The sequence below is a fragment of the Bifidobacterium pullorum DSM 20433 genome (genome assembly GCF_000771405.1).
GTDB lineage: Bacteria > Actinomycetota > Actinomycetes > Actinomycetales > Bifidobacteriaceae > Bifidobacterium > Bifidobacterium pullorum.
Genome location: NZ_JDUI01000002.1, coordinates 230,686 through 273,730, shown reverse-complemented (window position 1 = coordinate 273,730; position 43,045 = coordinate 230,686). Strand labels below are relative to the sequence as shown.

36 protein-coding genes and 1 pseudogene (1 of these 37 cut by a window edge) are annotated in these 43,045 nt (G+C 66.1%); 24 read left to right on the top strand and 13 right to left on the bottom strand.

Annotation, left to right across the window (positions count from 1 at the left end):
* The 4 genes from OU11_RS02450 to OU11_RS02435 all read left to right on the top strand — a co-directional run.
* On the top strand, positions 1-1,355 hold a 1,355-nt coding region (locus tag OU11_RS02450; RefSeq protein WP_033514334.1), incomplete at its 5' end, for an EndoS/ChiA family endoglycosidase.
* Positions 1,356-1,551: 196 nt separating this feature from the next.
* On the top strand, positions 1,552-2,679 hold the full coding sequence (locus OU11_RS02445; RefSeq protein WP_033514251.1) for a LacI family DNA-binding transcriptional regulator: 1,128 nt from the start codon (positions 1,552-1,554) through the stop codon (positions 2,677-2,679).
* Positions 2,680-2,751: 72 nt separating this feature from the next.
* On the top strand, positions 2,752-4,779 hold the full coding sequence (locus tag OU11_RS02440; RefSeq protein WP_033514250.1) for a beta-N-acetylhexosaminidase: 2,028 nt from the start codon (positions 2,752-2,754) through the stop codon (positions 4,777-4,779).
* Between the two features lie 79 nt (positions 4,780-4,858).
* Positions 4,859-6,169: an alpha-L-fucosidase gene (locus tag OU11_RS02435; protein ID WP_188599660.1), complete on the top strand. Its 1,311-nt coding sequence runs from the start codon at positions 4,859-4,861 to the stop codon at positions 6,167-6,169.
* A 119-nt stretch (positions 6,170-6,288) separates the two neighbouring features.
* On the opposite strand, the gene OU11_RS02425 is transcribed toward OU11_RS02435, so the two are convergent.
* Both OU11_RS02425 and OU11_RS02420 read right to left on the bottom strand, forming a co-directional pair.
* The gene (locus OU11_RS02425) at positions 6,289-6,810 is read right to left on the bottom strand and encodes an NUDIX hydrolase (protein WP_033514248.1); all 522 of its coding nucleotides are present in this window, start codon (positions 6,808-6,810) and stop codon (positions 6,289-6,291) included.
* A gap of 74 nt (positions 6,811-6,884) precedes the next feature.
* Positions 6,885-8,471 (bottom strand): aminopeptidase P family protein, encoded by a 1,587-nt coding sequence (locus OU11_RS02420; protein ID WP_033514246.1) that lies wholly within the window; start codon positions 8,469-8,471, stop codon positions 6,885-6,887.
* A gap of 118 nt (positions 8,472-8,589) precedes the next feature.
* On the opposite strand from OU11_RS02420, the gene OU11_RS02415 reads away from it, so the two are divergent.
* A complete protein-coding gene (locus OU11_RS02415; RefSeq protein WP_052122558.1) occupies positions 8,590-10,227 on the top strand; it encodes a bifunctional folylpolyglutamate synthase/dihydrofolate synthase in 1,638 nt (545 codons plus the stop codon).
* A 42-nt stretch (positions 10,228-10,269) separates the two neighbouring features.
* The gene (gene smc, locus OU11_RS02410; RefSeq protein ID WP_033514244.1) at positions 10,270-13,959 is read left to right on the top strand and encodes a chromosome segregation protein SMC; all 3,690 of its coding nucleotides are present in this window, start codon (positions 10,270-10,272) and stop codon (positions 13,957-13,959) included.
* Between the two features lie 68 nt (positions 13,960-14,027).
* On the opposite strand, the gene OU11_RS02405 is transcribed toward smc, so the two are convergent.
* The 5 genes and pseudogenes from OU11_RS02405 to OU11_RS02385 all read right to left on the bottom strand — a co-directional run bounded on the left by OU11_RS02405 (position 14,028) and on the right by OU11_RS02385 (position 19,344).
* Complete coding sequence (locus OU11_RS02405) at positions 14,028-14,765, bottom strand: aspartate/glutamate racemase family protein (RefSeq protein WP_033514243.1); 738 nt, start codon at positions 14,763-14,765, stop codon at positions 14,028-14,030.
* Entirely contained in the window at positions 14,762-16,006 is a 1,245-nt protein-coding gene (locus OU11_RS02400) for a carboxylate--amine ligase (protein ID WP_033514242.1), read from the bottom strand. Before OU11_RS02400 ends, OU11_RS02405 begins: the two co-directional genes overlap by 4 nt.
* Before the next feature lie 54 nt (positions 16,007-16,060).
* The gene (locus OU11_RS02395; protein WP_033514241.1) at positions 16,061-17,620 is read right to left on the bottom strand and encodes a UDP-N-acetylmuramoyl-L-alanyl-D-glutamate--2,6-diaminopimelate ligase; all 1,560 of its coding nucleotides are present in this window, start codon (positions 17,618-17,620) and stop codon (positions 16,061-16,063) included.
* 221 nt (positions 17,621-17,841) lie between these two features.
* Positions 17,842-18,453 (bottom strand): annotated as a pseudogene (locus tag OU11_RS02390) (Mur ligase family protein); the annotation flags it as partial.
* A 144-nt stretch (positions 18,454-18,597) separates the two neighbouring features.
* Complete coding sequence (locus OU11_RS02385) at positions 18,598-19,344, bottom strand: exonuclease domain-containing protein (RefSeq protein WP_033514240.1); 747 nt, start codon at positions 19,342-19,344, stop codon at positions 18,598-18,600.
* Between the two features lie 152 nt (positions 19,345-19,496).
* Here OU11_RS02385 and OU11_RS02380 point away from each other — a divergent pair, with 152 nt between their 5' ends.
* Positions 19,497-20,108, top strand: coding sequence for a sigma-70 family RNA polymerase sigma factor (locus OU11_RS02380; protein ID WP_373869304.1), 612 nt, complete (start codon positions 19,497-19,499; stop codon positions 20,106-20,108).
* Positions 20,105-20,389 (top strand): hypothetical protein, encoded by a 285-nt coding sequence (locus OU11_RS02375; protein ID WP_033514239.1) that lies wholly within the window; start codon positions 20,105-20,107, stop codon positions 20,387-20,389. The genes OU11_RS02380 and OU11_RS02375 overlap by 4 nt, the downstream gene beginning before the upstream one ends.
* Before the next feature lie 74 nt (positions 20,390-20,463).
* Here OU11_RS02375 and OU11_RS09565 read toward each other — a convergent pair whose 3' ends face one another.
* The gene (locus OU11_RS09565; protein ID WP_369803150.1) at positions 20,464-20,538 is read right to left on the bottom strand and encodes a 50S ribosomal protein bL37; all 75 of its coding nucleotides are present in this window, start codon (positions 20,536-20,538) and stop codon (positions 20,464-20,466) included.
* Between the two features lie 103 nt (positions 20,539-20,641).
* Entirely contained in the window at positions 20,642-21,592 is a 951-nt protein-coding gene (locus OU11_RS02370; RefSeq protein ID WP_033514238.1) for an aldose 1-epimerase family protein, read from the bottom strand.
* A gap of 340 nt (positions 21,593-21,932) precedes the next feature.
* Here OU11_RS02370 and OU11_RS02365 point away from each other — a divergent pair, with 340 nt between their 5' ends.
* Positions 21,933-22,928, top strand: coding sequence for a 4-hydroxy-3-methylbut-2-enyl diphosphate reductase (locus OU11_RS02365; RefSeq protein ID WP_033514236.1), 996 nt, complete (start codon positions 21,933-21,935; stop codon positions 22,926-22,928).
* A gap of 238 nt (positions 22,929-23,166) precedes the next feature.
* On the opposite strand, the gene ybaK is transcribed toward OU11_RS02365, so the two are convergent.
* The 3 genes from ybaK to OU11_RS02350 form a co-directional block, all read right to left on the bottom strand.
* Entirely contained in the window at positions 23,167-23,676 is a 510-nt protein-coding gene (gene ybaK / locus OU11_RS02360) for a Cys-tRNA(Pro) deacylase (protein ID WP_373869303.1), read from the bottom strand.
* A gap of 102 nt (positions 23,677-23,778) precedes the next feature.
* A complete protein-coding gene (gene gap, locus OU11_RS02355; RefSeq protein ID WP_033514233.1) occupies positions 23,779-24,837 on the bottom strand; it encodes a type I glyceraldehyde-3-phosphate dehydrogenase in 1,059 nt (352 codons plus the stop codon).
* A gap of 141 nt (positions 24,838-24,978) precedes the next feature.
* Positions 24,979-25,725 carry a thiamine diphosphokinase gene (locus OU11_RS02350; protein ID WP_033514328.1) on the bottom strand — a complete coding sequence of 249 codons (747 nt, stop codon included), beginning with the start codon at positions 25,723-25,725 and terminating at the stop codon, positions 24,979-24,981.
* 132 nt (positions 25,726-25,857) lie between these two features.
* Between OU11_RS02350 and asnB the strand changes: the two genes are divergently transcribed.
* The 15 genes from asnB to OU11_RS02275 all read left to right on the top strand — a co-directional run bounded on the left by asnB (position 25,858) and on the right by OU11_RS02275 (position 42,977).
* Positions 25,858-27,747 carry an asparagine synthase (glutamine-hydrolyzing) gene (gene asnB / locus OU11_RS02345; protein ID WP_033514232.1) on the top strand — a complete coding sequence of 630 codons (1,890 nt, stop codon included), beginning with the start codon at positions 25,858-25,860 and terminating at the stop codon, positions 27,745-27,747.
* 281 nt (positions 27,748-28,028) lie between these two features.
* Positions 28,029-28,775 (top strand): translation initiation factor IF-3, encoded by a 747-nt coding sequence (gene infC, locus OU11_RS02340; RefSeq protein ID WP_081963392.1) that lies wholly within the window; start codon positions 28,029-28,031, stop codon positions 28,773-28,775.
* The gene (gene rpmI, locus OU11_RS02335) at positions 28,756-28,950 is read left to right on the top strand and encodes a 50S ribosomal protein L35 (protein ID WP_033505980.1); all 195 of its coding nucleotides are present in this window, start codon (positions 28,756-28,758) and stop codon (positions 28,948-28,950) included. Before infC ends, rpmI begins: the two co-directional genes overlap by 20 nt.
* 49 nt (positions 28,951-28,999) lie before the next feature.
* The gene (gene rplT / locus OU11_RS02330; RefSeq protein WP_033505982.1) at positions 29,000-29,383 is read left to right on the top strand and encodes a 50S ribosomal protein L20; all 384 of its coding nucleotides are present in this window, start codon (positions 29,000-29,002) and stop codon (positions 29,381-29,383) included.
* 71 nt (positions 29,384-29,454) lie between these two features.
* Positions 29,455-30,405, top strand: a complete 951-nt coding sequence (xerD, locus tag OU11_RS02325; RefSeq protein ID WP_033514231.1) for a site-specific tyrosine recombinase XerD — start codon at positions 29,455-29,457, stop codon at positions 30,403-30,405.
* Positions 30,406-30,735: 330 nt separating this feature from the next.
* Positions 30,736-31,575, top strand: coding sequence for a ParA family protein (locus OU11_RS02320; protein ID WP_033514324.1), 840 nt, complete (start codon positions 30,736-30,738; stop codon positions 31,573-31,575).
* A 14-nt stretch (positions 31,576-31,589) separates the two neighbouring features.
* Positions 31,590-32,432 (top strand): segregation and condensation protein A, encoded by an 843-nt coding sequence (locus OU11_RS02315; protein ID WP_052122567.1) that lies wholly within the window; start codon positions 31,590-31,592, stop codon positions 32,430-32,432.
* Between the two features lie 28 nt (positions 32,433-32,460).
* Positions 32,461-33,084 carry an SMC-Scp complex subunit ScpB gene (gene scpB / locus OU11_RS02310; RefSeq protein WP_052122555.1) on the top strand — a complete coding sequence of 208 codons (624 nt, stop codon included), beginning with the start codon at positions 32,461-32,463 and terminating at the stop codon, positions 33,082-33,084.
* 95 nt (positions 33,085-33,179) lie between these two features.
* Positions 33,180-33,995 carry an NUDIX hydrolase gene (locus tag OU11_RS02305; RefSeq protein ID WP_033514230.1) on the top strand — a complete coding sequence of 272 codons (816 nt, stop codon included), beginning with the start codon at positions 33,180-33,182 and terminating at the stop codon, positions 33,993-33,995.
* 71 nt (positions 33,996-34,066) lie between these two features.
* On the top strand, positions 34,067-35,428 hold the full coding sequence (locus OU11_RS02300; protein WP_033514229.1) for an MFS transporter: 1,362 nt from the start codon (positions 34,067-34,069) through the stop codon (positions 35,426-35,428).
* Between the two features lie 99 nt (positions 35,429-35,527).
* Positions 35,528-38,326, top strand: coding sequence for an ABC transporter ATP-binding protein/permease (locus OU11_RS02295; protein ID WP_033514320.1), 2,799 nt, complete (start codon positions 35,528-35,530; stop codon positions 38,324-38,326).
* Positions 38,327-38,450: 124 nt separating this feature from the next.
* Positions 38,451-40,382 (top strand): translational GTPase TypA, encoded by a 1,932-nt coding sequence (gene typA, locus OU11_RS02290; protein ID WP_033514228.1) that lies wholly within the window; start codon positions 38,451-38,453, stop codon positions 40,380-40,382.
* 47 nt (positions 40,383-40,429) lie between these two features.
* Positions 40,430-40,963, top strand: coding sequence for a hypothetical protein (locus tag OU11_RS02285; RefSeq protein ID WP_081963391.1), 534 nt, complete (start codon positions 40,430-40,432; stop codon positions 40,961-40,963).
* Complete coding sequence (locus OU11_RS02280; protein WP_033514226.1) at positions 40,960-41,946, top strand: prephenate dehydratase; 987 nt, start codon at positions 40,960-40,962, stop codon at positions 41,944-41,946. Before OU11_RS02285 ends, OU11_RS02280 begins: the two co-directional genes overlap by 4 nt.
* Positions 41,940-42,977: a prephenate dehydrogenase gene (locus OU11_RS02275; protein WP_052122554.1), complete on the top strand. Its 1,038-nt coding sequence runs from the start codon at positions 41,940-41,942 to the stop codon at positions 42,975-42,977. The genes OU11_RS02280 and OU11_RS02275 overlap by 7 nt, the downstream gene beginning before the upstream one ends.
* Before the next feature lie 12 nt (positions 42,978-42,989).
* Here the strand turns inward: OU11_RS02275 and OU11_RS02270 are convergent, their stop codons facing one another.
* A protein-coding gene (locus OU11_RS02270) for a DUF6725 family protein (RefSeq protein ID WP_033514224.1) crosses the window boundary here: on the bottom strand, positions 42,990-43,045 show its final stretch. 196 nt of this gene lie beyond the right edge of the window; the window shows 56 of its 252 coding nt (coding positions 197-252); its start codon lies off the right edge, out of view; the stop codon is at positions 42,990-42,992.

Here is a 43,045-nt window from a genome sequence, read left to right as displayed (position 1 = left end):
ATGGCGTGGATGTGGTGAACGTGTTCAGTTACGTGCCGGCAGGTCAGGAGGAGCTGGCCCAGCCGTATTACGACAAGCTGAAGTCCGACTACGCCCCGTATCTGCATTCGCGTGGCATCAAGCTCGTGCGCGGCGTGGACTATACGGGAGTCATCGTCGACGGGTTCCGCGACTTCATCGAAGCCAAGGGACTGACCGAGCAGGAGGCCACCGAGGCCGACTATGACGAGTACGCCCTGCAGGTGATCGACGAGTACATGACCTCGGTCGGCCTGGACGGTCTGGACATCGACATGGAGACGCATCCGGACGAGGCCGACGTCGCCGTGTCCGACAACGTGATCCGCGCCCTGTCCAAGCACATCGGCCCCAAGTCGGACGATCCGGACGGCACGATGTTCCTGTACGACACCAACGCGTCCGACCTGGCGCCGTTCAGGAACGTGGCCGATTGCTTCGACTACGTGGCCTACCAGCAGTACGGCTCGAACGCCGAGCGCACCGACGACGCGTTCGGTGACTACGCCCCGCACATCGGCAGCGAGTTCGTGCCCGGCCTGACCTTCCCGGAGGAAGGCGACATGAACAACCGTTGGTATGACGCCACGGAGCCGTACGAGGAGAGCAACTTCTACCAAGTGGCCTCGTACGTCAACGAGCACGATCTGGGCGGCATGTTCGTGTACGCGCTGGACCGTGACGGCCGCGACTACGAGGACGATCTGACCCGCATCGTGCCGTCGAACCTGCTGTGGACCAAGACCGCCATCGCCGAATCCCAGGGCATGCCGCTGGATCAGGCCAAGGCCGCCGCGAACCACTACATCGAACGCATGTCGCTGGCTTCCGCGGAGGGTGTGGCCCTGAACGCCGATGAGGCGGGCGCCGCGGCGGCTGCCGCCGCGAACCTCTACGAGGTCAACAAGGCCGTGCTCGGCGGCGACTACGACGAGGGCTTCAGCAACACCTACGATCCGACGCTGGAGGCCGGTCTGCTGGATATCGACATCGACGAGCTCATGTCGCTGATCGAGCAGGCGGACAAGGCGCTGGAAGCCGATGACGACGACACCGTGCGCACCGCGCGCGACGCCGCCGTGGACGGTCTGACCGGCAAGATCTACACCGCCGACGAAGTCGGCCAGTGGGTCGACGCCCTGACCGCGGCCCTGAAGGGGGAGGAAACCCCCAGTGGCCCGGACGATACGTCCAAGCCGAATACGGATGCCCAGAAGCCTGCGGATGAGAAGCCGCTGGCCTCGTCCGGTTCGGCCGTCACCGCGGTGCTGTCCGTGGCCGTCGCCGCTGCCGTCGCCGGCATCGGTCTGACGGTGTGGCGTCGCAGGAAGGCGTGAATTCCTGAACGCTGAAGCGGACTGAAACGGAACCGGTGGCGTCCCGCCAATCGCGGACGCCATCGGTTCCCGTATCCGTCGACCGGATGCCGGCTTGCACACGGTATCCTTGAATCAGGGTTCCCGGACGGACAGGATCGGGTCCGCCGCAACGGTGCCATGGATATGGCGGGAACGAATGACATAAGGAGGCATGATGGCAGGGGCCGGCAAGCGCGCCGCGGCTAAAGCGGTTGAGCACTCGAAGCAGTCCCAACGCGTCAGCCTGAAGGACATCGCCGACGAACTGGGCATCTCCCAGACCGCGGTATCCTTCGCCATCAACGATCGCCCCGGCGTCTCCGCCGAAACCAAGCGCCGCGTCAAGGAGACCGCGGCGAAACTGGGGTGGAGCCCCGTCTACGCCGCCCAAGCCCTCGGCTCATCCCGGACGATGACCATCGGGTTCGCACCCGCGCGAGCCGCCAACGGCATCCAGAACGACAACTTCATGATGCAGTTCATGGCGGGCATCCACCAGTCGCTCAGCCGCAAGGGATATGGCCTGCTCTTCCGCCCATGCTCATCGGACAAGGAGGCGATCGCCGTCTACCGCGATTGGGCGCGACGCAAACGCGTCGACGGCGTGATCCTGGTCGACCTGTACGCCGGCGACCCCCGCCCCGCGCTCCTGACCGAATTGGGGCTGCCATCGGTGCTGGCGGGCGGTCCCGACCCCTCCAATTCCATCCCCTCGCTGTCCATCGACGACTCCGCGACGATGGGCACGATTCTGGAACACCTCAGCCTGTTGGGGCACAAACGGATCGCATACCTGTACGGGGACAAGTCATTGGACTACTGCCGGTCGCGAGTGGCCTCGCTGCAGGAGTTCGACAAGAAAAGCCATTTCAGCCAGATCTGGGTGGAGGACACCGGCTTCGACGCCGGGCGAGGGGTTGAACTGACGCAGAAACTGCTGCTGGAGGCCAAGCCCCCGACCGCATTCATCTACGAAACCGATAGCATGGCCGCCGCAAGCCTGCGGGCGCTCAGCACGGTGATGCTGGCCAGCGACATGATGTCCTGGGATTCGGGCATCCGCCGGTTCCCCTACGATCTGCCGGCCATCGTCAGTTTCGAGGACAGCGTCATCTGCGAGACCTCGTTCCCCTCGATCACGGCCGTGCACCGCGACGCCAGCCTGTACGGCACGAAGGTGGCGAACCTGCTGCTCAAAGTGCTGGCGGGGGAGTCGGTGGCCGGGAACCGCAAGATTCTCACCCCCAAACTCATCGTGCGGGAGAGCACCCGCATGATCCTGCCCAATGTCGATACGATGTGACCTCGGCCGCCAATCCCGGCCATCAACCGCGCAACTCGGCGCGCGATCCACGAAACGCTGATCGGAGCCCTCATGACCCTCGCAACGAACCATACCGACATCCCCCTGATCCCAACGCCCCGCCTGATGCGGGCGGATGGTTCCACCGCGGTGCTGGCGGCGGTCGGATGCATCGGGGAGGGCCCGTCCGCGGCCGCCTGCGATGCTTCGGGACACCTGATGCGGCTGATCCGGCGGGACCTTGAAACGTACGCCGGGCTGCGCTGGCGTTCGGGTCGGGGCGGCGTGGGGCGGTGCGACATCCGGCTGGACATCGATGACGCGATGGCCGACCGGTCCTACCGCCTGGATGTTGCCAGGCATGCCGACGGTTCCGCCTTGGTCCGCATCGTGGGCGGGGATGCGGATGGCCTGCGGTACGGCGTGCAGACGTTCCGCCAGCTGGTGCGCCACTCGGGACCGGCCGTCCCTGTGGTGCACATCGAGGATGCCCCCGTGCTGCCGGTGCGCGGATACTACCTGGACGTGACCCGCGGGCGGGTGCCCACGCCCGCATCGCTGAAGGCCCTGGTCGATACCTTGGAGCTGTACAAGTACAACCAACTGCAGCTGTACGTGGAGCACGCGTTCCGTTTCGACGGTCTGAGCCAGGCCTGGCGCGGCACGGGCACGCTCGAGGCCGACGACATCCTCGAACTGGACGAATACTGCGCGAAGGCGGGCATCGAACTGGTGCCGTCCATCTCCACCTTCGGGCACCAGTACATGGCGCTGCGCACGGACCGCTACGCAGGGCTCGGCGAATTCCCGGAACAGGCGGGGCGTCCGTTCAGCCTCATCGAGCGGATGGAGCACCATACGCTCAACCCGCTGATGGACGAGTCGCTGGCGTTGGCGAAACGCCTGATCGACCAGTATGCGCCGCTGTTCCGGTCTCGTACGTTCAACATCTGCGCCGACGAGACCTTCGACCTGGGCAAGGGACGTTCGGCGGAACAGGCCCAAGCCGTGGGCGTCGGCACGCTGTATGCCGGCTATCTGACCGAGTTGTGCTCGTATCTGGAGGAGCGCGGCCTGCAGCCGATGATGTGGGCCGATATCGCGGTCGGCCATCCGGAGGCGTTGGAACGGCTGCGTGACAAGGCCATCCTGCTGAACTGGCAGTACGAACCCGATGTGGACGAGTCGCGCACCGCCCTGGTGGCCTCGACCGGCGCCGTGCAGTATGTGTGCCCGGCGGTACACTGCTGGAACGCGCTGCTGCCGCGCATCGACACGGCGTGGGAGAACATCTCCCGCATGGCCGCGTATGGCGCCGCGCACCGCGCCGAAGGCATCCTCGTCACCGATTGGGGTGATTACGGGCATGTCAACGACCCGGCGATGAGCCTGCCGGGTCTGTGCTACGGGGCGCAGTGCGGCTGGAACGGGGGAGGCGAGTGCGGCCAGACGGCCACCGATCGCGCGATCGACCGGCTGACATACGGTGTGGCCGGCGGATTCGTGGACGTGCTGCGCCAGGCCTCGGCGTGCACGACCTTCGGCTGGGATGATGCCGTGCGGTATCTGGAACTGGATATGCACGCCTATGACCGTGCCTGCCACCGGCCGGTGCTGAACGGGGATGTGGCCGCGTTCTGCGACGTGTGCATCGGACCGGAACCGGCGGAGCGTGTCGCCGAGGCCGCGGATGTGCGCCAGGCGCGAAGCCGGTTGCTGACGGCGTTCGCGGCGCGTATCGGCGACGTCGGGACGCGTGATATGGAGCTGATGTCGGTTCGGGAACGGCTGGCCCGGCTGCTGGGCGGGATGAGGGGCGAGCGTGCGCGGCTCGGCGGCTCGGCGATGCTGGCTCTCGAGGGCGTTGCCGCGATGAATTGGGCTGGCTGGCATCTGCTGCGCATGCATGGGATCGGCTGCGACGCGGACGGCGAGGGATGCGCGCCGTCCGCGGAGGAGACCGCATGCCGCCTGGAGGAGTGGGGCGAGGCGATGGCGGACGCGTGGCGGGAGTCCAGCCGCGAGTCCGAACTGCGACATGTGACCGATGTGGTGTGGGCGTTGGCCGACGAGGTGCGCCGCAGTCAGGTCCCGGCATGAGAGGGCGCTCGCGTGCCTCCGCCCGATTTCGATACCATGTGACCATTCCGATCATCAACCGCACAGGAGGAGCATTACGTTGTTCGTTTTCGACAGGGACGCCTACGAGCGTCGCATGACCTGGTACCGCCACGCCCGATTCGGCATGTTCCTGCATTGGGGACTGTACGCGATTCCGGCGCGTGGCGAATGGATCCGCAGCGTGGAGCAGATGCCCGAGGAGCCGTACCTCCGGTACTTCGAGGAGTTCAATCCGGTGGATTTCGACGCCCGCCGCTGGGCCCGCGCCGCCAAGGAGGCGGGTATGCAGTACGTGGTGCTGACCGCCAAGCACCATGACGGCTTCTGCCTGTTCGACTCGCAGTACACGGACTGGAAATCGACCAACACGCCGTTCGGGCGGGATATCGTGCGCGAATTCGTGGACGCGGTCCGGGCCGAAGGGCTGCGCGTGGGCTTGTATTACTCGCTGCTGGACTGGCATCATCCCGACTATCCGCATCGGCACGACGCCAACCATCCCGATCGCAACAACGAGTCCGTAAGCGACGAGGGCCGCGACTTCGACCGGTATCTGGACTACATGCACGCGCAGGTCAGGGAGCTGTGCACGAACTACGGCAAGATCGACGTGCTCTGGTTCGACTTCTCCTACGACAACCTGCGCGGCGAGGCCTGGCGGGGCACCGAGCTGATGCACATGGTGCGTTCGCTGCAGCCCGACGTCATCGTGGACAACCGTCTGGAGGTCAGCGGCGAGGGATACGGGTCGCTGGCGGCTGGCGAGCCGACGCCGTACCATGGCGATTTCGTCAGCCCCGAGCAGATGATCCCGCCGAACGGCATCCAGGACGTCCACGGCAACGACCTGGCATGGGAGGCGTGCGTGACGATGAACGGCAGCTGGGGCTACACGGCCGACGACCATGCGTTCAAGCCCGCGCCGATGCTCATCCGCAAACTGGTGGAATGCGTCTCCAAGGGCGGGAACATGCTGCTCAACGTCGGCCCGGACGCCCGCGGCCGGTTCCCGAAGCAATCCGTGGAGATCCTCAGCCGGATCGGCGCATGGATGGACGAGAACCATGACAGCATCTACGGTTGCGGGCGCAGCGACCTGCCGAAGCCCGAATACGGCCGCATCACCGCGAACGCCGAAACCAAGACGCTCTACTTCCACGTCTACGAGAACAGCATCGGCGCACTGCCCCTGATCGGAGTGCGCAAGGAGCAGATCGATTCGATCCGCTACCTGGCCAGCGGGGCGGAGGTGCCGATCTCCACGAGCTGGACCCACAGCGACTACCCGGATATCGTATTCGCCGATCTGGGAGCCGATCCGGTCCTGCCCGATCCGGTCGACACCGTGTTGGCGGTGAAGCTGCGGTAGCGCAGTGCACCGGCGCGCAACACCGGACATGACAACGCCCGGCGGCACCATGAACGATGGTGACGTCGGGCGTTGTCGTCGGTGCCGAATCAGAGCCGGATCGGAACGACGGGTCGGAATCAGTGCAGCTTGCCGTTGCAGGCGAACAGCGCGTGGTTGTCGCCTGCGGCCTTGTTGCGCAGATACTCGTGCACGTAGCCGATGCGCTGCACCGTGCTCGGCGTGATCGGCTCGGGCAGGTCGTCCGGATCGAACCAGCCGACCTTCAGGCTCTCGTCGTCGCCGACGAACGGTTCGGCGTTGCCCTCCGGATCGATCTCGCACAGGAACAGGTGATCCATGTACATCGTCCGATCGCCGTTGCCATAGGTGATCACCCGGTTGTCGGATTTGACCGCCACCATGTCGGTGACGACCGCGTCGATGCCCGTCTCCTCCCTGATCTCACGCACGGCCGTGTCGGCCGGTTCCTCGCCCGGCTCCACGATGCCGCACACCAGCGCCCACTTGCCCGTGTCGGAGCGCTGCCCGAGCAGCACCCGCCCTTCGGCGTCGCGCACGTAGGCGGTGATGCCCATCATCCACAACAGGTCATGGCCGATCTTCTCACGCAGCTTCAGCACGAACTCCGGAGTCGCCATCGTTCATCTCCTTAATCGTGTGGGCCTCATCGGAGGAGGCCCACACGCGATCCATCGGTAGGGGTGTTTCGAGCCTATTCGGCCATCGCGGCCATCCAGGCCTCGACATCCTCCACGGTCTTCGGGATGTCCACGGAGATCCATTCGGGGCCGTGCTCGGTCATCAGCACGTCGTCCTCGATGCGCACGCCGATGCCGCGGAACTCCGGCGGCACCAGCAGGTCGTTCTCCTTGAAGTACAGACCCGGCTCGATTGTGAAGATCATGCCCGGGCGGATCTCGGCACCCTGATACGACTCGTAGCGGGCCTGCGCGCAGTCGTGCACGTCCAGACCCAGGTGGTGCGCGCAGCCGCAGGCATGCCAACGGCGGTGCTGCTGGCCTTCGGGGGAGAGCGACTCCTCCACGCTCACCGGCAGGATGCCCCAGTCGTGCAGACGCTCGGCCAGCACGCGCATGCAGGCGTGGTGGATGTCCGAATAGGTGGCGCCCACCTGCGCGGCCTCGAAACCGGCGGCCTGGGCGCGCAGCACGGTCTCGTAGATGTCGCGCTGCAGCTCGGTGAAATGCCCGTTGACCGGGAACGTGCGGGTGATGTCGGCCGTGTACAGGCTGTCGGTCTCCACGCCCGCGTCGATGAGCAGCAGGTCGCCGTTGCGCACCACGCCGGTGTTGCGCATCCAATGCAGGATCGGGGCGTGCGGGCCGGAGGCGATGATCGTGTCATAGCCGACCTCGTTGCCCTCCTCGCGGGAGACCGAGTTGAACGCGCCCTCGAGCATGCGCTCGGAACGCTCCTTGTCGATCACATGGGGCAGGGTCTTGAGGATCCGGTCGAAGCCCTTCTTGGTGGCGGCCACGGCCTTGCGCATCTCGCCGATCTCATAGGCGTCCTTGATCATGCGCGCCTCGGCGGCCACCTCATGCAGCTTGTCGTCGGCCGCGGTGTTGTCGTCCGGGTCGGCGAAACCGTTCGCCTTACGCACGCCCTCGACCAGTTCGGTGATCGCGGCGTCGGTCTCACGGATCACGCGCACACGCACCGCGCCGGCCTCGGCGCCGACATCCTTGCCGATCGCATCGGCCAGCTGGGCGATGTCATGGGTCTCCAGGCCGGTCATCGCGGCCAGCTCCTTCAGACCGGCGCGCGGACCGACCCAGTACTCGCCGTACTGGGCGGAGGTGTAGTACTCCTCGGTGCTGTTGTCGGCGCGCGGCGCCACGAACAGCTCGGCCGTATGCGTTTTGCCGGCCTTGGCCTCCTCGGAATCCGGGTCCACCGGGTTGAGCACCAGCACGGCGCCCGCCTCATAGTCCTGGCCGAGACCCGTGTAATAGGCGAAGGTGGTGTCCGGACGGAAGGCGTAATCGCAGTCGTTGGAGCGCACCTTCGGCGTGCCGGCCGGAATCACAATGCGCTCGCCCGGGAACTGCGCGCCCAGCGCGTCGATGCGGGCCTGGATGTACCTGCTGGACTCCAGCGGCTCGATCTCTGGCTCCTGGTCATCCCAGCCCGTGGTCATGAACTGCTTGAACGTCTCGCCGGTCGGCCGCAGCGTGCGGTTGTTCACACGATCGGCGTTCGGCTGCTCCGCGCCCGGCGCGGCCGCCGCCTCGCGGGCCTCGTATTCCTTGTCCTTGTCGGTCACGACTTCGCTCATATGATCTGACTCCTCGTTGATGGGGCTAAAACCGAGTACCATCCTAGCCGCATGGTTGCCCCATCAGCCTAGAATGGGATGAGTTTTGCAATCGTCAGGGAATACGAGGGAACACGGCATGTCATTCGAGCATCCGAATCGGAACAACGAGTCCATCCACGAGGTCGAGCGCGAGATCATGCGCCGGCCGCCGGAGCACAACACCACCAACCTGGACCTGGACCGGATGAACCTGATGCTCGACGTGCTGGGCCATCCCGAGCAGTCGTTCCGCGTCATCCACGTCACCGGCACCAACGGCAAGGGCTCCACGGCCCGCATGGCCGAGGCCATCTGCCGCGCCTACGGCATGCGCACCGGCCTGTACACCTCGCCGCATCTGGAACGCATCAATGAACGCATCGCCATCGACGGCCAGTCGCTGAGCGACGACGACTTCGTCGACACCTGGGATCAGGTCAAGGACCTGGTCGATCTGGTGGACATGAGGATGGAGGCGCTCGGCAAGCCGAGGATGAGCTTCTTCGAGGTGCTCACCGCCATGGCGATCTGGAAGTTCGCCGACGCCCCGGTGGATGTGGCCGTCGTCGAGGTCGGTATGGGCGGCGCATGGGACGCCACCAACGTGCTCGACGCCGACGCCGCCATCATCGGCCCGGTCGATATGGACCACATGCAGTGGCTGGGTGACACGGTCGAGCAGATCGCCACCGAGAAGGCCGGTATCATCAAGCCCGGCTGCACGGCGGTGATCGGTCCGCAGCCGCACGAGCAGGCCGTAATGCCGATCCTGGAGGAGGCGGCCGCCCGCAACCACGCCACGCTGCGGCGCGACGGCTACGAGATGGAGGTCGTCTCGCGCGCCCCCGCCGTCGGCGGTCAGCTGGTCACGCTGCGCACGTCGTTGGGCGAGTACGCGGAGATCCCGGTCGCCAAGTTCGGCGAGCATCAGGCGCACAACGCGCTGGCCGCGCTCGCCGCCGCCGAGGCCGTGATCCCGGTCTCCGGACAGTTGGATGCGGATATCGTGTCCGAAGCGTTGGGCGGCGTCAAGGTGCCGGGCCGCATCGAACAGGTGCGCACCTCGCCGACGATCATCATCGACGGCGGCCACAACGTGAACGCCGCCGAGGCATTGCGTGCCGCGATCGAGGAGAACTACGACTTCACCCAGCTGGTCGGCGTCGTCGCCATGATGGGCGACAAGCAGGTCGAGGAGTATCTGGGCGTGCTCGAGCCGCTGCTCAGCCATGTGGTCGTCACCGAGAACTCGTGGCGCGAACGCGTGATGCCCGCCAAGGACCTGGAGGCGATCGCGGTGCAGGTGTTCGGCCGTGACCGTGTGACCTGCGAGCCGAACCTGCCCGACGCCATCCAGACCGCCGTGAACATGGTCGACGCCGAGGACGAGCTGGGCGTCGGCTACGGACACGGCGTGCTGATCTGCGGCAGCTTCGTGACCGCCGGCGACGCGCGCACGATGCTCAAGGAGAACCGTCCGGAACACTCCGTCGCCGCCGAGGCCCTGACCGCCCGCGTCAACCCCGCCGACGTCACCCCCGAATCCCCGAGCGGCGCCGATGCCGCCGCCGGTCCGGCCGTCGATGCCGACACCGATTTCGAAACCGACGCGAACCCGGAGTTCGCCGATTCGGATTTCGGCATCTTCGACGTGGCCAAGGCCCAGTCTGAGTTGGAGCAGGACGCGCGGGCGATCGTGGACAAGGTCGCCGGTGCCGCCAAGGACGAGTCATGACGTTCCGACGCATTCCGACACCGTCGGAAAGGGATCATTGACATGTATCTCAAGGAACTCACGCTGCGCGGCTTCAAGTCGTTCGCCTCGGCCACAACCCTGCGGTTCGAGCCCGGCATCACGGCCGTGGTCGGACCGAACGGTTCGGGCAAGTCGAACATCGTGGACGCGCTGACGTGGGTCATGGGCGAGCAGGGGGCCAAGAACCTGCGAGGCAGCTCGATGGAGGACGTGATCTTCGCCGGCACCTCGAGCCGCCCGCCGCTGGGACGCGCCCAGGTGAGCCTGACCATCGACAACACCGACCGCACGCTCGACATCGACTACACCGAGGTCACGATCTCGCGCACCATCTACCGCAACGGCGGCTCCGAATACGCCATCAACGGCTCGCAATGCCGTCTGCTGGACATCCAGGAACTGCTGAGCGATACGGGGCTGGGCCAGCAGATGCATGTCATCGTGGGCCAGGGGCGTCTCGACGCCATCCTCAAGGCCGATCCGAGCGGCCACCGCGCCTTCATCGAGGAGGCGGCCGGCATCCTCAAACACCGCAAGCGCAAGGAGCGTGCGCTGCGCAAGCTGGCGAACACCGAAACCAACCTGTCCCGATTGGACGACCTGCTCGGCGAGATTCACCGCCAGCTCGGCCCGCTCGGCCGTCAGGCGCGCATCTCGCGCCGTGCGGACGGCATCCAGGTCGCCCTGCGCGACGCCCAGGCCCGTCTGTATGCCGAGGATGCTTGCGAGTCGGTGAAACGGCGCGAGGCGCTGCGTGCGGAGCTGACGTCGGTGCGTGCGCAGTTGGGGGCCGCGCAACAGGAGCTCGCGCGGGTCAAGGTCCGCATCGAGCAGGTGGAGGCGTTGAGCTCCCAATCCAGCCCCGCCATGGCCAGCATCAACCAGACGTTCCACGAACTGTCGCGCATCGAGGAACGCCTGCATGCGCTCGTCCAGCTGGCGGGGGAGCGCAGTCGGTCGCTGACCGGCCAGATCGTCACGAACTTCGGTGAGGACCCCGAGATTCTCGAGCGGCGTGCCGCGGAATTGGACGCTCAGGCGCAGGAGGTGCAGCGGGCCGTGTCCGACATGCGCCTGGCCTTCGACAAGGCCACCGAACAGCGCGCGGATGGCGAGAAGCGCCTGGCCTCGGTACGGCAGACGCTGAACGAGCTGCGCCGCACCGCACAGCAGCGCGAGACGCAGGTGGCCAATCTGCGTGAGCTGGTGGCCCGCGAGGAGTCCGCGGTGCAGCTGGCCGAAACACGAGCCCGTGACTTCGCCGGTCAGCGCGCGACGTTGGAGCGCCAGCATGAGGAGGCGGAGCGCCAGCATGAGGAGGCGGAGCGCGAGGCCGAATCCGTGGGCGATGACGGCGGCGCGGAACTGCAGGCCGCGCGCGAGACCGTGTCCCGGCGGCAGGATGAACTCAACGCCGTGGAATCGCGTCGCCGCGAGGTCGAGGGACGCATCATCTCGCTGCAGGCCAAGGCCGACGCGTTGAAGGACACGTTGGAGAGCCGCAACGCTTCCGGCAGTCTGGAACGGGACGGCTCCGTGCGTACGTTGGGCCGGCTGACCGACTTCATCCGCGTCGAGGAGGGATGGGAAGAAGGCGTCGCCCACGCGCTCGACCAGTTCGCGGGGGCCATCGTGGTGCCGGGAACGGACCAGATGCTGCACGCGCTGGAGAAGGCCAAGGCCGACAAACTCGGCAAGGCCGTGGTGCTGGCCGCCGTCGGCGTGCAACCGGTTGCGGCGGATGCCGATACCGTTCGGACGCAGGCATTGTCCGATGCGGACGCTGTCGTTCCGCTCGCATCCCTGGTTGGCCCCAATCCCGACGCCTCGGACCAGGCGCAGGCCCGCAGCGTGGCCGATACGGTGCGGCTGCTGCTCTCCGACGTCGCCGCCGTGGACGATATGGCGCAGGCGCAACAGGTCACGGCCGGCGCATTCGGTTTCGGCCGTGCGGTGACCCGCGATGGCGAGGTGGTGGTCGCCGGCGTGGCCGCGCTCGGCGGCTCGTCGCTGGCGCAGAGCGACCTGTCGTTGGCGTCCCGGCGCGACAAGGCGTTGCATCAGGTGGCCGAGCTCAAGGAGGAGCTGGCCGGTCTCGATGAGCAGGCGCGTCAGGCGCGCGAGGCGCGCGATCAGGCGCGGCTCGCCGTCGATGCGGCATCGCAGCGGCGCACCGAAATCCGGCTGCGGGTCCAACAGGCGGAGAAGGCGTTGCGCAGCGCGGCCGATCGTGTCGCCAACCTCGCCCGTCAGATCGCGTCGGTGGATGAACGAATCGCCACAACCCGCGACGACGAGCAGGCGCACCGGCTCAAACTGGACGATCTGAACCGGGCCCTGGCCTCGGCGCAGACCGCCACCGGCGAACAGGTCGACTTCGACGATCTGGCCAACCGCGAACGGGAGTTGGAACAGGACCTGACCCAGGCCCGCGAACGCGAGGTCACGGCCAGGATCGCGTGGACGGAGGAGAAACGCAAGGCCGAATCGTTGAACCGCCAGGCGGGGCTGCTGCATGACAACGCGCAGCAGGCCGCCGAACGACGCACGCGGCTGGAGGCGTTGAACGAGCGTCGTCGCGAGCAGGCGGCCCGCATCGACCGCATCGCTGCCGACGCGGACGCCGTGGCGGGGCTGGTGGCGCAGAGCATCCGGCAGGTGGTCGCTCGCCGCGAGGAGCTTGAGGCCGCGGCCTCCAGCCATGATGCGGAGCTGAAACGGCTGCGGGTCCAACGCAACGGGATCGAACCGCGTGTGGCCGAACTGCAGCGACGCGAACACGAGCTGGATGTGGACCGGGAGCGACTGGCCGCCGCATACGGGCAGTTGACGCAGAAGGTGTCGGACGACATCGGCATGGGATTGGACGAGCTGATTTCGACGTATGGTCCCGACCAACCGGTGCCGGTATTGGACGACGACGGGCGACCGGTGCCGGTGGAGGAGGAGGGCGACGCCGGTGCGGACCAGGCCGACGCGGACCGGACCGACGATCCGGCCGCGGCATACCGCACGGTGCCGTATGTGCGCGCCGAACAGGTCAAACGTCTGGAGAAGGCGAAACGCGACCTGGCGGCGCTCGGCAAGGTCAATCCGCTGGCGGCCGAGGAGTACGAGGCGCTGGAGGCCCGCAACCGGTACCTGAACGACCAGCGCAACGACGTGGTGAACAGCCGTGACGACCTGATGACGCTGATCCGCGACCTGGACAAGACGATGGTGGAGGTGTTCCGCAGCGCGTTCGAGGATACGGCGGCCGCGTTCGAGCAGGTGTTCGCCACGCTGTTCCCGGGCGGCACCGGCCGGCTGCGGCTGGAGAACCCGGACGATATGCTCACCACCGGCGTACTGGTGGAGGCCAGCCCGGCCGGCAAACGCGTCAAGCAGCTGAGCCTGCTGTCCGGCGGCGAACGATCGCTGACCGCGCTGGCGCTGCTGTTCGCCATCTTCACCGCACGTCCGAGCCCGTTCTACGTGATGGACGAGGTGGAGGCTGCGTTGGATGACGTGAACCTGACCCGGCTGCTCAACGCGTTCGAGCAGTTGCGTTCGCACGCTCAGCTCATCGTCATCACCCATCAGCAGCGCACGATGTCGATTGCCGACGCGCTGTACGGCGTCACGATGCGCGCCGACGGCGTGACCGCCGTGGTCAGCCAGAAGCTCAAGCGGAATTCCCACCCATCCACTCGTGACTCTGATCCATCGTGACTCTGACACAAGTCCACAAATCCTTGAAATTTCAACGTTTTGTAACTTGTGTCAGAGTGGCAAAAGTGTCAGAGTCCGGATGAGTGACGCAGGGCGAGTGCGCGGGCCGCGGTGTCCTGCACCAGGACGGCCTGGGCGTCGATGATGGGCAGCTGCGGCATTGGGAACGCCTCGTTGAGCACGCTGAGCTCGGTGCATCCGAGGATCAGCGCATCGCAGTGGCAGGGGCCCGACGGGTCGAGCATATCCCGCAGCACCGATTCGTACCGGGCGAGATTCAGGTTGCCCGAGCCTTTCACGTCATCGTAGATCAGCGAGGTGATGCGGTCCTGCAGCCTCTGGTCGGGCTCCACGAAGGTGTATCCCGCCTCCTCGACGGCCCTCCGGTACACGCCGGAAGCGCGCGACCCCTCGGTGCCGAGGAAACCGACGCGACGGCACCGCGCCCCCGGATAGGACGCGGCGAGCTTGGCGACGGCCCCGCGCGGCATGTGCAGAATCGGCACGTCGGTCAGCGCCTGCAGCCGTTCATGGAACACATGCGCGGTGTTGCAGGTCAGCACGATGAACGCGGCGCCCATCGCGGTGGCCTTGGCCACGTCGTCCGCCAGCACGGGGAACGGGTCGTCGTCGCTCCTGCCGAGGATGAACGCCGTCCGGTCGGGCACCGAGGCGTCGTTGAACACCACATAATCCAGGAAATCCTGATCCGTGTGGGTCGGCACGGCACGGTTGACCAGCCGGATGAAGCTCTCGGTAGCCAACGTCCCCATGCCGCCCAGCACCGCGAAGAACGGACGCCTCATTTCAGGTCGGCCTTCTTGCGGAACCACGTGGCATAGCTCTTCTTGTAGAGGGCGAACATGTGGCGCACCATCAGCCAGCGCAGCGGGTTCATGTCCTTCTTGTACTCCAGCGTGGTGCCCCAGTCGCCGTCGCGCAGCATGCGCATGCCGCGGTCCTTGTCCTCGCCGGGCTCGGTGTACTCCTCGAAGATCGAGCGAGGGATCTCCAGCCACAGCTTCGAGCCGCGGCCGAACAGCGTCTCGCCGTCGAACGGGGTGTCCTCCACCAGGTCCTCGACGAAGTAGCGGGCCAGGTTGAAGCCGTTGAGCGTCACGAAATAGCTGGAACGGCCCTGACGTAGGTTGATTTCGAACAGCTTGTACTCGCCGTCGCGCTCGTCGTACTTCATGTCGAAGTTGGCCACGCCCTCGTATTCGATGGCCTCCAGGAACGCCTTGATCCGGCGGAACACGTCCTCGTTGTAGTCGGGGATGATCGCCGCGTAGTTGCCCACGGCCACAGGGGAGGGGTCTTCGAGCAGCGGATGGCCGAGGAACATCATGCGCACGCGGTGGTGCTTGTCCACGTAGGCGTTGAGCACGCGCATACGCGAGTCGTCACCGGGGATGAAGTCCTGAATCACCATCTCGGAGGTGTATCCGGCGTCGTAGGCACGGCGGATGATCGTCTCCAGCTGCTCCGGCGTGTCGAGGATGTAGGCCTTCTTGCGGCCCTCGAAGTCGATGTTCAGCCATTCCACGCTGTTGGCGGGCTTCATGGCCACCGGGTAGTCGAACGGCAGGTTCCGGTATTCACCGGCCTTCACCTGTTCGGTGGTCACGGTCTTGGTCTTCGGATGCGGCAGCCCGTACTGCTCGCACATCCGGTAGAACGTGGACTTGTACGCCAGCTTGCGCGACAGCTGGATATCGAGCGTGTTGTACACGTAGTACCGCTTCAAGTCGTCGCCGCACTGGCTGAGCAGGTTCGCGTACACGTCGCCGCAGGGGATCAGCAGCAGGGTCCGATCGGGGTCCTCCTGCTTGAGGCGCTTGCCTTCGGCCAGCATCGTGTCGCGGAAGGTCACGAAGTTGTTGAAATCGGGCACGATGTGCACGTCGACGATCCTGCTGAACTTGGTCGGGCTCAGCTGGAAGTAGGCGTATGCCCTGGAAACGATGCCGTATGCCTCATGGAAGGCGCGGGCCATGCCATAGACGTTGATGTCGCTGCCCAGCAGAATCGGAAGAAAACGAGTCATGGTGTCCACCTTAGCGTGTGGGGTGTGCTTGTCGGATGGATGGATGCCGCCGGATCACAGTCCGAGGACGCGCCTTGCGATCGGCCCGTCGCCATCGTAGGGCACGGGTTTGCCGTTGATGATGTTGCGCCGCTCGTGTCCCTTGCCCGCCAGCAGCACCACGTTGAACCGGTCGGCGTGGCGCCGCGCGTCCTCAAGGGCCGCGGCGATCGCGTCCTCGCGGGGCACGATCACATGCGTCTCGGCGTGCGGGTCGGTCACGTACGAACGCATCTGTTCGGCGATGGTCGCGGGGTCCTCGAAATTGGGGTCGTCGAGCGTGAAGTAGAAGGCCTCGGCGCGGCCGTCGGCCCCCTTGACGATGCCTTCGCGCCGGTCGATCGCCTTGCCGCCGGTGGAACCGGCCACCAGCGTGATGCGCGGATCGCGGTCGCCGTACGCGCGCAACGCCTCGTCGACCAGCGCCTTGCAGCTCAGATAATTGTGGGCGAAGTCCACATACACCACCAGGTTGTCGCCTGCGGTGATCCGTTCCATGCGCCCGGGCACGCTCACGCGTTCGATCGCATGGATCGCGGGGTCGGAGGCGGGCACGCCGGCCTTGACGGCCATCGCCACGGCGGCGGCCGCATTGGCGATGTTGAAGGTGCCGGGCATCGACAGCTCGAACGGGCCGAGGTCGGCGCCGTCCACGGTGAGCAGGAATCCCATGCGGTTGTGCGGGTCGGGGCATGCCGCCACGAACAGGTCGGAGGACGGGCTGCCCTCATCCCCGCTCTCCCGGAAGGCGAACTGCGCCACCGGCACGTCATGGGCGGCGGCGGTCTGCATCAGCAGCCGGTGGTGGTCGCAGTCGGCGTCGAGCACGAGAGTGCGGCTGTTGGCGATGAGTTGGCGTTTGCAGTGGAAGTAGTCTTCGAAGGTGGGGTGTTCGATGTCGCTGATGTGGTCGGGGGAGATGTTGAGGAAGGCGCCGATGTCGAAGGTCAGGCCGTGGACGCGGTGGACCTTGTAGGCCTGGGAGGAGACCTCCATGACCAGGTAGCGCATGCCGTTGTCGGCGGCCTGGCGCATCATCCGGAACGCGTCCAGCGACTCCGGCGTCGTCAGCTTGGAATCGGTGCGGGTGCGTCCGTCCAGACAGGTCTGCTCGGAGGAGAACAGGGCGGCGTGGTGGTCGCTGTAGGCATCCAGGATCGCGTGGGTCAGGTAGGCGGTGGTGGTCTTGCCCTTGGTGCCGGTGATGCCGATGACGGTCAGCTCGTCCTGCGGGCGGCCGTAGAACTCCGCCGACAGCAGGCTCATCGCCTTGTGCACGTCGTCCACGATCAGACCGGGTGCGGCGGTGCGGTCGGAGTGATCGGTTTCGGCCACGTAGACGGCAAGACCCCGCTCGTCGATGCCGTCCAGGAACTCGGGGCGGAACCGTCCCTTGATGAACAGCATCGTCCCCGGCGCCACGGTGCGCGTGTCGTACGTGACCGCGGTGATCGGGTCGTCCGCGCCGGGAACGTCGGATGCGTCCAGCGTCCAACCTCCGGTGTGGACGATCTCGCGCAGCAGATGATGCCGTTCCAGCAGTTGCACAGCCGTGGCGATGGTGAATGCCGACATGAGTCGTCAAGCCTCCTGGGTCCGTATGTCGGCACGGTCCCGTTGACCGTGCCGACATACGATGCTACTCCAAGGGCTCACTGAGCAGACGCGACACCACCGCGTCGTCGCCCTCATAGGGCACATGCCGGTTCCGGTCCTTGATCCAGCGTTCGTGCCCCTTGCCGATCACCAGCACGATGTCGTGCCGTTCGGGGTGTCGTCGGGCGTCGCCGATGGCCGCGGTGGACCTTGTAGGCCTGGGAGGAGACCTCCATGACCAGGTAGCGCATGCCGTTGTCGGCGGCCTGGCGCATCATCCGGAACGCGTCCAGCGACTCCGGCGTCGTCAGGTCGGATTCCTCGTAGGTGCGTCCGTCCAGGCAGTTGTCGACCGAGGAGAACAATGCGCAGCGTCCGTCGGAGTGGGCGTTGAGGATGGCGTGGGTCAGGTAGGCGGTGGTGGTCTTGCCCTTGGTGCCGGTGATGCCGATGACGGTCAGCTCGTCCTGCGGGCGGCCGTAGAACTCCGAGGCCAGCAGACTCAACGCCTTGCGGGCGTCATGCACGATCAGTCCCGGGGCGTCGGTGTGGTCGGCGTACCCGGTTTCGGCCACGTAGGCGGCCAATCCCCGTTCGTCCATGCCGTCGAGGTATGCCGGGCGGAACCGTCCCTTGCAGACGAGCAGCGAGCCGTCGCCCACCGTGCGCGTGTCGTAGGTGATGGAGGAGAACCGCACGTCGGCGGATGGGTCTTCGGGTGCGCCTGACATCCGCGTATCCCCCCGAACGACTTCGCGGAGCAGGTCGTGGTCGGAGAGGAGACGGATGGCTGCATGCAGTGTGAGAGACATGAACGGGGTCTTTCCATGTAGTCGGCGTTACAACGTTATAGTCAACCCCCGTCGGCTGAATATTTCCTGTGTGCGGGGAGCGGTCGACCTCTGGTATCCAGACGATGCGCGAGACGGAATGTTTCCTGTGTGCGAGGTGAGTGGTTACAGCCAGTTGTCGCGCACCGGCGCCTTGCCACGTCCGGCGAGCCAGCGGTTGTACGAGTCGCGCCAGGTGGCGTAGGCGTTGCGCTGCCAGTCCATCAGCCCCTCGAGCGTGATGTGGCCGACCTGCGGGTACAGGGTCGTCATCGGCTGGATGAGGTCCACGGCCGCGATGGTGTCGGCGGTGGCGTCATGGAAATCCCCGGACGGTTCCACGCCGTAGTATTCGGCGGTGTACTCCAGCGTGCGCCGGCCGGAGCGGCGGGAAATGGAACGGTCGATGAGCAGCGGGTCGACCACCAGCATCGTGCGGCCGTCCAGACGTTCGTCCATCGGACGCAACCGCCAGCGGTCCAGATCCCCGGCCAGCATCCGGACATCGAATGGGGCGTTGTAGGCGAGCAGCGGGATGCGTTTGCGCTGTGCGAGCGCGATGAGCGCGGCGATGCGTTCGATGGCGTCGACCGGCTCCTCGCCGTGCTGTGCCAGGAACGCGTCGGTGAAGCCGTTGACCTTGCTGGCACCGGGGCTCATGCGGCGGTGTGGGTTGATGATCCAGGTGCCTACGGCGTCGCCGTCATGGGCGGACTGCGGGTCGCGCAGCACCAGCGTGGCGGAGACGATGGCATCCCTGCCTGCGGCCACGCCCGTCGTCTCCGTGTCGAATCCCAGTAGCCAGGAGTGCGACAGGGGGGTGTCGGCATCCTGCACGGGGGCTGCGTCAAGGGCTTCCTTCAGGTTCGTCATACCGCATATTGTGGTGGCCGAATCAGACAACGCCGTGTGCGTGGCGGCCCGTCGCGCCACCGCCGTGCAAGCCGGACGGTACAATGGCAGTCGTGAGCAGCGAGCATACCGAGACGGTGGCGGAGCGCCGGGAGCGCTTCGAGAAGCTCGCCATGCCCGCCGTCGACGCGCTGTACCGCCAGGCGATGAGGCTCACCAACAACCCCGAGGATGCGCAGGACCTGGTGCAGGACACCTTCGAACGCGGGTTCAAGGCCTTCGACTCGTTCCAGCCCGGCTCCAACTTCGAGGCGTGGATGACCACCATCGAGCGCAACGCCTACTTCAACCAGTACGCCAAGGCCAAGCGCCGCCCCCAGCGGGCCAACGATTCGACCGGAGAATACGACGATTGGGATATCTACTCCGCGTCCGAGCACACCTCCGAGGGGCTCAAGTCGGCCGAACAGGAGTATTTGGACACCTTCGCGCCCGAGGAGATCATGGCGGCGCTCGCCAAACTGAGCCCCGAACGCCGGCAGGTGTTCATCGACGCGGCCATCGACGGCAAGTCCTACCAGCAGGTGGCCGACGAGCAGGGCGTCAAGATCGGTACCGTGATGAGCCGCCTGAACCGCGCCCGCACGCAGTTGAAGCGCGAGCTGGCGGCATACGCGCGGGAGCGCGGGTACGGCATCGCGTCTTCACCATCCGCGAACCACGGTCCCGGCGAACACGGCGATAATGGAAGTGAATCGACAACCGATGGAAAGGGGTTGGCATGAGCCGGAACACCGTGAAACGCCAAAGCCACATCTCCATCACCAGGCAGACCCATGACGGCGTGGTGCACACCGACGTGCACATCACCGAGGTCGGCGACCCGATGGCGGGGGACTGTTTCGATCCCGAGACCTGTTGCGACGAACGCGAGCGCGCGTTGATCGCGGCCCTGCGCGCCTATCTGCGCCCCGAACAGGCCCCCGAGTGCCTGCTCAACCGGCTGCGGGCCACGCTGGACCATTGCTGCTGCGAGCAGGAGCCATCCGCCATGGACCGCCGGTGACGGGGCCGGATATGAAAAATCCGCGGACCGTAACGGTTCCGCGGATGTCCTGCTCATATCTCAGAGCTCACAGCTCAGGCATTCGGCCTTTTGCCGTGATTCGCTGCCTTTTTGCGACGCGCCTTGCGCTTGCGGCCACGCATGCCCATGATGGACTCCTTTACTGACGATTAATAAGCCTACGGGATTATCGCACATCCGCGCGACGTTCACAACTTCGGTGCCGTCGCGCGGATATGGATTCGTGCCGGATCAGGCCTTGCGCATACGGATGAACAGCGTGGTGGAGCTGGTCTCGCCCGGCTTGATCACGATCAGGTCCTTGCCGGAACGGAAGGCGTTCGCGTAGGCGGTCTGCGGCTCCACCGCCACGCCGGCGGGATGGTTGTCCGGCGCGAAACCGGTGCCGGTGCACACCTGGAAGGAGGTGATGGTCTCGTCGCCGCCGACCTCCACGACCATGCCGTCCGGTCGGTACAGCGCGGCCGTCACGGTGCCGTCCTCGGCGTGCTTGACGTCGGTCCACGCGTCGTCATACGGCTGCTGGTCGAGCTTCATCGGTTCGCGGAAGTCGTACTTGGTGCCGTCCACCGGCTCGGTGCCGGTCGGCAGGAGACGGTCGTCGACGGTCACGTGCGTGTCGGCGGGCACCATCAGCGAACACTGCGCGTTCTGTCCGTCGATCTCGTCGCCGTAGCCGTCGAAGCCGTTGGACAGCCACGGGTGGATCGCCAGCGCCCACGGGGCGTTCGTGTCGCCGTTGTTGCGGGCGGCGATGGTCAGGCTCAGGCCGTCGTCGGTCAGTGTGTAGGTGACGGCGACGATCACGTCGAACGGATAGCCCGCCATGTTCGGCACGCGCCAGGAGAGCGTGATGGTGGATTCGTCGAGGTTCTCCAGCGTCCAGTAGGCGCGGTAGCCGTAGCCGTGGATGGCGTTGCGGCGCTCATGCTCGTCGATCGGCAGCTCGTAGGTGTTGCCCTCGAACGTGTAGACGCCGTCCTCGATGCGGTTCGGATAGGGGATGAGCAGCTGGCCGCTCGAGGCGGGGGCCACGTCGTTGGCGCCGAACGTGGCGATGACGTTCCTGCCCTGATAGGTGAGCTTGCGCAACGCGGCGCCCAGCTCGGTGATGACGGCGACGTAATCGCCGTGCGTGATGGTGTACTGATGGCCGGTGCGCGGCGTGGCGGCAATGGTCATGGTTATCACTCCCGTAGTGAAACGATGCGATTGTTATCGCTCACTATCGTACTGCCGATTCCCGGTTCCCGCATCGGTGCATCCCGGTGTGTTCCCGGGAAGGCGTCGGCGTCAGGGGGGGCACGTCACATCGCGTACGCACATCCCGCGTGTCCCGCGCGGCCGCACGCCTGCCCGTCCTCCCACTGGCCCGACTGGTGCACATCCCGTGCGGCCGCGGGTTCGTGCGGGCGCGCGGGGCATCCGTTCCCATCAATCAGGGAAACCTGGAAACACCGGGCTCGCACGGGCGGCGCGGAACATCCCGTAACGGGTAAGATGGCGTCAGAATGGAGGAACCATGACGAACGAACAGCCCGGCCGCATTGTGCTGGCCGATCCCAGAGGCTTCTGCGCCGGAGTGGACCGTGCGATCCTGACCGTGCAGACGATCCTCAGGTCCGGCGCCGATACGGATCGCGCCCGTGCGGCGGGACTGCCGCCGGTGTATGTGCGCCGGCAGATCGTGCACAACAAGCATGTGGTGGAGGATCTGTCCGCGCAGGGGGCTGTGTTCGTGCAGGAGCTCGACGAGATCCCCGATGAGGCGGTGGCCGCCGGCATCCCGGTGGTGTTCTCCGCGCATGGCGTCTCTCCGGAGATCAAGGCCGAGGCGGCGCGCCGCGGCATGCACGTGGTGGACGCCACCTGCCCGCTGGTCAGCAAGGTGCATCGTGAGGTGCTGCGGTTCGTGCGCGAAGGATACGAGATCATCTACATCGGGCATCGCGGGCACGACGAGGCCGTCGGCGTGGTGGGGGAATCGCCGGAGCACGTGCATCTGATCGAGCACGAGTCGGATGTGGACACGCTGGAATTCGGCGAGTCGACCAAGCTGGTGCTGCTCACCCAGACCACGCTGAGCGTGGACGAGACGGCCGGCACCATCGAGGCGCTCAAACGCCGGTTCCCGTGGATCGAGATGCCGCCGAACTCCGATATCTGCTATGCCACGTCCAACCGCCAGTCCGCGGTCAAACTCGTCGCCGAGCAATCCGATTGCGTGGTGATCGTCGGTTCGGCGAACTCGTCGAATTCGGTGAGGCTGATGGAGGTCGCGCAGGAGGGGTTGGGCGAGCGCGGTCGGGCCTATCGTGTCGATGACGCCTCCGAGCTGGATTCCGCGTGGTTCGATGGCGTGGCGGCGGTGGGCGTCTCCTCGGGCGCGTCGGTGCCGGACGAGCTGGTCGGCGGCGTGGTCGAGGCATTGCAGGGCTTCGGCTTCACCGAGGTCTCCACCATCGAGACGATCAAGGAGACCATGCACTTCGTCCTGCCCGCCGAACTGCGTCGCTGACCCAGTCCCGCAGCCACTCCCGCGCCCAACACTTCCGTGACTCTGACACTTTCGTGACTGTGACACATTGGTAAAACGTTGAAATCCCAACGTTTTGGGACTTATATCACGGTCACGATAGATCAGAGTCCGGACTGTTGTGACTCTGACACTTTCGTGACTGTAACACTTTGTTAAAACCCTGGAATTTCAACGTTTGAGGACTTAGATCACGGTCACGATGGATCAGGGTCACAGGTTACCAGGTGGCGATGGGGGCGGTGACGGCGTCCAGAACCTTCACCATATCCTGCGGCGCGATGCCGACGCTGAACCCACGCTTGCCCCCGGACACCAGGATACGGTCATAGGCCAATGCGCTTTCATCGAGCACTGTCGCATGACGCGTCCTCTGCCCGAACGGTGAGATGCCTCCGACCACATAGCCGCTTTCGCGCATCGCCACCTTCGGTTCGGCCATGGAAGCTTTCTTGGCACCCACGGCGGCGGCCAGGGCCTTCAGATCCATGTGCCCGCTGACCGGCACTACGCCGACCACGCGTGCCGCACCGGTGTCGGCCATCAGCGTCTTGAACACCTGATGCTCGTCGAACCCCAGCTTGCGGGCCGCCTCGATGCCGTATCCGTCATCCATATGGTCGTTCGAATGCTCGTACTCGTAGATGTCGAACGCCACCCCCGCACGCTCCAACTCCACAATTGCCGGCGTGGACCCTTTGCTCGTTGTTTTTCTTCCCATGCCCTCCATCCTAGGCCGTAGGGGTGGCCGGCATACGAAAGGGCCGCCCCGGAGAACCGGAGCGGCCCGAATGGGGTTCGTCAGGAACCTAGCAGCCTAAGCCGCGTCGGCTCACTGGGCGAGCTCGGCGAAGTACAGCAGGGTGCGAACCATGTTCGAGGTGAAGCCGTACTCGTTGTCGTAGAAGGCCACGGTGCGCACGAGCTGGACGCCGTCCACCTCGTTGACATCGGTCTGGGTCGGGTCGAACACGCCACCGTGGGTGTCGCCGACGATGTCGCCGGAGACGATGCCGTCAGCGTTGTAGCCGTAGTACTCGCAGCCCTCGAAGGCCTCCTTGAACGCGGCGTTGATCTCGTCGACGTTGGTTTCCTTCTCGAGCACGGTGAACAGCTCGGTGACGGAGCCGTCCGGAACCTGGACGCGCTGGGCGTGGCCCTGCAGCTTGCCGTCGACCTCCGGCACGACCTTGCCGATGGCCTTGGCGGCACCGGTGGAGTGCGCGATGGTGTTGACGGCGGCGGCGCGCAGGTCGCGGCCGTTCTTCTTGCCGCGCGGGCCGTCGAGGATCATCTGGGTGCCGGTGTAGGCGTGGATGGTGGTCATGAAGCCGACCTTGATGCCCCACTTGTCGTTGAGCAGCTTGACCATAGCGGCCATCGAGTTGGTGGTGCAGGAGCCGGCGGACACGATGTTGTCCTCGGCCTTCAGGATCTCGTGGTTCACGCCGTAGACGACCGTCGGGGTGGTGGCGTCCTTGGCCGGAGCGGAGATCAGGACCTTCTTGGCGCCGGCGTTCAGGTGGGCCTGCGACTTCTCGGCGGAGGTGTAGAAGCCGGTGCACTCGAGCACGAACTCGACACCGTCGTTCTTGACCCACGGGATGTTGTTCGCATCCGGCTCGGCGTACACCGGGTACTCCTTGCCATCGACGACGATGGCGGAGTCGGTGGCGGAGACCTCGACCGGGGTGCCGTCCACGTGCTTGAAGGTGCCGTGCGTGCTGTCGTACTTCAGCAGGTACGCCAGAGCGGACGGGGAGGTCAGATCGTTGATCGCGGCGACCTCGATATCACCGGCCTCGCCGCCCTTCTGCTGCAGCTCGAAGATGCGACGGAACGCGAGACGACCAATACGACCGAAGCCGTTGATACCAATCTTGACTGTCATGTAGTTCTCCCTTGGGGATAGGCCGTGGCACGCTGCGGAACCCCGCACGACGCACGCGCGGCCGTTGAATACCAACACCTTGTACTTTAGTGCCTTGTCTGTACTTGGGCAACGGGGACAAGCGGGCCGTGAGATGAATTTTCAGGAATTCTTGTGAGCGTTCACACCCGCGGCGAGCACCGAGGAGACGGCCGTGTCCAGCGCCCCGAGGTCACCCTCGAAGGCGTGGAAGCGCACGACTTCGGGCATCGGGGCCTCGGCAGGGAAGGTGACGACCAGCGTGCCGTGATGGACGTTGACCGCGGAGGGAACGCCTTCAAGGAACTCGTTGCTGACGCCGTTGACGCGGATGTTGGTCATCGTGGCGTGGCTGAGCTGGTATTTGAGACCGGGCTCGTTGACATCCCGCGATTCGTCGGTCAGGGAGAACACGGAGACCATGCGGCCCGGCGCCACGTCGTTGGCCGGGAACCGCAGTTCGCCGTCGGTGATCGCCGTGACGACCGTGCCGTCGCCATGCAGGAACCCGATGCCGCCGTGCCGGGAGAGCAGCGCCATCAGCTGGATGTTGGCGATGGTGTGGTCGATGCGCCCGCCGAGCCCGCCGTGGATGTGGAAGGTGCGGCAGCCGTGCGACCAGCCGATCTTGAGCGCCGAGAGCATGTCCGGGTCGTCCTTCTCCGCGGGCAACGCGATGGTGCGCTCCCCGTCCGTCGGACGGCGGCCCGTCAGCGAGTCGAAATCCCCGATGACGACGTCGGCGGCGACGCCGAGCTCGCGCACATGGTCGAGACCGCCGTCCGCGGCCACAACGAATGCCCCGTCGGGGACAACGGGGATGCCGTAGTATTCCCCCGCCCCGAAAATCACACAAGTATCGCTACGCATGAGGCCCACTGTATCGCGGCGCGCGGCCAACGAACCGGGCCGGGGGCGCGCGCACAGGAACAGCACAACCGTTTGCTATGCTGACTCCCAGCGTACGTTCGGAATCAATCGGAAGAAGGAGCATCGTATTCCATGTGCGGTATCGCTGGTTTTGTCAATGACATGCCCATTGATGTCAAGTGCCCGGTTCTTAAGCGGATGACGGACATCATCGCACATCGCGGTCCGGACAGCGAGGGCAGTTATGTCGACGAGCACGTGGCCCTGGGCCATCGCCGTCTGAGCATCATCGACCTGGGCGGCAGCTCGCAGCCGATCTACAACGAGGACCGTACCCTCGTCATCACGTATAACGGCGAGATCTACAACTACCAGCCGCTGCGCGACGAACTGCTGTCGCTGGGCCACACCTTCGCCACCGAGGGCGACACCGAGGTGATCCTGCACGGCTATGAGCAGTGGGGCGCGGATGTGCTCAAGCGTCTGCGCGGCATGTTCGCCTTCGTGATCTGGGATACGAAGACTCGCACCCTGTTCGGCGCGCGCGACCACTTCGGCATCAAGCCGTTCTACTACGCGCAGATGAACGGCACGTTCATGTACGCCTCGGAGATCAAGGCGCTGCTGCAGCACCCCGACTTCGTCAAGGAGCTCAACGAGGACGCGCTCAAGCCGTATATGACCTTCCAGTACCCGGCCATCCCCGAGACGTTCTTCAAGGGCGTGTTCAAGCTGCCCGAGGGTCACTGCTTCACGTACCGCGACGGCGAGATGGACATCCGCCGGTACTACGACGAGACCTACACCGAGGGCGACATGGGCTTGAAGGAGCTCGTCGACACGATCGACCGCACCGTCTGCGACTCCGTCAAGGCCCACCAGATCGCCGACGTGGAGGTCGGCTCGTTCCTGTCCAGCGGCGTCGATTCGAGCTACGTGGCGGCCGTGGCGCGCCCCGAGCACACGTATTCGATCGGCTTCGGCAAGGGCACCTACAACGAGTCCCAGCAGGCGCAGGAGCTCGCGCAGATCATCAAGCTGAACAACACCTCCGAGGCGCTGGGCGGCGACGAGGCCTTCGAGAACTTCCCGCTCATCCAGTGGCATCTGGATGAACCGGACTCCAACCCGTCGTGCGTGCCGCTGTTCTTCCTGTCCGAACTGGCCAGCCGCGATCTGCGCGTCGTGCTGAGCGGCGAGGGCGCCGACGAACTGTTCGCCGGGTACATCGATTACGGCGTGCACACCCATTCCAAGGCCATCAAGGTGGTCACCCGGATGCTGACCCACCTGCCCCAAGGTATGCGCCACGCCATCGCACGGTTCTGCAAGGGCAAGAACTTCCACGGCGCATGGCACCTGTACGCCAACCTCGCGCCGGCCGAGGAGAGCTTCATCGGCCAGGCCAAGGTGTTCGACGAGGCCGAGGCCGTCAAGCTGCTGCAGCCGGAATTCCGCCAGGGACCGTCCGTCGCCGGCATCGTCGGACGCATCTACCAGCGCGTTCGCGGCAAGGGCATGTCGGAGCTGAAGAAGAAGCAGTATCTGGACATGCACCAGTGGATGCCCGGCGACATCCTGCTCAAGGCCGACAAGCTGACGATGGCCCACTCGCTGGAGCTGCGCGTGCCGCTGCTGGACAAGGAACTGATGGCCGTGGCCGAGCAGGTGCCGACCAAATACCTGATCACCGACGAGAACACCAAGTTCGCGTTCCGCCAGGCCGCCGCCCGCCACCTGCCCAAGGAGTGGTACGACCGCGAGAAGCTGGGATTCCCCGTGCCGATCAAGGTCTGGCTGCGTCAGGAGAAGTACTACCGCCACGTCCGCTCGCTGTTCGAGCAGGAATGGGTGTCCCGCTTCTTCGACCAGGACGCGCTGCTCAAGATGCTCGACGACAACTACGCCGGTGCGACCGACGACCGTCGCAAGATCTGGACCGTGTTCACGTTCCTGACCTGGTACGACGTGTACTTCAACCACGACGGCTCGAAGCCGGAGCTGGTCGACCTGACCGCCTGACACCGCATGCCCGCTGGGCCGCGATCGTAGGGATCGCGGCCTGCGACACGCCCCGTCCGGGCATGTGGTACACTAACCAAGGCTTGAGAAATCAAGAAAGCGGGGAGACCCCACCTGGAAGCCTGCCGTGGTTTCGGGTTCAAGGCATCAGCCTGGCGGCGGGACGCCGTCCGCATGCGATGGCATCCATACGCCGTCCAAACCTTGCGCATCGCCGAGCGCGATGGCACCATGCCCTGATCCGATTCCGCGCGCGAGCCGAACGATGGGCCCCGTGAGGAATACCGAGGATTGGAGTCATCATCAGCGACGAACCACGCATTAACGACGAGATTCGCGTCTCCCAGGTGCGCCTGATCGGCCCGAACGGCGAGCAGGTGGGGGTCATCGCGACCTCCGTCGCACTCAACCTGGCCAAGGAAGCGAACCTCGATCTCGTCGAGGTGGCGCCCAACGCGAAGCCTCCGGTCGCCAAGCTCATCGATTACGGCAAGTTCAAGTACAACGAGAAGATCAAGGCCCGCGAGGCCCGCCGTAACCAGAACACGGCGGAGATCAAGGAGATCCGTTTCCGCCTGAAGATCGACGACCATGACTTTGAGGTCAAGAAGGGCCACGTCGTCCGCTTCCTGAACGGCGGCGACAAGGTCAAGGTCACCATCATGCTGCGCGGCCGCGAGCAGTCCCGCCCGATCGGCGGCGTCGAGATGCTGCAGCGTCTGGCCGCCGATGTGGAGGAGTACGGCAGCATCGAGTCCGCTCCGAAGCAGGAGGGGCGCAACATCATCATGACGTTGGCCCCGAAGGGCAAGAAGGTGCACACGCAGTCCGAGCAGCGTCGTCGCGGTGCGGAATCCCGCGCCGAACGTCAGGCCCGTCAGGCCGCCCGCCTGGCCGCCAAGCAGGAGGCCCAGGCCCAGGCCGCGGCGGAAGCCAAGGCCGCGGTGAACGGGCACGACGCGCAACCGAAGACTTCCGCGAAGAACAACACAACCAAGGAGGGCAGCAATGCCGAAGATGAAAACTAATTCCGCCGCGTCCAAGCGCGTCCGCGTCACCGGCAAGGGCAAGCTGATGCATGTTGGCAGCGGCATGCGCCACAACCTGGAGCACAAGTCGGCCCGCAAGCGTCGTGCGCTGTCCGCCGACGAGGTCATGGCTCCGAACCAGGTCAAGAAGATGAAGAACCTGCTCGGTATGTGAGCCGCTTCGAGATCGAACAAGACGTCAACAGAAAGCTGAGGAATAGAATATGGCACGTGTCAAGCGCGCAGTGAACGCCCACAAGAAGCGTCGCGTCGTTCTCGAGAGGGCCTCGGGCTACCGCGGCCAGCGCTCCCGTCTGTACCGCAAGGCCAAGGAGCAGCTGCTGCACTCCTTTACCTACAACTACCGCGACCGCAAGGCTCGCAAGGGCGACTTCCGCAAGCTGTGGATCCAGCGCATCAACGCCGCGGTCCGCGCCGAAGGCATCACCTACAACCGCTTCATCCAGGGTCTGCGTCTGGCCGGCATCGAGCTTGACCGTCGCGCGCTCGCCGAGCTGGCCGTCTCCGATCCGGAGACCTTCAAGGCCATCGTCGCCGAGGCCAAGAACGCCCTGCCGGCGGATGTCAACGCCCCGGTCGAGGCCTGATTCCCGCACGGTTCATTCGTGAATTGAGAACCCCGCCCTGCGCGGGGTTCTCGCGTATCGGAAGGAGCGCCGTGGAGCCGCGATTCGCCTTGGTGTTCGACCAGTTCCTGGCCCATATCGGCATCGAACGGGGATTGGCGTCCGCGACGGTGGACGCCTACGCCTCCGACCTCAGACGGTATGTCGACTGGCTGGAGAACCGCGGGGTGCGAACCCCGGAGGATATCGCGCGGCGCGATGTGGAGGAGTACGTCGCGGCCCTCGATGCCGCGGGGGAGAGCGCGCGCAGCAAGGCGCGCCGCCTGGCGAGCATCCACGCCTTCCATCGGTTCGCCCTGGCGCAGCACGTCGTGTCCGACGATGTCTCCGCCGCGGTCAAGGCCCCCAAGGGGGCGTCGGTGCTGCCGGACGTGCTGACCGTGGACGAGGTGGCCCGCCTGCTTGACGCGGTGCCGCAGCCGGATCCGCATGCCCCGGATGGATACGGCCTCGAGAACGCCGTGCTGCTGCGCGACAAGGCGCTGCTGGAGCTCATGTACGCCACCGGCGCGCGCGTCTCGGAGGCTGTGGGCGCCGACCTGGACGACGTGGACTTCGATGAACGGGTGATCCGGCTGACCGGCAAGGGGGGCAAGCAACGGCTGGTACCGGTGGGCCGCTACGCCTGCGAGGCGCTGCGCCGGTATCTGGACGCGGCCCGTCCGGTGCTTGAGCGGCGCCGGACCTCCGGGCAGCCGGAGCTGCGGGCCCTGTTCCTGAACAAACGCGGACGCCGCCTGTCCCGCCAGTCGGTCTGGGAGGTGGTGCGGACCGCAGGGGGGCGGGCGCATATCGCCAAGCCGCTGCATCCGCATACGTTGCGGCACTCCTTCGCCACGCATCTGATCCAGGGCGGCGCCGATGTACGCACGGTGCAGGAGCTGCTGGGGCATGCGTCGGTCACCACCACGCAGATCTACACCCATGTCAGCCCGGAGGCGCTGATCGAGACGTATCTGACCGCTCATCCGCGCGCGCGATAGCCGTTGTCCTGCCTGGGGTACCCGGATGCGGGCGGCGCGCGGCCGCGCCTGCACCCGTCGGCGAGTCGTTTCGCGATACGATAGCTATCGGGACGACTTCAGCCAGTGCCGCGCCGTCCGGCCGCGGCGGTAGGGAATGGAGACGGTATGGACGCGGCACGGTCACGTGGCGGCGGCGCGGGCCCGTGGCATGACGGGGATCCGGAGCGTCGGTTCCGTCAGGGGCTGCTGCCGATCGGTGGCACCTATGCCGCGCCTGTGGTGGACGACGCGCCGACGTCCACCGGAACCGGTTCCGAAGGGCGCGTGAATGTTGATAAGGTGAGGGATATGCCTACGGATCTGCTTGGACGTGAATATGAGACGTTCCCCGCGCCCGAACCGCTGCACCAGCACGGGCCGGCGCGGGTCATCGCGATGTGCAACCAGAAGGGCGGCGTCGGCAAGACCACCAGCTCGATCAACATCGCGGGCGCATTGAGTCAGTACGGCCGTCGCGTGCTCATCGTGGACTTCGATCCGCAGGGTGCGGCCACGGTGGGTCTGGGCATCAACGCGAACGCCGTGGAGAACACGGTGTACACGGCGTTGTTCGATATGTCCGTGGACCCGCATGAGGTCATCCATCCCACCGATTTCGAGAACATCGACATCATGCCGGCCAACATCGACCTGTCCGCCGCCGAGGTGCAGCTGGTCACCGAGGTGGGGCGTGAGCAGGTGCTGGCCAGCGTGCTGCGCAAGGTGCGTGACGAGTACGATCTGATCATCATCGATTGCCAGCCGTCGCTGGGCCTGCTGACCGTGAACGCCCTGACCGCCGCCGACGGCGTGATCATCCCCGTGGCCGCCGAGTTCTTCGCGCTGCGTGGCGTGGCGTTGCTGATGCAGTCGATCGAGAAGGTGCAGTCGCGCATCAACCCGCGCCTGGAGGTGTACGGCGTGCTGGTCACCATGTTCACGCGCACGCTGCACTGCGAGGAGGTGCTGCAGCGCATCTACGAGGCGTTCCAGGGCAAGGTGTTCCATTCGGTCATCTCCCGGTCCATCAAGTTGCCGGATGCCACGGTGGCGGCCGCGCCGATCACCATCTACGCCCCCGGGCACAAGACGGCCAAGGAATACCGCGAGGTGGCCCGCGAACTGATCGCCAAGGGCATCGTGCCCTGACCGGCGGCATGGACATGGTGGAGTGGTCCGGGCTCCGATCGCGGCAGGAGGATGATCCTCCCGTCGATTCCGGATTCGCCGTCAGCCTGGACGTGTATTCCGGTCCGTTCGACGTGCTGTTGGGCATGATCGCCAATAATCGTCTGGAACTGACCGAGGTTTCCCTGTCCGCGATCACCGAGGAGTTCCTGGAGTATGTGCGGGGCATGGACGTGTCCCGCAACATGGAGGCGGCAAGTTCGTTCATCGACGTGGCCTCGGTGCTGGTGGAGGCCAAAAGCGCCGCGCTGCTGCCCGGCGACGAGGACGGCGGGCGCGACGAGCGCAGCATGGAGGCGCTGCGCGAGCGTGATCTGCTGTTCGCTAGGCTGCTGCAGTACCGCGCGTTCAAGCAGGCCGCCGACGACTTCCGTGCGCGTCTGGCGGCGAATTCGGGCCGGTTCCCGCATCCGGCGGTGATGGACGCGGGCATGTCGGCCCTGCTGCCTGAGCTGGTCTGGACGCTGACCCCCGAGGACCTGGCCCGGCTGGCCGCGCAGGCGTTCGCCAACGCGCCGGCCAGCGAGGTGTCGGTGCATCAGCTGCATATGCCGATGGTGGACCTGCGCGCCCAATCCATGCTGGTGCGGGACCGGCTGCGCGCCCTGCCGGGCGGAGGGTCGATGACCTTCGCCGAGCTGACGGCGGATGCGTCCGCCACCATTGAGGTGGTGGCCAGGTTCCTGGCGGTGCTGGCGTTCTTCAAGCAGGGCGTGCTGCAGTTCAAACAGGCCGGTCCCTATGAGACCCTGCACCTGCGGTGGGTGGCCGGCGCGGAGGAGACGGACACCGCGATCGACGAACGGGATTTCGCATGACAATCGGATACAGCGGGAGGCGGCTGTGATGGATCAGAACGAGCGGACGGTCGGGGCGGCTCGCCCCGAATACGTGGACTTCGACGTCGACGGATTCCCCGGTGGCCTGCCGGCATGTCTGGAGGCGGTGCTGATGGTCTGCGACCAGCCCCAGCAGGCCGCCGATCTGGCGCGGGTGCTGGCGGTGGACGAGGAGCGGGTGACCGCGGCGCTGGAGGCGTTGCGGCGCGACTATGACGGATCGGACGCCTCCGGGCGCGCCCCCAGGGGGTTCGAGCTGCGCCGTACCGCCCGGGGATGGCAGTTCTCCAGTCGCGCGGTGTTCGAACCGGTGGCGTCGGCGTTCGTGACCGACGGGCAGACCGCGCGCCTGTCGCAGGCGGCGTTGGAGGCGCTGGCGATCATCGCGTACCGTCAGCCGGTCACGCGTGCGCAGGTCGCGGCGATCCGCGGCGTCAACTCGGACGGCGTGGTCCGGGCGCTGATCGTCCGCGGCCTGGTGCGCGAGGAGGGGGTGGAGCCGGAGTCCCGCGCCGCGCTGCTGGTGACCTCCGCGCTGTTCCTGGAGAAGATGGGGTTGGCGTCCTTGGAGCAGTTACCGGAGCTGGCGCCGTTCCTTCCGGATTCGGTGGGGGAGGTTCTGGAGGGGTAGCGTCTCGTCTGCCGACACCCAGTTATAGTCATCGTGACTAAAAGTAGTATGCTCGTGCCTGTGGGCAATGGATCGCAGACGCGGGAGGTGCGGGCATGGGCATCGGCAACGTGACGGAACGGCGGTTGCAGCCGCCGCAGGTCGGCGTCACCGTCGTCATCCTGGCGTTGGCGCCCAGCCCGTCCGGAAGCCGGCTCTGGCTGCCGCTGGTCCGGCGCGTCCGCCAGCCGTTCCTGGGCCGATGGGCGCTGCCCGGCGGCGGCCTGCGCGCCGACCAATCCCTGGAACAGTCGGCGTACCGCGCGCTGGCCGACACCACCGATCTGCATCCTCGGTATCTCGAACAGCTGTATACCTTCGGGGATCCGGCGCGCTCGCAGGGCGGGCTGCCGATGGTGTCCATCGCGTACTGGGCGCTGGTGGGGCGGGAGGAGACGGCCGACTTCGCCGTTGAGCGGAACGTGCGGTGGTTCCCTGCGGACGCCCTGCCCGAACTCGCCTTCGACCACCGGAACATCATCGCCTACGCCCTGCGCCGGCTGCGCACCCGCATCGACGAGCCGGCCGTCGTCACCAGGTTGGTGGGGGAGACCTTCACCCTCAACCAGTTGCATGACGTATACGAGGCGGTGGCCGGCGAGCATATCGATCTGGCGAACTTCCGCCGCCGCATGCTCGCCACCGGACGTCTGGAGGAGACCGGCGAGCAGCGGCGGGAAGGCCGGCATCGTCCGGCCGCCGTCTACCGGTACGCCCCCGGCGAGCCGGATGGCGCATCGCCCTACGGCGTGGTGCAGCGGCGGTTGGCGTCGCTCAACCGGTCGCGGGAACGGCAGGGGGAGCAGCCGCCGGCCGACCGCGATGTGCTGATGCGGGAGGCCATGTCGCCACTGGAACGTCCCGCGGCGTGACCGCGGCGGAATCACGGGCCGCCGGAGGCCGAACCGTCGGCGGCCCGATTCATGGATTCAAGGAGAGGAATATGACTGATACGACGGCGCAGGGTACGGCGCAGGCCGGCCGCGCGTTGAGCAGGAACGAGCGGCTGGACCGCCTGCCGTTCAACAAGGCGCACCGCAAGCTGCTGGTGGCCTCGGGCATCGGCTGGGCGTTCGACGCGATGGATGTGGGGCTGGTCTCGTTCGTCGTGGCGGCCATCGCCGCCGACCCGCATTTCAATCTGAACGCCACCGAGAAATCCTGGGTGCTGTCGATCGGATTCGTCGGCATGGCCATCGGCGCGGCTTTGGGCGGCTACATCGCCGACCATGTCGGGCGCAAGACCGTGTTCACCGCCACACTGGTGATCTTCGGCCTGGCGAACGCCGGTATGGCCTTCTCCTGGACGCTGATGGCTCTGCTGGTCGCGCGGTTCGTCATCGGCCTGGGGTTGGGTGCCGAACTGCCGGTGGCCTCCACGCTGGTGTCGGAATTCTCGCCCACGCAGCATCGCGGGCGGATGACGGTGCTGCTGGAATCGTTCTGGGCCGTCGGCTGGATCATCGCGGCGGCCATCGGCGCGTTCGTCATCCCGAACACCGGCGACTGGGGATGGCGCTGGGCGCTGCTCATCGGCGCGCTGCCGCTGCTGTACGCCATCGTGACCCGCGCCCACATCCCCGAATCGGTGCGTTTCCTGGAGTCCAAGGGTCGTGAGGACGAGGCCGAGCAGGCGGTGCGCTACTTCGAGCAGGCCTCCGGAGTGGCCCCCGTCGCCAGCCCGAAGGCCGAGCCGCTGCCGGCCATCCGGACGCGCGAACTGTTCGGCCGCAGGTATATCGCCCGCACCGCAGCGATCTGGCTGACCTGGTTCTTCGTGAATTTCTCCTACTACGGCGCGTTCACCTGGATGCCGAGTCTGCTGGCCGAACAGTTCGGCTCACTGACCAGCTCGTTCGGCTATACGCTGATCATCTCGCTGGCGCAGCTGCCCGGCTACTTCCTCGCCGCCTGGCTGGTGGAGGTCTGGGGACGCCGCCGCACGCTGAGCGTGTTCCTGGCGGTGTCCGCCGTGGCCGCCTTTGCGTTCTCGCAGGCCGGCTCGGTGGCCGCGGTGATCGGCTTCGGCATGCTGCTGTCGGCCTCGAACCTGGGGGCGTGGGGCGTGCTGTATGCGGTGACGCCGGAGATCTATCCGACGCGTCTGCGCGGCGCGGCATCGGGCGCCGCGGCGGCGGTGGGCCGTGTGGCCGCGATCGTGGCGCCGCTGCTTGTGCCGTGGTTCCTGACGCTGTCCGGGGGCAACAAGACGGCGGCCTTCGTGATCTTCGCGATCGCGTTCGTGCTGGGCTGCGTGTCGGCGTTGTGCCTGCCCGAACGCAAGGGTCTCGAACTGGAGGACTGACGCCGCCGGAAAAATAGTTTACGGTGTTCAGTATTCTGGGTGTAGTGTAGGCTGCGAACCTACCTGAGATTGGATACCGAAACGGAGGAGTCAACCGTGGTGCTGCAGATCAAGGACATCCACAAGCAGTACAAAACCGGCGATTTCGTACAGAAGGCGCTGGACGGCGTCACGCTGAACCTGCGCGACAACGAGTTCGTGGCCATCCTCGGTCCCTCGGGATCGGGCAAGACCACGCTGCTCAACATCATCGGCGGCCTGGACCGGTATGATTCCGGCGACCTGGTCATCAACGGCACCTCGACCAGGCAGTACCGCGACCGCGATTGGGACTCCTACCGCAACCACACCATCGGCTTCGTGTTCCAAAGCTACAACCTCATCCCGCACCAGAGCATCCTGGCCAACGTGGAGCTGGCGCTGACCATCTCGGGCGTCCCCAAGGCGCAGCGCCGGCAACGTGCCCGCCGTGCCCTGGCGCAGGTGGGGCTGGGCGCCCATGTGCACAAGAAGCCGAACCAGTTGTCGGGCGGCCAGATGCAGCGCGTGGCCATCGCCCGCGCGCTGGTTAACGATCCGGACATCGTGCTGGCCGACGAACCGACCGGTGCGTTGGACTCCGACACCTCCGTGCAGATCATGGAACTGCTCAAGGAGGTGGCCCGGGACCGTCTGGTCGTCATGGTCACGCACAATCCGGAACTCGCCGACCAGTACGCCACGCGCATCGTCAACCTGCGCGACGGCCGCATCCTCGACGATTCAGACCCGTACGTCATCGACGAGACCGAATCGGCCCCGGCCGTGCACCGCACGATGGGCCGATCCTCGATGTCGTTCGGCACCGCGGTGGCCCTGAGCTTCAACAACCTCAAGACCAAGATGGCGCGCACCGTGCTCACCTCCTTCGCCGGCTCAATCGGCATCATCGGCATCGCGCTGATCCTGTCGGTGTCCACGGGCGTGAACAACTACATCACGGCCATCCAGCGGGACACGATGACCGCCTACCCGATCTCCATCGACGCCAAGAGCTGGGATCTGCAGTCCCTGTTGGAGCAGAGCGCGGCCAATGCGGACGGCGAGCGTACCGACGAGCACGACCGCGACGCCGTGTACGCCGACGATTCCAGCTTCACGCAGGCCTCCACGCTGACCAGCAGCATCGCCGAGAACAACCTGACCGCGTTCAAGCGGTACCTGGACGATCCGGACAGCGAGATCCAGCAGTACGTGGGCTCCAACGGCATCCGCTACTCCTATGACGTCAAGTTCTCGGTGGTCAGCCGCGATCCGGACGGCACCTTGGTCGACGCCGACGGCGTGACGTTCGGCGGCGATTCCGGCTCCATGTCCTCGATGATGGCCACGAAGAGCGGGTCGATGACCAGCATGTCGGACGTGACGGCCATGCAGATGTCGATGGTCACCGGCGACACCGATGAGAACGCCGCGCCCTCGGCCTTCGGAGAGATCATGCCCGGCGAAGGCGACGGCGAACTGATCAGCCCGGTGGTGACCGACAACTACAAGGTCGTCCGCGGCGCCTGGCCCGAGGCCCGGGACGAGGTGGTGCTGGTCGCCGACCAGAACAACGAGATCCCGCTGAGCACGCTGTACGAGCTGGGCCTGCTGCCGGCGTCCGACTACGACGACCTGATGAAGCGGCTGGACGACGGCGAGAAGATCGACGAGCAGACGATCAGGATCGACTACGACCAGGTGCTGAACCAGCAGCTGTACCTGATCCCCGCGTGCGACCAGTATGTGCGCGGCGACGACGGACTGTACTCGTATGTCGGCGACGACGCCGAACGGATGGCGGAGCTGGTCGACAACGGCACGGCGATGCCGTTGAGGATCGTCGGCGTCGTCCGTCCCGTTCAGGATGCCGACGCGGCGAACATCGACGGCTCGGTCGGCTACACGCACGCCCTGACCGACTATCTGATCGACCACACGGCCTCCAGCCCGGTGGTCACCGACCAGCAGGCGAACCAGGGCGTGAACGTGCTCAACGGCATGACGTTCTCTCCCTCCGATGACGCGACCAAGGTCGCCGACGCCCGCCTCTACGTCGCCGGCCTCGGCGTGACACAGAAGGCGCAGCTGGCGGCCGGTCTGATGACCGAGGCGGCGCAGGCCGGCATGGACATGGGCGCCGCGGGGGCGACGGACGGCGCGGCGGCCAGCGAGGAGATGCTGGCCCAGCAGCTCGACGCCTATCTGGCCACGGCCGATGACGCGACCTTCATCCACATCTACGACGAGTACGTCTCCACCGGCGATTACGACGACAACCTCTCCGCCTTCGGCGTGATCAGCCGGGACGCCCCGAGCTCGATCCGGATCTACTGCGACAGCTTCGAGGACAAGGACGGGGTCTCGGACGCCATCGACCAGTACAACGCCGACGCCTCCGAACAGGACCAGATCACCTACGTGGACTACGTGGGCGCGCTGATGAGCTCGGTGACCACCATCGTCAACGTCATCACCTACGTGCTGATCGCGTTCGTGGCGGTCTCCCTGGTCGTCTCCTCGATCATGATCGGCATCATCACCTACATCTCGGTGCTGGAACGCACCAAGGAGATCGGCATCCTGCGCGCCATGGGCGCCTCGAAGCACAACGTCTCCTCGGTGTTCAACGCCGAAACCGGCATGATCGGCCTGTGCTCCGGCCTGATCGGCGTGGGCGTGACGCTGCTGCTGCTCATTCCGGGCAACGCCATCCTGCATCACTTCATGGGCACGAACGAGGTCAGCGGCGTGCTGCCGGTGCCCGGAGCCGTGGCGCTGGTCGTCCTGAGCGTGGTGCTCACGCTGATCGGCGGCATCATCCCCTCGAAGAAGGCCGCCAGGCAGGATCCGGCCACCGCGTTGCGCACCGAGTGAGCCTCGGGGGCGGAGCTGTCAAGCAATCCCGCTACACTTGGCTCGGTTTGTGTGGACGTACTGGGGTTTGCCGAACGGTCCGGTACCGAAGGAACGCAACTGAAATCAGGTAAGAGAGGTTTTGATGGCAGTTCGTGGCGATATTCGAAATGTGGCGATCGTGGCGCACGTCGATCACGGCAAGACCACGCTGGTGAACGCGATGCTCCAGCAGTCGCACGTGTTCTCCGAGCGCGAGGAGGTCCCCGACCGCGTGATGGATTCCAACGATCTGGAGCGCGAGAAGGGCATCACCATCCTGGCGAAGAACACGGCGGTGCAGTACACCGGCCCGCTCGCCGAGAAGTACGGCCATCCCGAAGGCATCACGATCAACGTCATCGACACCCCCGGCCACGCCGACTTCGGCGGCGAGGTCGAGCGCGGCATCTCGATGGTCGACGGCGTGGTGCTGCTCGTCGACGCCTCGGAGGGCCCGCTGCCGCAGACCCGCTTCGTGCTGCGCAAGGCCCTGGAGGCCAAGCTGCCGGTGATCCTGTGCGTGAACAAGGTGGACCGTCCGGACGCCCGCATCGAGGAGGTCGTGGGCGAGGCCACCGACCTGCTGCTCGGCCTGGCCCAGGACGTGATCGAGGAGGGCGTGGACCTGGACCTCGACTCGCTGCTGGACCTGCCGGTGATCTACTGCGCCGCCAAGGCGGGCTACGCCTCCACGAACCAGCCGGAGAACGGCGGGCTGCCGGACAACGACAACCTGGAGCCGCTGTTCGATTCGATCATCTCGAACATCCCCGCACCCGAATACGAGGAGGGCGCCCCGCTGCAGGCCCATGTGACCAACATCGATGCCTCGGACTACCTGGGCCGACTGGGTCTGGTCCGCATCTACAACGGCACGCTCGTCAAGGGCAAGCAGTACGGCCTGAGCCGCGTCGACGGCTCGATCGAGAACTTCAAGCTCACCGAGATCCTGCGCACCAAGGGTCTGGACCGCTTCCCGGTGGAACAGGCCGGCCCCGGCGACATCGTGGCCATCGCCGGCGTCAACGACATCATGATCGGCGAGACCATCGTCGATCCGTCCGACCCGAAGCCGCTGCCGCTCATCCATGTGGACGAGCCGGCCATCTCGATGACCTTCGGCATCAACGATTCGCCGCTCGCCGGCACCGAGGGCAAGGACCACAAGCTCACCGCCCGCATGATCAAGGACCGTCTGGACCGCGAGCTCATCGGCAACGTGTCGATCCGCGTGCTGCCCACCGAGCGTCCGGACGCTTGGGAGGTGCAGGGCCGCGGCGAACTCGCTCTGGCCGTGCTCGCCGAGCAGATGCGTCGTGAGGGCTACGAGCTGACCGTCGGCCGTCCGCAGGTGGTCACCAAGACCATCGACGGCCAGATCTGCGAACCGATGGAGAACACGACCATCGACGTGCCCGAGGAGTACATGGGCACCGTCACCCAGCTGATGGCCGAGCGCAAGGGCCGTATGGAGTCGATGTCCAACCACGGTTCCGGCTGGGTGCGTCTGCAGTTCACCGTGCCGAGCCGTGGCCTGATCGGCTTCCGGACCACGCTGCTGTCCTCCACGCGCGGCACCGGCATCGCCTCGTCGATCTCCGCCGGCTACGCGCCGTGGGCGGGCCAGATCGTGACCCGTCAGAACGGCTCGATGGTCTGCGACCGCAAGGGCGTGGCCACCCCGTATGCGATGCAGCGTCTGCAGGCCCGCGGCAACTTCTTCGTGGACCCGCAGTCCCCGGTGTACGAGGGTCAGGTCGTCGGCGTGAACAACAAGCCGGACGAGCTGGACGTGAACATCACGCTCGCCAAGCATATGACCAACATGCGTTCCTCCACCGCCGACGTGCTGGAGACGCTCACCCCGCCGATCAAGATGAGCCTTGAGGAGGCGCTGGACTTCGCGAACGAGGACGAGTGCGTGGAGGTGACCCCGGAGTCCATCCGCGTGCGCAAGATCATCCTCGGGCGCGAGGACTGGTACAAGTGGCGCGCCAAGCAGCGCCGCCAGAACAACCAGGCCAACGCCAAGTAGTGACCGTGCCGCCGGATTCAACCGGCGGCACACCTATACTGGAACGCATGACCTCCATCTCCACTCCATCCCGGCGGCGGTCGGATCCGGCCCTGCAGCCGTGGAGTCACCGCCAGCCGTACGCATTACGCATCCTGATCACCATCGCCTCGGGTGTTGCCGTCGGCGTCATCGGTACGCTGGCCCATCGCATGGGCGCGGCACAGAACATCCCCTACGGCCTGCTGCTGGCGTTCCTGCTTCTGGGCATCTCCACCTGGTGCGCCCGTGCGCGCAGCAATGCGGTGGGCCTGGGATTCCACCTGATCGCCTCCTCGGCGGCCGTATGGATGCTGACCGGCTATGGTCCGGGCGGCGATGCGCTGGTTCCGATCGGATTCAGCGGCGAGGTGCCATTCTTCTGCCAGCGCGCCGGCGTGATTTGGATCTACGGCGTGATCGTCCTGCAGGTGGTCATGCTGTTCCTGCCGGCACGGTGGTTCATGGTGCCGGATCGTCTGGCTCCGGGGCCGGAGACCGTGGACGTCGCCGAGACGTTCGCCGCCGATGGCAGCGACGACGGCGAGGGGGAGCGGCCGTGAAACCGTTGTACTATCTGGGACCGCAGGGATCATTCACCCATCAGGCCGCGGCGGGTGCGGCGCAGCTGCTGTCCGGCGGTCCCCTCGGTGCCGGTCAGGCCCCGCAGCTGATCGCGGTGTCCGACGTGCCGACGATCATGGCCGCCGTCGAACGCGGCGAGGCGTGGGGCGTGGTGGCCTGGGAGAACAATGTCGAAGGGTACGTGGTCCCGAATCTCGACCTGCTCATCGATTCGCACGACGCCGTCGGTTTCGCGCGCATCGTGGTCGACATCGCCTTCGACGCGTTCACCCGCGGCCCGCAGATCGAGCCCGACGGGGCGCAGGTCAGTGCGCACCCCCACGGTTTGGCCCAGTGCAAGGGGTTCATCGCCGAGCACCATCTGACCGCCGTGCCCGCATCCTCGAATGCCGCCGCCTGCCGTGACCTTGAGACCGGACAGGTGGCCCTCGGCCCGTCGATCTGCGGCTCGCTGTACGGGCTGACCACGGTGGCGAGCTCGGTGCAGGACTATTCCGGCGCGCACACCGAATTCCTGGTGCTGGCGCCGCGCGACGAGGCCCGCGCGCTGCTGGAACGGGCCCGGACGGACGGCGTGGATGAATTCGAGACGATCGTCACGTTCATCCCGCTGAGCACCGGCCCCGGCGTGCTGGCCAACCTGCTGGACGTGGTGCGCGACGCCGGGTTGAATATGACGAGCTTCATCTCCCGTCCGATCAAGGGGCATGACGGCACGTACAGCTTCATTGTCACGCTGGACGCCGCCCCGTGGCAGCCGCGGTTCCGCGCGGTGCTCGAACAGATCGTCGACCATGGCGACTGGGTCAAGACGCTGGCCGTCTACCCGCGCCGCGAACGGCCGAACCCGCCGGTCGACGCCTGGATGCTGCCGCAGGGCGGGGTGCATGTCGGGGAGGGGACGCTGCACGCCGCCGACACGGACCGGATGGATGCGATGAGAAGGGAACTGCTGTGGTAGGGGAGCACACGGAAACGCTCAATGTCGCGCCGCGGCGCATCGGCATCGTCGGTTTGGGGCTGATCGGAGGGTCGCTGGCCTGCCGCCTCCACGACGCCGGATGCGACGTGCTGGCCTGGAACCATACGACGCGTCCGTATGCGGATGCCGAAGCCCGGGGCATACGCTGCCTGCCGTCCATCGAAGCGCTCGCCGCCGAACGGCCGGATGTGCTGGTGCTGTGCAACCCGCTCAGGGCGATGCCGGAGACGCTTGCCGCGCTGGCCGATGCGCTGGATGAACGGACCACCCTCACCGATGTGGGCAGCGTGAAGGGCATGGTGCGCGAACAGGTGGAGGCCGCCGGGCTGGGGGACCGTTATATCGGGGCGCATCCGATGGCGGGCAACGAACGTTCCGGTTGGTCGGCCGCTGATCCGGCGCTGTACGACGACGCCCTGTGGGCGGTCACCGTGCGGCCGGACTCGTCGTACCGGCGGTTCCTGGCCGTGGCGGGGATGATCACCGCGGCGTGCGGCAACCGCATGATCGTGGTGGACGAGCTGACGCATGACCGTGCCGCGGCGTTGATCTCCCATATGCCGCATGTGGTGGCGACCGCGCTGATCAACGAGATGGCCGCCAATCCCGAGCGTGACATCGCCGCCGCCCTGGCCGCCGGCTCCTGGCGGGATATGACACGGGTGGCGTTGACCGATCCTGACCGGACCCGCGCCATGGTGGAGGAGGACGGCGCCAACGTGGCCGCGCTGCTGCGTTCGGTGGCCCTACGGCTGCTTGCGGTGTCGGAGGCCTTGGACGGGTCGGTGGACGGGGACGCGTTGGCGCGGTTCTTCGCCGAAGGCCAGCCGTTCCGGAATTTCAAGGCGGAGCAGGGCCACGGTGGAATCCATGCGCCGGAACGGGTCCTGGAACTGCCCGAACAGGGCTGGCAGACGGTATTGATGGAATCGGCGCGCCGCGGGGAACACGTCATCCGCCTGCGATCGCCGCACACCGCCGTCGTGCGCGAGCTGTCGCATATCCGCTGACGGTCGCGGGCCTCAGGGGCGGGCTGACGGCCGCTCCGGCACCGGCTTGATGGTGACGATCGAGTCGA

Coding starts and splice junctions, on each gene's coding strand:
- smc (WP_033514244.1), top strand. CDS start 10,270: ATGTATCTCAAGGAACTCACGCTGCGCGGCTTCAAGTCGTTCGCCTCG.
- OU11_RS02350 (WP_033514328.1), bottom strand. CDS start 25,725: ATGCGTAGCGATACTTGTGTGATTTTCGGGGCGGGGGAATACTACGGC.
- gap (WP_033514233.1), bottom strand. CDS start 24,837: ATGACAGTCAAGATTGGTATCAACGGCTTCGGTCGTATTGGTCGTCTC.
- OU11_RS02305 (WP_033514230.1), top strand. CDS start 33,180: ATGGGCATCGGCAACGTGACGGAACGGCGGTTGCAGCCGCCGCAGGTC.
- OU11_RS02300 (WP_033514229.1), top strand. CDS start 34,067: ATGACTGATACGACGGCGCAGGGTACGGCGCAGGCCGGCCGCGCGTTG.
- OU11_RS02415 (WP_052122558.1), top strand. CDS start 8,590: ATGTCATTCGAGCATCCGAATCGGAACAACGAGTCCATCCACGAGGTC.
- asnB (WP_033514232.1), top strand. CDS start 25,858: ATGTGCGGTATCGCTGGTTTTGTCAATGACATGCCCATTGATGTCAAG.
- OU11_RS02320 (WP_033514324.1), top strand. CDS start 30,736: ATGCCTACGGATCTGCTTGGACGTGAATATGAGACGTTCCCCGCGCCC.
- rplT (WP_033505982.1), top strand. CDS start 29,000: ATGGCACGTGTCAAGCGCGCAGTGAACGCCCACAAGAAGCGTCGCGTC.
- OU11_RS02370 (WP_033514238.1), bottom strand. CDS start 21,592: ATGACCATTGCCGCCACGCCGCGCACCGGCCATCAGTACACCATCACG.
- OU11_RS02405 (WP_033514243.1), bottom strand. CDS start 14,765: ATGAGGCGTCCGTTCTTCGCGGTGCTGGGCGGCATGGGGACGTTGGCT.
- scpB (WP_052122555.1), top strand. CDS start 32,461: ATGGATCAGAACGAGCGGACGGTCGGGGCGGCTCGCCCCGAATACGTG.
- OU11_RS02380 (WP_373869304.1), top strand. CDS start 19,497: ATGCCCGCCGTCGACGCGCTGTACCGCCAGGCGATGAGGCTCACCAAC.
- OU11_RS02425 (WP_033514248.1), bottom strand. CDS start 6,810: ATGGCGACTCCGGAGTTCGTGCTGAAGCTGCGTGAGAAGATCGGCCAT.
- OU11_RS02395 (WP_033514241.1), bottom strand. CDS start 17,620: ATGTCGGCATTCACCATCGCCACGGCTGTGCAACTGCTGGAACGGCAT.
- OU11_RS02285 (WP_081963391.1), top strand. CDS start 40,430: ATGACCTCCATCTCCACTCCATCCCGGCGGCGGTCGGATCCGGCCCTG.
- OU11_RS02440 (WP_033514250.1), top strand. CDS start 2,752: ATGACCCTCGCAACGAACCATACCGACATCCCCCTGATCCCAACGCCC.
- OU11_RS02375 (WP_033514239.1), top strand. CDS start 20,105: ATGAGCCGGAACACCGTGAAACGCCAAAGCCACATCTCCATCACCAGG.
- ybaK (WP_373869303.1), bottom strand. CDS start 23,676: ATGGAGGGCATGGGAAGAAAAACAACGAGCAAAGGGTCCACGCCGGCA.
- OU11_RS02365 (WP_033514236.1), top strand. CDS start 21,933: ATGACGAACGAACAGCCCGGCCGCATTGTGCTGGCCGATCCCAGAGGC.
- OU11_RS02445 (WP_033514251.1), top strand. CDS start 1,552: ATGGCAGGGGCCGGCAAGCGCGCCGCGGCTAAAGCGGTTGAGCACTCG.
- OU11_RS02385 (WP_033514240.1), bottom strand. CDS start 19,344: ATGACGAACCTGAAGGAAGCCCTTGACGCAGCCCCCGTGCAGGATGCC.
- rpmI (WP_033505980.1), top strand. CDS start 28,756: ATGCCGAAGATGAAAACTAATTCCGCCGCGTCCAAGCGCGTCCGCGTC.
- OU11_RS02420 (WP_033514246.1), bottom strand. CDS start 8,471: ATGAGCGAAGTCGTGACCGACAAGGACAAGGAATACGAGGCCCGCGAG.
- OU11_RS02400 (WP_033514242.1), bottom strand. CDS start 16,006: ATGACTCGTTTTCTTCCGATTCTGCTGGGCAGCGACATCAACGTCTAT.
- typA (WP_033514228.1), top strand. CDS start 38,451: ATGGCAGTTCGTGGCGATATTCGAAATGTGGCGATCGTGGCGCACGTC.
- OU11_RS02315 (WP_052122567.1), top strand. CDS start 31,590: ATGGTGGAGTGGTCCGGGCTCCGATCGCGGCAGGAGGATGATCCTCCC.